Annotated in this window: 45 protein-coding genes (2 of these 45 running past the window's edge); 21 read left to right on the plus strand and 24 right to left on the minus strand. The window is 67.0% G+C overall.

Features of this window, described 5'->3' with window-relative positions; genetic code table 11:
• Positions 1-609 carry the final stretch of a serine/threonine-protein kinase gene (locus QHF85_RS00620; RefSeq protein ID WP_281325024.1) on the plus strand. The gene continues 1,461 nt to the left of window position 1, outside the view, so 609 of the gene's 2,070 nt are visible here — the last part of the coding sequence; the start codon falls outside the window, past its left edge; the stop codon is at positions 607-609.
• A 67-nt stretch (positions 610-676) separates the two neighbouring features.
• Here QHF85_RS00620 and QHF85_RS00625 read toward each other — a convergent pair whose 3' ends face one another.
• The gene (locus QHF85_RS00625) at positions 677-1,039 is read right to left on the minus strand and encodes a DUF1622 domain-containing protein (RefSeq protein WP_281325025.1); all 363 of its coding nucleotides are present in this window, start codon (positions 1,037-1,039) and stop codon (positions 677-679) included.
• Between the two features lie 148 nt (positions 1,040-1,187).
• Here QHF85_RS00625 and QHF85_RS00630 point away from each other — a divergent pair, with 148 nt between their 5' ends.
• The 3 genes from QHF85_RS00630 (at position 1,188) to QHF85_RS00640 (ending at position 4,893) form a co-directional block, all read left to right on the plus strand.
• Positions 1,188-2,672 (plus strand): hypothetical protein, encoded by a 1,485-nt coding sequence (locus QHF85_RS00630; RefSeq protein WP_281325026.1) that lies wholly within the window; start codon positions 1,188-1,190, stop codon positions 2,670-2,672.
• Positions 2,669-3,238 carry a hypothetical protein gene (locus QHF85_RS00635; protein ID WP_281325027.1) on the plus strand — a complete coding sequence of 190 codons (570 nt, stop codon included), beginning with the start codon at positions 2,669-2,671 and terminating at the stop codon, positions 3,236-3,238. The genes QHF85_RS00630 and QHF85_RS00635 overlap by 4 nt, the downstream gene beginning before the upstream one ends.
• A 194-nt stretch (positions 3,239-3,432) precedes the next feature.
• Positions 3,433-4,893, plus strand: a complete 1,461-nt coding sequence (locus QHF85_RS00640) for a rhomboid family intramembrane serine protease (RefSeq protein WP_281325028.1) — start codon at positions 3,433-3,435, stop codon at positions 4,891-4,893.
• A 52-nt stretch (positions 4,894-4,945) separates the two neighbouring features.
• Here the strand turns inward: QHF85_RS00640 and QHF85_RS00645 are convergent, their stop codons facing one another.
• The 9 genes from QHF85_RS00645 to QHF85_RS00685 form a co-directional block, all read right to left on the minus strand.
• Positions 4,946-5,857 carry a glycoside hydrolase family protein gene (locus tag QHF85_RS00645; RefSeq protein ID WP_281325029.1) on the minus strand — a complete coding sequence of 304 codons (912 nt, stop codon included), beginning with the start codon at positions 5,855-5,857 and terminating at the stop codon, positions 4,946-4,948.
• A gap of 36 nt (positions 5,858-5,893) precedes the next feature.
• Positions 5,894-6,949 (minus strand): hypothetical protein, encoded by a 1,056-nt coding sequence (locus tag QHF85_RS00650; protein WP_281325030.1) that lies wholly within the window; start codon positions 6,947-6,949, stop codon positions 5,894-5,896.
• Positions 6,946-8,079 carry a FecR domain-containing protein gene (locus QHF85_RS00655; RefSeq protein ID WP_281325031.1) on the minus strand — a complete coding sequence of 378 codons (1,134 nt, stop codon included), beginning with the start codon at positions 8,077-8,079 and terminating at the stop codon, positions 6,946-6,948. The genes QHF85_RS00650 and QHF85_RS00655 overlap by 4 nt, the downstream gene beginning before the upstream one ends.
• Positions 8,076-8,663: an RNA polymerase sigma factor gene (locus QHF85_RS00660; protein WP_281325032.1), complete on the minus strand. Its 588-nt coding sequence runs from the start codon at positions 8,661-8,663 to the stop codon at positions 8,076-8,078. Before QHF85_RS00660 ends, QHF85_RS00655 begins: the two co-directional genes overlap by 4 nt.
• 97 nt (positions 8,664-8,760) lie before the next feature.
• Positions 8,761-10,107, minus strand: a complete 1,347-nt coding sequence (locus QHF85_RS00665; RefSeq protein WP_281325033.1) for a DUF2403 domain-containing lipoprotein — start codon at positions 10,105-10,107, stop codon at positions 8,761-8,763.
• A gap of 14 nt (positions 10,108-10,121) precedes the next feature.
• Positions 10,122-11,459 (minus strand): hypothetical protein, encoded by a 1,338-nt coding sequence (locus QHF85_RS00670; RefSeq protein ID WP_281325034.1) that lies wholly within the window; start codon positions 11,457-11,459, stop codon positions 10,122-10,124.
• A 34-nt stretch (positions 11,460-11,493) separates the two neighbouring features.
• The gene (locus QHF85_RS00675) at positions 11,494-12,432 is read right to left on the minus strand and encodes a glycoside hydrolase family protein (RefSeq protein WP_281325035.1); all 939 of its coding nucleotides are present in this window, start codon (positions 12,430-12,432) and stop codon (positions 11,494-11,496) included.
• 8 nt (positions 12,433-12,440) lie between these two features.
• Positions 12,441-13,724, minus strand: a complete 1,284-nt coding sequence (locus QHF85_RS00680; protein WP_281325036.1) for a DUF2403 domain-containing lipoprotein — start codon at positions 13,722-13,724, stop codon at positions 12,441-12,443.
• Positions 13,725-13,809: 85 nt separating this feature from the next.
• The gene (locus QHF85_RS00685; RefSeq protein WP_281325037.1) at positions 13,810-14,763 is read right to left on the minus strand and encodes an AraC family transcriptional regulator; all 954 of its coding nucleotides are present in this window, start codon (positions 14,761-14,763) and stop codon (positions 13,810-13,812) included.
• Positions 14,764-14,864: 101 nt separating this feature from the next.
• Here QHF85_RS00685 and QHF85_RS00690 point away from each other — a divergent pair, with 101 nt between their 5' ends.
• Positions 14,865-15,953 carry an alkene reductase gene (locus QHF85_RS00690; RefSeq protein WP_281325038.1) on the plus strand — a complete coding sequence of 363 codons (1,089 nt, stop codon included), beginning with the start codon at positions 14,865-14,867 and terminating at the stop codon, positions 15,951-15,953.
• A 39-nt stretch (positions 15,954-15,992) separates the two neighbouring features.
• Here the strand turns inward: QHF85_RS00690 and QHF85_RS00695 are convergent, their stop codons facing one another.
• Positions 15,993-16,193 carry a hypothetical protein gene (locus QHF85_RS00695; RefSeq protein WP_281325039.1) on the minus strand — a complete coding sequence of 67 codons (201 nt, stop codon included), beginning with the start codon at positions 16,191-16,193 and terminating at the stop codon, positions 15,993-15,995.
• Positions 16,194-16,440: 247 nt separating this feature from the next.
• Here QHF85_RS00695 and QHF85_RS00700 point away from each other — a divergent pair, with 247 nt between their 5' ends.
• Together QHF85_RS00700 and QHF85_RS00705 are read left to right on the plus strand one after the other, a co-directional pair.
• Positions 16,441-16,995 (plus strand): hypothetical protein, encoded by a 555-nt coding sequence (locus tag QHF85_RS00700; protein WP_281325040.1) that lies wholly within the window; start codon positions 16,441-16,443, stop codon positions 16,993-16,995.
• A 122-nt stretch (positions 16,996-17,117) separates the two neighbouring features.
• Positions 17,118-18,461 carry a glycoside hydrolase family 5 protein gene (locus QHF85_RS00705; protein ID WP_281325041.1) on the plus strand — a complete coding sequence of 448 codons (1,344 nt, stop codon included), beginning with the start codon at positions 17,118-17,120 and terminating at the stop codon, positions 18,459-18,461.
• A 26-nt stretch (positions 18,462-18,487) separates the two neighbouring features.
• Here QHF85_RS00705 and QHF85_RS00710 read toward each other — a convergent pair whose 3' ends face one another.
• Together QHF85_RS00710 and QHF85_RS00715 are read right to left on the minus strand one after the other, a co-directional pair.
• Positions 18,488-23,404, minus strand: coding sequence for an AAA family ATPase (locus tag QHF85_RS00710; protein ID WP_281325042.1), 4,917 nt, complete (start codon positions 23,402-23,404; stop codon positions 18,488-18,490).
• Between the two features lie 299 nt (positions 23,405-23,703).
• Entirely contained in the window at positions 23,704-25,740 is a 2,037-nt protein-coding gene (locus tag QHF85_RS00715; RefSeq protein WP_281325043.1) for a BTAD domain-containing putative transcriptional regulator, read from the minus strand.
• 336 nt (positions 25,741-26,076) lie between these two features.
• Between QHF85_RS00715 and QHF85_RS00720 the strand changes: the two genes are divergently transcribed.
• Complete coding sequence (locus QHF85_RS00720) at positions 26,077-27,747, plus strand: hypothetical protein (protein WP_281325044.1); 1,671 nt, start codon at positions 26,077-26,079, stop codon at positions 27,745-27,747.
• A gap of 163 nt (positions 27,748-27,910) precedes the next feature.
• Positions 27,911-29,281, plus strand: a complete 1,371-nt coding sequence (locus tag QHF85_RS00725) for an amidohydrolase family protein (protein ID WP_281325045.1) — start codon at positions 27,911-27,913, stop codon at positions 29,279-29,281.
• Between the two features lie 144 nt (positions 29,282-29,425).
• Here QHF85_RS00725 and QHF85_RS00730 read toward each other — a convergent pair whose 3' ends face one another.
• Entirely contained in the window at positions 29,426-31,243 is a 1,818-nt protein-coding gene (locus tag QHF85_RS00730; protein WP_281325046.1) for a hypothetical protein, read from the minus strand.
• 492 nt (positions 31,244-31,735) lie between these two features.
• Complete coding sequence (locus tag QHF85_RS00735) at positions 31,736-32,218, minus strand: hypothetical protein (protein WP_281325047.1); 483 nt, start codon at positions 32,216-32,218, stop codon at positions 31,736-31,738.
• Between the two features lie 224 nt (positions 32,219-32,442).
• On the opposite strand from QHF85_RS00735, the gene QHF85_RS00740 reads away from it, so the two are divergent.
• Positions 32,443-33,222, plus strand: coding sequence for a hypothetical protein (locus QHF85_RS00740; RefSeq protein WP_281325048.1), 780 nt, complete (start codon positions 32,443-32,445; stop codon positions 33,220-33,222).
• 59 nt (positions 33,223-33,281) lie between these two features.
• Here QHF85_RS00740 and QHF85_RS00745 read toward each other — a convergent pair whose 3' ends face one another.
• Complete coding sequence (locus QHF85_RS00745; protein WP_281325049.1) at positions 33,282-35,606, minus strand: glycosyl hydrolase family 28-related protein; 2,325 nt, start codon at positions 35,604-35,606, stop codon at positions 33,282-33,284.
• An 838-nt stretch (positions 35,607-36,444) separates the two neighbouring features.
• Here QHF85_RS00745 and QHF85_RS00750 point away from each other — a divergent pair.
• The 4 genes from QHF85_RS00750 to QHF85_RS00765 all read left to right on the plus strand — a co-directional run bounded on the left by QHF85_RS00750 (position 36,445) and on the right by QHF85_RS00765 (position 40,142).
• Positions 36,445-37,365: a LysR family transcriptional regulator gene (locus tag QHF85_RS00750; RefSeq protein WP_281325050.1), complete on the plus strand. Its 921-nt coding sequence runs from the start codon at positions 36,445-36,447 to the stop codon at positions 37,363-37,365.
• Between the two features lie 104 nt (positions 37,366-37,469).
• The gene (locus QHF85_RS00755; RefSeq protein WP_281325051.1) at positions 37,470-38,567 is read left to right on the plus strand and encodes a 2Fe-2S iron-sulfur cluster binding domain-containing protein; all 1,098 of its coding nucleotides are present in this window, start codon (positions 37,470-37,472) and stop codon (positions 38,565-38,567) included.
• Positions 38,568-38,599: 32 nt separating this feature from the next.
• Complete coding sequence (locus tag QHF85_RS00760) at positions 38,600-39,505, plus strand: sterol desaturase family protein (RefSeq protein ID WP_281325052.1); 906 nt, start codon at positions 38,600-38,602, stop codon at positions 39,503-39,505.
• A gap of 85 nt (positions 39,506-39,590) precedes the next feature.
• Complete coding sequence (locus QHF85_RS00765) at positions 39,591-40,142, plus strand: hypothetical protein (RefSeq protein WP_281325053.1); 552 nt, start codon at positions 39,591-39,593, stop codon at positions 40,140-40,142.
• Here the strand turns inward: QHF85_RS00765 and QHF85_RS00770 are convergent.
• Positions 40,139-40,591: a GNAT family N-acetyltransferase gene (locus QHF85_RS00770; RefSeq protein ID WP_281325054.1), complete on the minus strand. Its 453-nt coding sequence runs from the start codon at positions 40,589-40,591 to the stop codon at positions 40,139-40,141. The genes QHF85_RS00765 and QHF85_RS00770 overlap by 4 nt on opposite strands.
• A 287-nt stretch (positions 40,592-40,878) precedes the next feature.
• On the opposite strand from QHF85_RS00770, the gene QHF85_RS00775 reads away from it, so the two are divergent.
• Entirely contained in the window at positions 40,879-41,529 is a 651-nt protein-coding gene (locus tag QHF85_RS00775; RefSeq protein WP_281325055.1) for a hypothetical protein, read from the plus strand.
• A gap of 326 nt (positions 41,530-41,855) precedes the next feature.
• Entirely contained in the window at positions 41,856-43,010 is a 1,155-nt protein-coding gene (locus tag QHF85_RS00780) for an STAS domain-containing protein (RefSeq protein ID WP_281325056.1), read from the plus strand.
• Positions 43,011-44,154: 1,144 nt separating this feature from the next.
• Here QHF85_RS00780 and QHF85_RS00785 read toward each other — a convergent pair.
• Complete coding sequence (locus QHF85_RS00785; protein ID WP_281325057.1) at positions 44,155-44,511, minus strand: hypothetical protein; 357 nt, start codon at positions 44,509-44,511, stop codon at positions 44,155-44,157.
• Positions 44,512-44,533: 22 nt separating this feature from the next.
• Here QHF85_RS00785 and QHF85_RS00790 point away from each other — a divergent pair, with 22 nt between their 5' ends.
• On the plus strand, positions 44,534-46,231 hold the full coding sequence (locus tag QHF85_RS00790; RefSeq protein ID WP_281325058.1) for a VCBS repeat-containing protein: 1,698 nt from the start codon (positions 44,534-44,536) through the stop codon (positions 46,229-46,231).
• 84 nt (positions 46,232-46,315) lie between these two features.
• Here the strand turns inward: QHF85_RS00790 and QHF85_RS00795 are convergent, their stop codons facing one another.
• Positions 46,316-46,786 carry a hypothetical protein gene (locus QHF85_RS00795; RefSeq protein WP_281325059.1) on the minus strand — a complete coding sequence of 157 codons (471 nt, stop codon included), beginning with the start codon at positions 46,784-46,786 and terminating at the stop codon, positions 46,316-46,318.
• 298 nt (positions 46,787-47,084) lie between these two features.
• On the minus strand, positions 47,085-48,020 hold the full coding sequence (locus QHF85_RS00800; protein WP_281325060.1) for an NAD(P)H-binding protein: 936 nt from the start codon (positions 48,018-48,020) through the stop codon (positions 47,085-47,087).
• Positions 48,021-48,380: 360 nt separating this feature from the next.
• Here QHF85_RS00800 and QHF85_RS00805 point away from each other — a divergent pair, with 360 nt between their 5' ends.
• From QHF85_RS00805 to QHF85_RS00820, 4 genes are all read left to right on the plus strand, one after another.
• Positions 48,381-50,123: a hypothetical protein gene (locus tag QHF85_RS00805; RefSeq protein ID WP_281325061.1), complete on the plus strand. Its 1,743-nt coding sequence runs from the start codon at positions 48,381-48,383 to the stop codon at positions 50,121-50,123.
• Between the two features lie 298 nt (positions 50,124-50,421).
• Positions 50,422-51,192, plus strand: a complete 771-nt coding sequence (locus QHF85_RS00810; protein ID WP_281325062.1) for a hypothetical protein — start codon at positions 50,422-50,424, stop codon at positions 51,190-51,192.
• Between the two features lie 440 nt (positions 51,193-51,632).
• Positions 51,633-52,163, plus strand: a complete 531-nt coding sequence (locus tag QHF85_RS00815) for a hypothetical protein (protein WP_281325063.1) — start codon at positions 51,633-51,635, stop codon at positions 52,161-52,163.
• 125 nt (positions 52,164-52,288) lie between these two features.
• Complete coding sequence (locus QHF85_RS00820; protein WP_281325064.1) at positions 52,289-52,804, plus strand: hypothetical protein; 516 nt, start codon at positions 52,289-52,291, stop codon at positions 52,802-52,804.
• A gap of 49 nt (positions 52,805-52,853) precedes the next feature.
• On the opposite strand, the gene QHF85_RS00825 is transcribed toward QHF85_RS00820, so the two are convergent.
• The 4 genes from QHF85_RS00825 to QHF85_RS00840 form a co-directional block, all read right to left on the minus strand.
• Positions 52,854-54,914, minus strand: coding sequence for an FG-GAP-like repeat-containing protein (locus QHF85_RS00825; RefSeq protein WP_281325065.1), 2,061 nt, complete (start codon positions 54,912-54,914; stop codon positions 52,854-52,856).
• A 31-nt stretch (positions 54,915-54,945) separates the two neighbouring features.
• Positions 54,946-55,614, minus strand: a complete 669-nt coding sequence (locus QHF85_RS00830; RefSeq protein WP_281325066.1) for an acetoacetate decarboxylase family protein — start codon at positions 55,612-55,614, stop codon at positions 54,946-54,948.
• Positions 55,615-55,740: 126 nt separating this feature from the next.
• Positions 55,741-55,998, minus strand: a complete 258-nt coding sequence (locus QHF85_RS00835; RefSeq protein ID WP_281325067.1) for a hypothetical protein — start codon at positions 55,996-55,998, stop codon at positions 55,741-55,743.
• A 185-nt stretch (positions 55,999-56,183) separates the two neighbouring features.
• On the minus strand, positions 56,184-57,671 hold the 3' portion of the coding sequence (locus tag QHF85_RS00840) for a sigma-54 dependent transcriptional regulator (RefSeq protein ID WP_281325068.1). It continues 180 nt past the right edge of the window; 1,488 of the gene's 1,668 nt are visible here — the last part of the coding sequence; its start codon lies off the right edge, out of view; its stop codon occupies positions 56,184-56,186.

Consider the following 57,671-nt stretch of genomic DNA (forward strand, 5'->3'; position numbering starts at 1 on the left):
GCCTTCGTGCTCACGCCCAAGGCTGGGGGGCTCCGGATCGAGGTCACCGGCAGCGACCTCAGCAAGGCCGCCATTTACGTGGACGGCCTGGAGCGGTGCGGGACGACGCCCTGTGTCGTCGGTGACCTCGAGCCGGGAAACCGTATCATCAAAGTGGTTGTTCCCGGGAAAGCCGAAAAGGTCGTTTCCGCAAGCGTGGTGCGAGGCGAAGAAAGCCCTGTTCTGATTCCATTGGAGGGGTCCGCGCCGGAGCTTCCGAAACCTACGCCGCCCGTCGAGCCGTCGATACAGGAGGTGGTGGGAACGATCCCGGTGTCGGAGGCTCCAGAGCCCACGCGCGCTCCGGGCCCCATGCCCACCGCGACGCCCGCGACCGGCACGGCGAACGCCCAGGCAACGCAGGGGACGGGGACGCTGAACATCAACTCGATCCCAGTATCCAAGGCGGTGCTGGACGGGCGGCCGCTCGGCAGCACGCCCAAGGTCGGCCTGTCGGTGCCGGCGGGGACACACACGGTGACCTTCATCCATCCCGAAAAGGGGAAGCAGACCGTGACCGTCACGGTGAAGGCGGGGGAGACGAAGACGGCCGCGGTGAAGTTCAAATGAGGGTCGCGGGTCGCCTCCTTGTCATGCCATTCCTCGTCCTCCCGCAGATGTACGAGCAGCGGCCCGATTACTCCTGTTCCACCGTCCGTTCCACGCGCTGCCACGGAAAGCGCCCGGAGAGCTCGACCTCGAGCGTCCAGCTCAAGAACGTCCGCACGAGCACGATGATCACGAGCACGCCGACGCTTGTGAATGTCGGGCGGACGGCGACAGTGCGGATGATATCACCGGCGACGAGTAGCTCCAGGCCGAGCAGAATGGCGCGGCCGACCGTCTGCCTGTAGTCGCGGTAGATTGCGTCCGACGCGCACCGGCCAAGCACCTGACGGGCGATCCGAGCCGTGGCGACGAGGACACCGAGCGCGATGACCGCGACGCCGAATGCGTCGATGATCGTGCCCGTCCACCGGATGGCGTCGTCCAGCTCCATGACGCGAATTCAGCAGAAACCGTGCCTGTACCGGGATGTCGCCGTTCTGTACAGAAGGGGCGGTCACGCGGCCGCGCTCCAGCCTCGTCCGGACGTGCCGGGCGGGCACATGCAGCCGTAACGCGAGGGCCCTCGCGCGCATCCTACGATGCAACCGAGGAGCATCGTGACGACGCTGCGCGCAGTGAAGGTCCCCGCCGAGGCGCTCAAAACCCTGCCCACGACCGTTCGTCCGCGGATCGACCCGGCCGATGTCGTGGTCCCGCCCGGCTACACCGTCGAGGCGCTCGTCGCGGGGCTCTCGTTTCCAGCATGCATGGAGTTCGGCGAGGATGGCGAGCTCTACATCGGCGAAGGCGGATGCACCTGGCCGACGCGCCCCGCAATGCCGCCCCGCATTTTGAGGCTCGATCCATCGGGAAAGCTCGAGCACTTCGCCACCATGAACTTCGCCGGCCCGCGTGGCTTCGCGGTCCGAAAGGGCCGGCTCTACGTATCGAGCAAGGGCGGCTATCACACGCGCATCGAGGTTTACGATCTCCAAAGCCGCAAGCCGACGATCCTGTTCGACAAGATCCCCAACGGCGGCTGGCACGAGCCGGGCGGGCCGCTCATCGGCCCGCACGACGGGCTCATGTATTTCGGGCAAGGGTCGGTGTCCCTCAACGGTGTGGTGAGCCCCGCGGGCTTCACGGTGGACATTGCCAAGCACCCGCACGCCAAGGACGTGCCTGGCCGCGACATCACGCTCAGCGGCAACAACGTCCAGATGCGCGACCCGACGAAGCCCTTTCCCTTCCTGGTCGAGACGGGCCCGTACAAACCCTTCGGCGTCCCCGCAAAGAAGGGCGAGGTCGTCAAGGGCGAGCTCTGGTGCTCGACGGGCGTCTGGCGCGCGACGCTCGACGGGAAAGATCCAGAGCTCATCGCCTGGGGCATCCGCAATCCCTTCGGGATGGCGTTCGACGAGGAGGGAAACCTCTTCGTCTCGGACAACGATTACGAAGAGAAAGGCGAGCGCGCGATCGCACAGGATCCGGATCGCGTCTGGCGCGTGAAGAATGCCCGCACGCCGCACGGGTCCGTGACGGAGCCGGAATGGTTCGGCTTTCCGGACATCGCCGGCGACGGCCTGCCGGTCTGGCACGAGTCGCATCTGCCCACGCGCGGCACGCCGGCGCAGCCGCTGCTGGAAAACCCGCCGAAATGGTCCGGCCCTGCGACGTGGCTCGGCGAGCCGCACACGGGGCTCGGCAAACTGGATTTCTGCCGCACAGACGCGTTCGGTCCAGGCCGGCGGGGCAAGCTGTTCCTGTGCTTCTTCGGCACGTATGCGCCGCTCAACTCTCCGCGGCCCGAGCAGCTCTCGAACGGGTTCGCCGTCGCGCAGATCGATGTCTCGACCGGGAAAACCGACGAGCTCTTCCTGCGCAACCGGCACCCGGGCCCGGCCTCCGCGCATGGCAGCGGCGGCATCGAGCGCCCGGTCGACTGCAAGTTCAGCCCCGATGGCAAGAGCCTTTACGTGCTCGATTTCGGCATCAATGTGGTCGATCGGAACAAGGTCGTCGCGTACGCCCACACCGGCGTCCTCTGGCGGATCACCTGGGACGCGGCCGGAAGGAACACATGACCCCCAAGGCATCGATTGCGAACATCAAGGAGCCGATCCTGGTCGAGCTCGACGGTGCGAGCTGGGACGCCTACCTCGACAGCACGGAAAAGTGGCTCGACAACGTTTTGATGATCCAGGCGTCCTTCCGCGAGCTCGCCGAGGACGTGCGCGCAAAGATCGAGGAGCCCCATTTCCACGCGTACCTGGGCGAGGTCGCGGAGAAGGCGCAGGCGCACGAGGATCGAGCCGAGGGGCTGTATCGAATCATCGGACGAGATCCTTCCCGCCTGCGTCCGGCGCTCGGGGCGTTGACGGCGAAGGTGCGTCAAGGCTGGGCAGACGTGTTCGGGCTGGCCGGCGGGGCGAAGGCGCCGTGGCGGGACCTGCATCAGCTCTTTCTGTCGAGCCTGAGCGCGATGAGCGCGTTCGGAGCAACCGAGCAGCTCGGCTACTCGCTCGGCCTGCACGAGCTCGCAAACGAGTGCTTCGCGATCGTCGACGAAAAGTACACGCACCACCTGCTCCTGCAGGAGCTGACGCTGGAGATGGTGCCGTGGGGGATCCTGTACAAGGCGCCGTTCTGACCTCTCCCCCAGCCGAACCTCGCAACCAGAGTCCCGTCGAGCACCGCCCCCGGAGGGGCCGTGGCGATCCGACGGTATCCGCGCCGAACTCAAACAACGGGCGCCACCGGTGGGGCTGGCATAGACTCCCGACCATGACCGACGTCGGAGTGCTTGCAGGCACCCCTCCGATCACGATGCACACGACCTGAACGATGATACTCCCCATTACCCACGAAAACATGGAGGCGCGGAGGTGGCCCGTCGTCACCCTCGTCATCCTCGCGCTCTGCTTCGTGATCCACTCCGTCGTGGCCGCCACGGAGCGCTCGCAGACGCGTGAGCTCAGCGCGCTCGTCTCGCAAGCCCTCACCTACCACGCAGCGCACCCGTATTTGAAGACGCGCCCGCCGCTCGACGAAATCGTCGGCTACACGCAGCTCCCGCTGTTTGGCGAAAGACCACGCCCCGAGAAGGCCCCGGACGACGAAGAAACGTTGGCGCAGCAGCAGCAGCACCTCGATGGGATCGGCCTCTCCGTGCAGAAGACGATCACCGCATTCCCCACGCGCCGCTTCGGCTACGTGCCCGCGCGCGGGGACGTGCTCGGGCTCGTGACGCACCAGTTCCTCCACGGCGGCTGGCTGCACCTCTTGTTCAACCTCTGGTTCCTCTGGCTCTGCGGCTGCAACCTGGAGGACCGATGGGGCCGCGCCGTCTACGGCCCGTTTTACGTCGCGGCCGGCGTCGTCGCCGCGCTCGCGCACAAATTCTTGGGAGGCTCGCCGAACGTCCCCCTCATCGGCGCTTCGGGCGCCATCGCCGGCGCCTTGGGCGCGTTCCTCGTCGCATTCGCAAGGACGCGCATCCATTTCGTCACCTTCATCCGCCTGCGCCCCATCTTCTTCACGGCGCCGGCGTACGTCATGCTCCCGCTCTGGCTCGCCTCGCAGATCGCCTACTTGATGCTCGCGCCGCGCGACGGCGTCGCCTACGCGGCGCACGTGGGAGGCTTCGTGTTCGGCGTCGTCGTCGCAGGGGCCCTCCGGTTGAGCGGCGTCGAGAAGAAGCTCGACGACGCCGTCGAACAGAGCGTGACGACGGTGCAGGATCCACGCATCGTCGAGGCCTCGGACCTCATCACGCAAGGTCGCGCCGCCGAGGCGCTCGCGCGCCTCGACGAGCTCCACGCAGAGATGCCTTCGAGTATCGACGTGCAATTCGAGATCCTGCGGGCGACGAAAATGCTCGGCCAGAGAGCACGCGAGATGGCGGCCTACGCTCGGCTCATGCAGCTCTACGTCCGCGCGGGCCAGACCGATGGGGCGATCACGCTCTTCCGCGAGGTGCGCACCGAGAAGCGGCTCCACGAGCTGCCAGCCGCGACGCTCATGCAGATGGGACAGACGCTCGATGGCGCGGGTTTTCCGCGCGACGCGACGGACGCGTACGAGGCGGTGCACCGGAAAAACGCAGAGACCCTCTTGGCCGTGAAGGCGACGATCGCGCACGCAAAAATCGCCGCGCGCCTCGGGGCGATCGAGGAGGCGCGCTCGCTCTTCACCGCGGCGCGCGAGTCGCCTTTCTCGACGAAGGAGCTCGACGACGCGGCCCTCGTCGAGCTCGAGGCGCTCGACAAACTGGAGCCCGCAAGGTCCGGGCGCGTTCCTTCGTGAGCCGCGCGCTCTCTTCTTCGAACTTGGCGAAGAATCGAAACGGCTCCCTCGATCAGGGCTTGCAGCTCGCAGGGTAATCCACGTACGTCTGGCCGAGCGGGGTGAGCTCGCCGCTTTCGCCCAGCAGATCGATGCTGGGCGTGAAGTCGCTTCGCCCGGTGAACCAGGCATAACGTTCGACCCTGGGATCGGCCTCGAGGATCGCGAGCGCGGCCTTCATGTACGCTTGCTGCACGGGCTCGGAGGTGTCGCTCCCGTCGAGGCACGAGAACTCCGTCAGCCAGAGCTTTTGCGTGTACTTGCTCTCGAATTGCTGGAGGTACCAGGTGAGCGCGCTCCCGTCGCACGCGTACCAGTGCATGGCGATCGCGTCGACTTTGCAGGCCGGGCACGCGGCGAAGAACTGGTCGAGCCACTCGAACGGGTCCGCCACGTTGCAAGTGCCCCCGCAGAAGTTGACGGCGGGCGACACGATCGCGAGGTCGTGCTGCTTCGCGAAGTCCTCGATCTGAGGCCAGAGCGCGGCCGCCTGCGTCGGCGTGAGGTTCGCCTGCGAGCCGAAATTGGGCTCGTTGAAGCCGAGGAGATGACGCGCGTCAGGCGGGACCTCCGCAGAAAGCCCCGAGAGGGATGCTTCCCCCCACGCCATGGGCACGTACTCCACGCCGAGCCCGGCGTAGGCGGCGGCAACCTCGGCATTGTCCGGTTTCGCCGCCCAGTTGTACCACCAGCCAATCCCCTTCGAGAGCGCGGTGAGGTCGGCCGGGGAGTGGTAGCCGTACGCGATGCCGCGCTTGCACGCGGTCGGGGCAGCGCCGCCAGCGCCCGACGACGAAGCGGCGTCCTCCGCGCCAGAGCCCCCCGTGCCCGTGTGCAGCACCTCGACGCTGCTCGAGCCGCAGGCGGTGAGGGCTGCTGCGAGGCCGATGGATACGCAAGCGAGGAGACGCGGAGGGTGTTGCATCGAGGGAGAAGTGGATCGAGCGCCGGAAACGGCTCGTCAGCGAAGGGTGAAGGAGATCCCCGCGTCGATCTTGCCCCCGACGCCCTGGATCGCGGTCACCGCAGCGCCGTCGTCGGTCGCCGCGACCGTGTGCAGCGCGGCGACCGCGCCGACGCCGAGGGTCCAGGCGATCGGGCCGGTCCGCGCCCAGCCGCGGACGGTCGCGCCGGCGAGACCGGTCCAGCGCGCTCCGTCGCTCGCCGTCGCGGAGCCCGAGGCCGATCCGATGAGGTGGACGCGCGCCGCGTCCGCGTTCGCCTCGAGCCGCACGCCGAACCGCGCGTCGGGAGGCAGGAACGCGAAGGCCAGCCCGAAGCCCGGGCCGAGGGTGTCCGCGCGCGCCGAGCCGTGCAAGGACGCGCGCGGGAGGCCGAAATCGGCCGCGAAACGAAGCTGCACGAGGAGGCGCGACAGACACCAGGCGCCGACCCACGTCGCGCCTCCGAACCCCACGCGGTGGCCGAAGAAGTCGACCGCGGTCCCGACGACGCCGATCTCGACGAGCGGCGGCCGCGCGCGCATGGGCGGCGCCGGGGCCGCGATCGCGCGCAGGACGGGCGGCGGCGGCGTGAGGACCGGCGCCGGCGCATCGGGGATCGTCAGCTCCATCCAGCTCGCGCGGAGCAGCTCGTCGGTCGACGCCGCGACGGCGAGAGGCCGGCCGTTCGCGGGGATTCGTCCCAGATCGATGGTGCGCTCGACGCGCTTGTCCATGATCAGATCGCCGACCCGGATGGTCGCGAGGAAAGCGCCGCTCTCCTGGTGCTCGATGTGAAGGGTGACCCGAGCGATGGGGCGCGGACCGGACGCCGGGGCAGCCGGCGCCGCGCTCGGTACGACGACGACGTCGATGTCGCGCGCGCCGAGCTCGGCGCGGAGATGCCGCTCCAGGGCCGTGCCGATGATGCGATCCGGAGGCTCGACCTCCAGCAAAAGCTCGACCACCGGTCGACCGCCCCCAGCCTGCGGGGGCGCGGCCTCGGCGCGGGCCGAGAGCGCGCCGAACGCGAGCAGCAGAGCGCCGGCGATACGTTGACGAAGCCCTGTCCTCATGGGCCTCCGCAGAGCCTCGCCACGCGCCCGACATGTGGGCTCCGCGGGTAGCGCGCACGGAACGCGTCGCTCGCGCGCGCGCAGGCCTCCCGGTCGCCGAGGTTCGCCAACGCCTCGACGCGGGCCGCCTCCGCGTCCTCGCGAAACGGATCACTCGGGCGCTCGAGGACGGCCTCGAACGCCGCGGCCGCGCCCTCGGGATCGCGCAGCGATCCGAGGCGGATTCGCCCGAGCTCGTACGCGGCGAGCCCGGCGCGCGGATCGTCGGGGAAGCGCCGGTAGAACCGCTCGAAGTCGGCGGCCGCGTCCGCGTGGCGCCCGGCGAGCCGCGCGGCGGTCGCGCGATCGAACAGCGCCTCGGGCGAGAGCGCGCGCGGCGATCGAGCGGACACCGAAGGCAAAGGCGCGCTCACCGGCGCGCTCGGCGCCAAGGCCGACGTGCTCGGCGCCGCCGGCTCGCCGCTGCCCAGCGGAGCGAGCGGCGGCTCCATCGTGAGCGGCTCCGGGCCGCCGCTCTTCCAGTCCTGCCCCGGCTTGAGCGTCGCGAGGACCGATTGCGCCGCGTCGCGCACCTCGACCGCGCCGCGCTCGACGCGCACCTCGACCACCTCTCGATCCGCTTCCGGGCGCACGTCGACCGCGAAACGCGTGCCTCGATCCTCCACCTCGACGTCTCCCGCGGCGACGACGAAGCGGCGCTCCTCGCGGTGCACGACGTCGCAGATCACGCTGCCGCGCTCGAGGCGCAGGCGGACCTCGTGGGCCGTCGCGGAGAGCACGCGCAGGCGCGTCGCCGCGGCCAGGCTCAAGATGCTCCCGTCGGGCAGCGACACCTCCTGGACCGCCGCCCCCGTGTCGATCACGAGCCCCGCCATCGTGGGGCTCGACGGCGCTCGGAGCCGCACACCGAAGAACACCGCGGCCACGAGCGCCGCGGCCACGAGCGCAGCGGCCAGGATCGGGGCGGCCCGCCAGCGCATCACGCCGCGCACCGCCGAACGCGGGCTCTCCGATCCTCGGAGCCGCGCTCGCTCGGCGTCCGCGATGGCCGACCACATCCGCGCGACGCGCGCCTCACTCAGCGCCGGGCTCACGAAGTCCGCGATGCGGCGACGCGACACCGATCTCATCGCCCCTCCCCCTCCTCCCCGCGCGAACGCGAAACATCGAGCAGGCCCTCCGCGCGGACCAGCGCGCGCTTGACGGTGGCGAGCGACCACCCGGTCTGCGTGACGATCTCCTCCAGCGAAAGCTCCTCGACCCGGCGCAGGATCAACACGACGCGTTCCCTCACGGGCAGCTTGGCGATGAGGCCGTAGACCGCCGTGAGCTCGGCGGCAACGTCCGGCGGCGCCGTCGACGCGATGAGCGTCTCGAGATGCACTGGCTCGCCGCGCAGGAGCCCCAGGCGCGAGAGAAGTCGCCGGCGCCGGATGGTCGCGATCGTGACGCGGGTCACGATCGACGAGAGCCACGCCGCAAACGCCTGGGGCCGCTCGAGCTTGTGGAGCGCGCCGAAGGCCTGGGCGAAGCTCTCCTGCACGATGTCCTCGAGCTCCTCGTCGCGCCCGAGCAGCCGGAACGAGAGCCCGCTCACCATCCCCACGTACCGGCGAAACAGCGCCTCTTTCGCCGGCTCGTCCCCTTCGAGCGCGGCCGTGACGAGCGCCGCGTCGCTCCGCCGCGGGTCCAGTCTCATGACGGGCTCGGCCATGGTGGGTCCACGAGCAAAGTAGATCGACCGCATGAAACGGCTCACCCGGCGCGCGATTTTTCCGCGCTCACTGGCCGTGCGTGGGGGGTTACATCTCTTACTGGGGGAGGCGGAGGCTCGCGAATCCGTCGATCGCGGTTCGCAGAACCGTGTTGGGGAGCGCGGGGACGATCGCCTGCGCGGCTTCGGGGATCTTGCCCGGATGAATCACGGCCACCTGCACCGTGCGCGAGAGCTCGTCGAGCAGGAACAGGTAGTAGCGATCATCCTGGGCGCGCCGCCACGCCGGGCCTTCCTTCGTCGCGGGGTGATCCGCGTCGATGACCGCGCCTGCATTCATCGCGGTCAGGCTGTTCACGTCCAGGAGATCGGCGTCGGCAGGGAACTGTTCGATCCCGCATGACTGAATGCCGCACGTCACGCCACCGAGCGAGCCGACCTGGTACGAGCGAATGCCCGTGCTGATGACGTCGCGGTTGCCCCACTGAGGCCCGGACGCCTCGGCGATGACCTCGAACACGTTGATCTGGCCGCACCCGTCGCCGAGCTGGCCGCTATTCGTGTTGTTGAAGCAATGGCACGGGTGGTATCCGGACCAGCCGTCGCGATTCAGCTCGGAGGGGGAGATACCGATCCAGGGCGAATCTTGCTCTCGCTCGTCCTGGTCCGCCGCGATGCAGCTGAGCGGCTTCAGCGAAGGATCGTCGGCGTAGGGCATCGACGCCAAGAGGACGACGAGCTTCGAGCCGGGCCATCCATCGTAATCGAGAGCCGACCCCGGACAGTACGGATCGCTGCCGGGCCCACACGGGAACTTGCGCTGCTGCATCGCAAAAAACGTGCAGCTATTGCCCAGGTCTCCGTCGAAGATCGACGCGTCGTTCGGCCCGGAGAAGTGGAAATTGTACGGCGTGTCCGGCGTCCGCCGGTCCCAGAACGAACGGATCGCCCACGGGCCTCCTCGATCGCCGAGCGGCTGATAGACGGCAAACTGCTTCACGCGGAGCGGCCCGTCGAGCACCATCGTGAGCTGCTCGTTGAACGGGGTCAGGAGGTTCGACGTGACCTCGTGTTTGGTCCGGCAGCAGAACTCGCTGCCCCAGCCGAAATCGAGGGTCTCCGATTGCACGTCGCAGCGGGGGTCGCCGGGTTCGGCTTCGATGCGACGCCCCCAATAGCCCTCCGCCCCGATGTTGGTGAACGTCAACGTCCCGCCGCGGGTGACGACGCCCGTGTTCGTCGGGACCGCCGGCTCGTGCGGCGGCGCGTGCGTGTTGCCGAGATCGAGCCAGTTCCCGGTGTCCGGATCGCCGACCGGCGGGCCGCCTCCCGCCTGGCCGGAGCCGCCGCCGCCGCCCTCGCTCGAGCCACACGCCCCGACCGTGATCACGCCCGCGACGACGAGGAGAGCCAGCCCGAGGACTCGACGCAAAGAGAACCTCATGGGAAAACCCTGGCTCAAAGGTCCTCGAGGATCGCGAAGACGTGATCCCCGCGGTCCTGGAAGACGGGGCCGTTGATGATCCACCGGCCGTTCTTGTCATTGAGCGAATGGCACTCGGGGCCCGATCCAGTGGGAATCCATTCGCCATTTTCCTGCTGCTCGTACGAGAGCGTGCCGAGCAGCTCGGTCGTCTTGTCCTTGCCAAGGTACCGGTAAAGCGTGATCTTGTAGAGCTGATCCCTCGTCGGGATGTCGCCCATCTGCGTCCGCGCCGCGCGCAGCTCGGGCCACGTGAAGCCCTCGGCGTGGGCGAAGTTGTAGCCGGCCTTGTCGCACCCGCCCGAATAAGGCTTGTGGTAGTTGCCGGGCGAGTTGAGGCCGGGAGCGCCGTCGTCCTCCCAGATGGCGACCTCCTCCATGGGCCGGCCCTTCTGACCCCAGTACTTGTGTCCGGGAGCGCCGGGCGCGGCGTAGCCGGGCAGGAAGGTCTCGGACGCGTAATACGACTCGTTGCCGGGGAACTGGGTCCGTGTCGTCGGAATGGGCGCGTTGGCTTTGTTGATCGTCACGCAGCCGTGGTAATCGTCCCAGCCTTCGTCGTGGGTGGCGAGCTTGGCCTTCTCCGGCTTGGGCACGTAGACGTGGCCCGTGGGATCGACGTAGAGCCCGAAGTTGAGCTCCCAGTTAGCGCCGTGCCGAGGCCACTCGAACCCCTGCGAGTCGGGCGCCGCCGGGTTGAGGAAAAACATCTTGTAGCTGTCGCCGTCGGGGTGCACGACCCACGTGGGCCGGAAGCCCGTATAGTTGATCGGATCGTCGGGGAGCGGGTCCTTGTTGTACGTGAAGTATCCGTACTCGTAGCCGCCGTTCACGTGATAAATGAAGGGACGCATCCCTCCGTTCTTCTGGACGAGCTCTCCGGGATCGTCGTTCGATCCAATCGACCAGCCCTTGTTCTTCTCGCCGGGCGTCCAGGCGACATCGACCATGACTCCCTTGATGTACGGGAGCTCGAAGTTGCTATCCACGATGTAGTGGGTCTCGGTCTCCACCATCGGGAATGCCTTCTCGCATTGGACCGCTTGAAGCGTGTAGGTCCACGGCATCGAGGCGACGATCTCGTACGGCGTCCCTTGGAAGCTCGTGTCCCCGATGTGCTTGACCCGGTACGTCTTGGAGAAGGGAGTGGAGTTGTCGATACCTTCCGCGAGGCAGGCGTCCTCGGGGCGGTTGTCAGGACCGTTGTCGACCCAGGGCTTTCCGGTGTCGCCGTCCGAGCCCGCGCCCTCGCCCCCGCAGCCGGCGAGGACGCTGGCGAGAAGGCCCATTCCGATCGTGATTGCGCTTTTCATCGAGAGCACCCTCCAGTCCAATCAAGCGGTTCTGTCACTCGCAGGGCTTCTGCGGCGCGGCCACGTACGCTTGGCCGAGTTCCGAAAGCACGCCGTCGTCCCCCAGCAGGCTCGCGTTCGCCACGTTGTCGGCGCGACCGGAGAACCACGCATACCGCGCGATGCGCGGCTCGTTCTCCAGGTAGTCGAGCGCGTCGACCATGAAGTCTTTTTGCTCGGCAAGCGAGCCTGCGTTGTCGCAGGCGAACTCGGTCAGCCAGAGGGGCTTGTCGAACCGCATCTTGTAGGTTTCGATGTGGTTGATGAGCCAGCGGGCCTTGTTCGTCCCGTCGCCCTGGCAGGCCGTGTAGATGTGGATGCCGATGTAATCGACGCGGCACCCCTCGCAGGCGGCGAAGAAGTCGTCGAGGTATTTGAACGGGTCCGTCTCCTGGCATGAACCGCCGCAGAAGTTCACGGCGGGCGATACCAGCGCGAGGCCACGCGCGTCGGCGACCGCCTCCACGTGAGGCCAGAGCGCCGCGGCCTGGGCTGCCGACATATTGGCCTGCTCGCCGAAATTCGGCTCGTTGAAGCCGAGCAAGAAGCTCGTCCCGTCGGGGATTTCGCCGGCGATCTGCGCGGCGCGCGTGCTGTCGAGGCCGCCGCCGCCCCATACCATCGGCACGTACTCGACGCCGAGCGTCTTGTAGGCGTCCGGTTTCACGCCCTCGTCCGGCACGTGCGCCCAGTTGTACCACCACGACACCGCGGGTGAGAGCACCTGCATGTCCGCCTTTGTGTGGTAACCGTAAGCGACGCCGCGCTTGCAGCCGGTGGAAGGGTTGATCGGCGGCCCGCCGCCGCCGCCGCCACCGCCGCCACCGCCGCCGCCGCCCGGGTTCGAAGGCGGCTCGCTCGAGCCGCACGAGACGGAGACGAGCGCCGCCATCGCCGCGCCCCAAAGCCATCGCATTCGTGTGTCGTTGAGCATGGGTTCGATCACTCGGGCAGGCGCATCGAGAGCAGCGCGTCGATCGTCGTGCGGGAGAGGCCGCCGGGCAGCGACGGGAGCATCTCCGCGGCCGCGGCAGGGACCTTGTCGGGGTGGATCACCGCGACCTGGATTTGTCGCTGCTTCTCGTCGAGCAGGATCATGAAGTAGCGATCGCCGATGGGCCGGCGCCACACGGGGCAGCCGTCCGAATCGCCGCCGACCGCGATCTCGGGGCCGTTCGTATAAGCCTTCTTCGCGCATGCGTCGACGACCTCGACGTCGTCGGCGAAGGCGTCGCGATCACAGCCCTCCCCGCAGACATTGCCGCCGACGTGGCCGGCCTGGAACGAGCGGACGCCGGTGCTCATGAATTCGCGGTTGGAGTATTGATTGTTGTCCATCACCACCTCGAAGACGTTGATCTCGCCGCAGCCGTCGCCGACCGTGCCCGTCTTCGAGTAGCAATTGCAGAGCCCGTTCCACTTGCGGCCGCCGTCGCGAATCAGCTCGGACGCGACGAACGCGACCCACGGACCCGGGTGACCTTGCCCGCCGCCGTCGCACTTCTCCACGCCCGCGTCGTCGAACGTCATCGACGCGAGGAAGACGATGAGCTTCGAGCCCTTCCAGCCGAGGTGGTTGATGCCCGGATCGTTCGGGCAATAATAATCCTTCCCGTCTCCACACGCGAACGGCGTCTCTTGCATGAAGTAGTTGACGCAATCCTTTTTCGTGAGGTCGCCCGTGAAATCGGCGGACGTCATCTGCCCTTCGGTGACGACGAGATTGGATCCGTGGCCGCTCTGCGCGTCCCACGACGAGACCATCGACCACGACGACGGGTCTTCGCCCGGCTGGTAAACGGCGAGCTGCTTGAGGCGGATGGCCTTCATGATCAAGGTCATCTCCTCGTCGAAGGGCGCGAGCGTGGTGCTCATCGTGTGCTGCTCTTTCATGCAGCAATGCCCGCCCCAGGTATCCGTGCCGTCCTTGTAGGTGCACGCCGGATCGCCCGCCTCGCGATCGATGCGACGCGGCCACCACCCGGGCGCGCCGACGTTGGTGAACGTCATCGTCCCACCCCGCGTCGGCGTGCTCGGCTCCGTGGGGTGCGTGCCGAGGCCTCCGCCTCCGCCTCCGCCGCCGGGGCCCGCGCTCGTCGTCGTCGCCGCCGCGCCGCCGCTCCCCCCGGCCCCATCCGAGGATCCTGGGTTGTCTTGGCCTCCACCTCCGCAGGCACAGGCGAGCATCACGAGAGCAGCGGGAACGAAGAGAGAAGGGCGCCTCATCGAGCAGCAAGTGGATCGACGCTCGAAAACGGCTCACGGGGAGAGAACGATTTTCCGCAAGCGCCTCGGAGGCGCATCGGGGAGATCAGGCCCCAGGCCGTTCACCCCGGCGGTGTTCTCGCCGGTATGCGCCGGGGGCCACCCCGCCCCAGCGCTTGAAGGCCCGATGAAACGACGCCTCGCTCTGGTAACCGATGCTCTCCGCGACTTCGATCAGCGCTAGCTCGCTCTCCCGAAGGACCTGGGCGGCCTTCGTCATCCGCCACCGCGCGAGGTACTCGAGCGGGGGCTCACCGACGAGCGAGCTGAAGCGCGCGGCGAAGCTCGACCTCGAGAGGGCAACGGCCGTCGCGAGACGCTCGACGGTCCAGGGCTCGGCGGGTCTCTCGTGGATGAGGGAGAGGGCCTTGCGGATGTGCGCGTCCGCGAGCGCACACAGCCCGTGCTCGTGGCACTGGCTCGTCGCGATGTGCGCGCGGAGGGCCTGCACGAACAGGATGTCCGCGAGTCGGCTCATGATGACGGTCGCGCCGGGGCTCGACGAGACACTCTCCGCGATGAGCAGTTGCACGAGGGGCGAAAGCGAGGGGGACGTCGCGGGATCGTCCGCGGTGACGTGGATGACGCGCGGAAGCCCCTCGAACAACGGCGTGCGAGGCGCGGCGCCGAGCCGGAAGGTCCCCGCGACCAGGGTGGTGCGGGCTCCCTCCCCGCCGACCCGGATCGGCCCTACCCCGCGGGCCCGCTGACATTCCCCGTGTCCGAGCATGTGGAGCGGGCTGCCTTCCGCATCGCGCAGCGTGTGCCCTCCGCCGTGCGGAAACAGCGCCAGATCGCCTGCACACAGGACGATGGCTCCCTCGACGCCCTCGACCTCGAGGCGAGCGCTCCCACGCGCCACGATGACGATGTGCGCGCCGGGGCACGCCGGGAACTGGATTCCCCAGGGAGCGCCCAGCTCGAAGCGGCCATGCATGAGCGTCGTCAGGCGCATCGCGTCCATCACATCCGCGAGGACGTCGGTTCCCTTCTCGTCCACCGGCTCTGGACGATCGGTCAATTTTTTTGGACTGGATGCCATGGCACGTCCATAGGGGCCTGCGCATTTTCTGTCCAGCAGACCTCAACGAAGGAAGAACCATGGCAAACGCTTCGAAGCTCCTGTCCCCCTTCCGCCTGGGCCGCCTCGAGCTGAAGAACCGGATGGTGATGGCGCCGATGACGCGCAGTCGGGCGCTCGTGGATGGCAACGTGCCGAGCCCCCTTTCGCCGACGTACTACGAGCAGCGCGCCTCGGCGGGGCTCCTCATCACCGAGGCCACCCAGGTCAGCGCCCAGGGCGTTGGGTACATCCGCACCCCCGGCATCCACTCGCCCGAGCAGGTGGCGGGCTGGAGGAAGGTGACGGACGCCGTCCATGCCTTGGGTGGGGTCATTTTCGCCCAGCTCTGGCATGTCGGGCGCGTCTCGCACCCGGACTTCCATGACGGCCAGTTGCCTGTCGCGCCCTCGGCGATCGGCTACGAAGGAGAGGTCTTCACGTGGAAGGGCAAGACGCGCATCGTGACGCCGCGCGCGCTCGAGACCGAGGAGATTCCCGGCATCGTCGAGCAGTTCCGGCGCGGGGCGGAGAACGCCCGGGAGGCGGGCTTCGACGGCGTCGAGCTGCACGGCAGCAACGGCTACCTGCTCGACCAGTTCCTGCGGGATGGCTCGAACCAGCGCACGGACGCCTATGGCGGCAGCATCGAGAACCGGGCGCGCTTGCCGCTGGAGGTGGCCCGTGCGGCGGTGGGCGTCTGGGGCGCGGAGCGGGTGGGCTACCGGCTCTCGCCGCAACCGTTCCCCTACGCGGGCATGACGGACTCCACCCCGGTCGAGACGTTCACGTACATCGCCCAAGAGCTCGGCCGGTTGGGACTCGGCTACCTGCATGTGACCGAGGCCGTATCAGGCAAGGGGGTGCCGAGCGCGGAGCAGCGCATCAGCCCGCTGCTGCGCAAGGCCTTCCAGGGCGCCTTCATCGTCAACGGCGGCTACGACGCGCGCGCTGGAGAGGAGGCCCTTTCCCGGGACGAGGCCGATCTCGTCGCCTACGGCGTGCCGTTCCTCGCCAATCCGGACCTCCCGGAGCGCTTCCGGCGCGAGGCCCCGCTCAACCCGCCGGACGTCGCCACCTTCTTCACAGGCGAGGAAAAGGGCTACACGGACTACCCGGCGCTCGGCTGACCCGACACCGGGGCTTCAGGCGGCCATGGGTTCAGGTCGTCAGGGACAGGTGCGGTCGGCGGTAATCATCTGCTCGTTGCCGGCGCAATGGCTCAGGCCGGAGAGAAACGTCGGTCCCACGACGGTGAAGTTGTGTTCACAGGTGAAGTTGTAGTGCGCCCAGTTCACCGTGAAGCGCAGCCCTTGCGCATCGACCACCCCATTCTCGAGGGGGCGAGTCTCCGCGAGCGTATCGGCCACGACCTCCTCGAGGATCGAGTGTATGCAATCGTTGCCCGTTTGCCGACGAAATCTCCAAGCCCCGATGAAGCGCACGGGGCTCGTGCTCTCGCCTGCGTGACGAACGAGCTCGACGAGCCCCTGAGGCGCTCGCGCTTGGGGTCCGTCGCACCAAACAAAAAAAAACGCAAACGCGCCCCTCCCTCCCCGTCTCTAGGGCGAGCGCCGGCGACCCGACGGTCCCGGCGACACCGTGAGGAGAACAGGGATGCGCAAGCTCGTGGTTGTCATGGCGCTGCTGGCGGTGGCCGGCTGCAATTCGAACAAGGGCGAGGAGGCCGCCGCCAAGCCGGCCGGCTCGGGCGCGCCGGCGGCGAAGGGCGCGGCCGAGGCGCCGAAGGGTGAAGCCAAGGGCGAGCTCGTGGACGTGGAGCTCACCCCGATGCCCCTCAAGATCAAGGTTCGGCCGGGCGGCATGGGCGCCATGGACATGAGCCTCGACGATCAGCACAAGAGCGCCACCGTCGACATCGGCGACGGGGCCTCGCTCAACGTCAGCGAAGCCAAGGACGATTTCGCGGCCCTGAAGAAGGGCTTCGAGGGCGACACCGCGCTCTTTCCCTTCAAGAAATGGGCGAAGGAGGGCCCGAACATGGCCGTCGTTCAGTTCGAGAACGCGGGCAAGACGGGGTACATCGGCTTCGTGCTGAAGGAGATCGGCGGCAAGAAGTACGTCTGCAAGACGACCGGCATGGATGGGGTTCCCTCGACCGAGGTCGCGGAGAAGCACCTCAAAGCCTGCGAGACCCTCGCGGCCAAGTGAGGCGGCCGCGCCCGCAGCAGGCGGGTAGCGAGAAGGGCGGCCGTGTCCTCCGAAAGGGTCGACGCGGCCGCCACCGAGCAGGCTGGGAATGCGCGGAGCCGCATCGTTCAAGGGAGCATCGAATGTCATCCAAAGGGTTGTGTGCTGTTCTCGGAGGTCTCCTTCTCGCCACAGCCGCGGGGTGCGCGGCCGGCCAGGCGGGTCAAGATCCGTCGAGCGGGGGCTCGGATAGCGCAGGCGGAGCAGGCGGGGCCGGCGGCGGCGGTCCTGGGGGCGGCGGCAGCGGCGGCGGCGGCGGATCCCCGGGCCACGCGCTACCGAAGCTGCCGCTTCACACCGAGGGGCGCTGGATCCTCGACGCCTCCGGGGAACGATTCAAGTTCGCCGCGGTGAACTGGTACGGCGCCGAGGAGATGGACTACGTCCCCGCCGGCCTCGAGATCGCAGATGTCGGCGCCATCGCCGCGCGCATCCGCGCTCTCGGCTTCAATGCCGTCCGGCTCCCGTGGTCGAACGAAATGGTCGATCTGAACCCGGTCGTCGCCGACGGGGTCGTCAGCGCCAACCCGAAGCTCGAGGGCAAGACCGCGCTCGAGGTGTTCGACGCCGTGATCGACGCGCTCGCGTATGAAGGGCTCGTGGTCATCCTCGACAACCACGTGAGCGAGGCCGACTGGTGTTGCAGCGATACCGATCGGAATGGTCTCTGGTACACGTCGAAATACCCGGAGGCCTCGTGGCTGAAGCACTGGGAGACCCTCGCGAAGCGCTACGCGGCGCAGCCGGCGGTCGTGGCGGCGGATCTTCGGAACGAGCCGAGGCCGGTGCTCGAAGCCGGCTGCCAGGCCTGCACGCAGTGCCCCTGCGGGAGCTGCGGCTGCGTGACGCCCGTGTGGGGCGGGGGCGATCCCGCCACCGACTGGCACGGGGCGGCCACCCGCGGGGGAAACACCGTGCTGAAGCAGAACCCGAACCTGCTCATCGTCGTGGAGGGCATCAATTATGCGTCCGACGTCGGGGGGCCTTATACGTTGCCCGTCACGCTCGACGTCCCGGGTCGGGTCGTCTACTCGGCGCACGACTATGCGTGGTTTCACACGGGGCTCAGCGATTATCAGCAGCTCAAGACGGACCTCGGCAACAAGTGGGGGTATATCCTCACGCAGGGGCAGCCCTTCACCGCGCCCGTGCTCGTCGGCGAGTTCGGCACCTGCCACAGCGGGGCCACATGCGTGAGCGACGCGACGGGGCAAGGGTTCTGGTTCTCGGCGTTCCGAACGTATCTGAGTGAGGCGGACATCGACTGGGTGTACTGGGCGCTGAACGGGACGCAGGCGCGCGGCACCGGCCGGGTCTTCGGCGCGGAGGAGACCTACGGTATCCTGGACACGAAATGGGAGGCTCCGGCGTCGGAGCCGCTGCTCTCGTCGCTGCAAGCGCTCCAGGCGGTGACGCAGAAGCCCTAGCTGCACCGCGAGCTCCTCCTCGGCACCTACCGGCCGAGCTTCAGGCAAGTCCGCAGGCCGTCGCGGAGATTGGCGCGCGTCTGGATGCGGCTCAGATCGACCCCGAGGGAGATCATGGCGCGGGCCACGGCGGGCTGGATGCCCGTGATGACGCTCTTCGCCCCGAGGAGCCGCACGGCGCCGATGATGCGCACGATGTGCTCGGCCGTCCCTGGATCCATGTCGACGACGCCCGTGAGATCGATGATCGCGAACTTCGTTTGCGTCTCGACGATACGCGCGAGGAGGTTTTGCGTGATGATGGAGGAGCGCTCCTCGTCGATGACGCCCACGATCGGAATGGTGAGGACCCCGTCCCACACCTCGAGGATCGGCGTGGACAGGACCCGGATGAGCTCTTTTTGCTGCGCGATGAGCGCCTGCTTCTGGGAGAGCTCGAGCTCCTGCTGGCGCTGCTGCTCGGCGCTGAGCGCCAGGATCCGCGCGTTGGCTTGCTCGATCTCCAGCGTCCTCGCGCGCACGTTCTCTTCGAGGCTCGAATAGAGCAGCGCATTCTCGATGGAAATGGCGACCTGCGCCGACAGGAGCCGGAGCATCTCCATTCGATCCGGCGTGAACACGCCGGCCGCGAGCTCGTTTTCCAGGTACACGACGCCGACGAGCCGCCCCTGCCGGAGAATGGGCGCCGCCAGGAGCGATCGGAGCTCTGCTTTTTCGAGATAGGGGTCGTCCGCGAAGGGGCTGTTCTTCGCCCCCTCGTGGAGCACGACGCTCTCCGCCGTCCTCGCCACGTATTTCACCACGCTGCTGGCCAGATCCCGGCGCGACTCCAGGGCCGAAGGCGGGAGCACGCGGATGTCTGCCCGATCGACATGGCCCTCGGCCCGGATCACGAGCCGCTCGTTTTCCCGCAGGATCACGCACCCCTTCCTCGCGCCCGTGCTCTCGAGGATGACGTGCATCAGCTTCTGGAGGAGCCGCGGGAACAGGATCTCGCCCGAGATCGCCTGCGAGGCCTTGACGACGACGCCGAGGTCGAGCTCGCGCGCGGCATAGTTCCCGTCCGGCGCGCGCTCGACGCGTCCGAGCCCCGTTTCTGGCCGGAGCACGTGCGAGAATTCCCTTTCGAGGCGCTCCATGACGCGGACGGCGCCCCACCGAGCGTAGGCCCGATGCGCCTCGACGAGATAGGCACGCGCGAGGAAGGACCTGCCGAGGTCGAGGTAATGACGGGCGCAGAGCTCGTTGCCGAGCGCCTCGTCATGGGCGAATCCCCCTTCTCGGGCGGCGGTGATCGCCTGGTCGTACAGGGAGCCCGCGCGTTCGGAGGACTCGATCCGGGCGAGCTCGGCCTGGAGCAAAAAGCGGCGGTGGCGCAGGCTCTCCGGGTTGAGCTCGGCCCAGACGTCCATCCTGCGCGCGCAATCGTGGAGCCTCGCGAGGTACAGCTCTCGAACGTCCGGCGGCACGGTCGCGGAGGCTCGCGCGAAGGCCACGCCGCCATAAAAATAGAAACACGGAGTCGCGTGCCAGGCCGGGAGCATCACGTCGCCCGCGGGGTCCGTCGTTCCCCACATCTCCGCGACCTCTTCGTAGGCGCCCTTGAAGACACCGCCGATGACGTCGTACACGTTCGCGAAATAGAGCGACGCCGTATTGTTGATCTTCCGCGCATCCGCCTTGATGACGTCGATGTCGACCCAGGCGACGCGTGACGAAGCGTCCGCGTCCGCGGGCCGGCTCAGATCCTCGCAAACTTCGGCGATGGCGCTGACCATCCAGGTCATCGCGTTGAATTTGTCGAGCTTGCAGAGCGGCTGGTACTGCCGTGCCTCTTCGAGGATCTCCTGGAGGTGCCGCCCCTGGAGGAGGCTGTTCGTGCTCGCATTGGCGGTGTTGTAAAAGGCCCAGATGTATTGACCCGTCTCGACGCCGGTGTGCATTCCTCGGCGCAGCGTCGCCTTGTAGGTCGAATAGCCTTCCTTCCAGTGCTGGACCCACGCCGCCCACATGTTGGCCAGCATCGCCTCGGATTTTTTGTCCGGGTGCACCTCGTTCAGGCGGACCGCCGCGCGGCCGAACTCGTACCCCTTTTCGATATCCATGCTGGCGCACAGCACGGTCCCGAAGTTCATGTACGCGAAGATCGAGTTCTTGGAGATGCCGTGGGTCAGCGTGTTTTGCAGCATCTTCATGATCGTGATCGCCAGGTTGTTCGTGCCGAGCTGGTAGCAGGGCGTGAACATTTCCTGCAGGAGGTCCTGCAGCGCGGCGATCTCCGGATCGTTTTGCGGGGGCAGGTCGATGAGCGAGGCGACAGGTCGATCGCCGATCATGGCGAACGTCCGCGCGCGCTCGGCGGCGAGCGCATCTGCGTCCGGGAAGGGCGGCAAATCGATCCCGAACGCTCGCAGCGCGGCGAGCCCTTCGTCCAGGGCCGCGAGCAGATCGTTTTTCAGGATCTGCACGTTCATGATCAGGCGCCGAACCTCCGTCTGGTGCAGGCGTCCTTTTGCTTCCTTGAAGCAAACGGCGAGGGTCGCGAGCGCGTCGTCGTGCCGCTCGCAAAGGGACTCGAGCGCGCCCTTTTTCGTGTGATAGGCGAACGTCAGCTCGTACTCCGAGCTCCACGCGTCCCGGGGGAGCATGGCCGAGCCGTGTTCGAGATACTTGAGGGCCGCGGAAAACGCGCCCGAATCCTCGGCGCGCGCGGCGACCCTCAAATTGAGTTGCGCGGACGCGAGCCGCGCATCCGGCGCCGTGATCAAGTCCCCCGCGTTGTTCAGGTGGTTGACGATATCGAAGAGGTCCTGTCCCTTGTCGGGATCGAGCTTGAGCAGGAGGATCTCTCCGATCCGGTAATGGTACGCCGCTCGGTCCGCCGCTGGGATCAAGGAATAGGCGGCCTCCTGGATCTTGTCGTGCGCGAAGCGGAGCTGCGGGCCCGCCGTCACGATCAAGCCCTCGCTGATGGCTTCCTCCAAGCTCGCGTACGTCTCGTCCGGAGGGGACGCGCTGATGGCGTTCAGGACCTCCAGATCGATGATGTTGCCGATCGCCGAGGCCAGCCGGAGGACGTCTTGCGTGCGCGGAGGGAGGCGCCGGATCGTCTCCGCCATGAGCCCGAGGACGTTGTCGGAATGGTCCAATCGCTCGATGGCCGACAGATCCCAGCGCCATCCCTCCGTGGGATCACGGAAGAGCACCTTCGCCTCGTACAGGTGCCGCATGAACCGCTTCACGAAGAAGGGATTGCCGCCGGTCTTCCTCAGCACCACCGAGGCGAGCGCGTCCCCGTCGCGGACGCCGAGGCTGTCCTTGATGAGAGCGCTCAGGTGGGCGATTTCGAGGGGCTCGAGGACGATGTCGACGACCTCGATGCCGCCCTCTTCGAGCTCCTCCAGCGCGACCATGAACGCGTGGGTCGGGCTCACCTCGTTGTCCCGGTAGGCGCCGCAAAAGAAGAGCGCCGATCGGTCTTCGTCCGCGAGGATGCTCTTGAGGAGGCTCAGGCTCGCCGAGTCCACCCATTGCAGGTCGTCGAGGAAGATCGCCAGCGGGTGGGCCGGCCGGGCGAACACCGACACGAACTTCTTGAAATAGAGGTTCACGCGGTTCTGCGCCTCGACGGGGCCGAGCGCGGGGACGGGCGGCTGCTCGCCGATGATGTGCTTCAGCGAGGGCAAAAACTCGCAAAGGACCTGCCCGTTCTTGCCGAGGGCGCCCAGAAGGGCCTCCCGCCACGCCGCGAGCCTCTCCTCGCTCTCGCAGAGCAGCTGCTTGATGAGCGCGTCGAACGCCTGGATCACGGCGCTGTACGGGGTGTCGCGGATGTACTGGTCGTACTTCCCGCTGATGTAATACCCCTTTTCCCGTGCCAGCGGCTTCAGGATCTCCTGGACGAGGGAGGACTTTCCGATGCCCGAGTATCCCGACACCAGGACGATCGCGCGCCGGCCCCGGAGCACGTCGTCGAACGATTCGACGAGCTTCCGGATGTCCGTTTCGCGACCGTAAAGGCCCTGATGGATCTGGAGCAGATCACTCCGGTCTTGCTGGCCGAGGACGAACGGCTCGATCTGGCCGGTCGTTTTCCATTGCCGCTGGCACTCCGCGAGGTCGACCCGCAGGCCTTCGGCGCTGCTATAACGATCTTCGGCGCCCTTGCTGAGCAGCTTGAGGAGGATGGCGGACAGCGCCGCGGGCACCTCCGGCCGCGCCTCCGAGGGCGAAGGCGGCGTCGCGGCGATATGGGCGTGAATGAGCTCGAGCGGGTCCTCCGCCTCGAAGGGCCTGCGCCCCACGAGCATTTCGTAGAAGACGACCCCCAGCGAGTACATGTCCGTCCGGTAGTCCACGCTGCGGTTCATGCGGTGGGTCTGCTCGGGCGAGCTGTACGGGAGCACCTCCTGAAGGACGCGGCGGCTATAGATCTCCTCCTTCTCCCGCGTCACGACGCCATCGACGCCGAAGCCCGTGAGCTTGACCTGATTCCCCTCCCCGAGCAGGATGTTCTGAGGCCTCATGTCCCCGTGGACGACGCCACGGCGGTGAATATCGGCCAGGGCTTCGGCGAGCGAGACGCCGATGTCGAGGACATCGCCGATCTCGAGCATCCCTTTTCGTGCGAGGACGCTGGCCAGCGAGGGGCCGGGGAAATACTCGGTGATGACCGCCAGGCCATCCCTTTGCTCCTCGACGCCGTGGACCTTGACGATCCTGTCGGAATCGATCCGCTGAAGGATGCTGTAGGTATGCTTGAGACGCGCGATATCCGCGATTCGGCTGGAATCGGCCTCCATGACCTTCACGGCCACGGCAAGCCCGTCCCCCCACCGGCGGCCGCGGTACGTCACATATTTGACGCCCTCGCCGATCTTGGTGGTGATATCGAATCCCTTGACATCGACCGTCGTTTCCTCTGTTGCCAAGAACTGCGACATCGCTCCCCATCTCCCGCGCATACGTCTCCACGACGTCGCGCCCCCTGCGCATCCCCCTGCGCCGCTCTCCGCGGACGTGATGAAACCAGGAGTCTAGAGGCGCGCTCCGAGCGAAATCAAGCGCGGACAGACCCATGCCGTCCGAGACGGAAGCAGCCTTACTGTCCTGGCCAAGTCAGGAGGCATCCGGCGCCCACGTCACCAAGCTCGGCGGGATCCTTGCTGAACTCGCCGGAGGCATTTCAGGATGCCGGAGGCGATGAATGACATGACGGCGAAACCCGAGAATCGAGCGAGCGTCAGCGAGCGGCGGCGCCCACCGGCTGGAGGAGCCGATCGCGCATCTTGAACACCTCGTTCGCCGCGACCATGTCGCCGCCCTCCCGGAACGCGTCGGCGGCGCGCTCGTAAAAGACCGCGGCCTCGCGCGGCAAGAAGACGCTGCGGGACGACGTCGCCGCATCCATCAGCTTTCGACCCGCCATGCAAGGTTCGCCTGCGCCGCGCCATTGCTCCGCCACGAGGGCAGGGTCTCCGCCCAGCGCTTCGAGCGCCACCGCCAGCCGGCGTCGCAGGAGCACCTCGACGGGGCGCGGGAGCGTCGCGAGGACGGTTTCCCCGATGAGATCGTGGCTGAAGCCCATGCCATGCACGACGTGCGCGGCGGTGAGCTCCGCCCAGCAAGCGGCGGTGGCAGCGGCGCTGGCCTCGAGCGCGGCCGACGCGCTCGCGAGCGTGAAATTCGAGCCGAGCAGCGCGAGCACGCGCGCCATCTGCAACGCCGGCTCCGACAAGCGCGAGAGCGCGCGTTCGAGGACGACGCCGATCCGGCCGGGGGGCATGCGCGCGACGTCGGCGCGCGAGAGCGTGCCCGACGCGATCACGTGCTTCACGGTCTCGAGGACGAAGAGCGGATTGCCGCCCGCGTAGCTCGCGATCGCGTCGGCCATGTCGGCGATGCCGGGCACGTCGAGGCTCCCGAGCAGCTGCCGCACGCCGGCCGGGGGAAGCGGATCGAGCTCGATGTGGATCCCCAGGCCAAACGCGCAGCCCTCGCGGATGGCCGCCATGGTCGCCTCGGGCAATTCGCCCGCGCGATAGCAGAGGACGGCGCGAAGCTTCACGGTCGGGTCCTGGAACAGCTGCTCCATCACGTACTGCCCGGCTTCCGCGGTCGCGGCGTCCACGAACTGGATATCGTCGAAGCCAAACGCGTCGTAGCCTTCACGCGCCGCGAGGCGATGCGCTTCGATCTTGGCCTGGAGCATGCGTAGCTTGTCCGCCTCGCTCTCCATCGGCCCCGGCGCCTGCCCGAGCGCCGGCACGATCCGCGCGAGCTCGGCGCGCGCCCAGGGAGCGAGCTTCGCCGGGTCGATTTTCGAAAGCATTTCGCTGTACGTACGAGCGTGCGTCCCGTAGGGCACGGCGCGATCGCCGGGGCGGGCCGTGAAGAAGAACGGCCTCGCCACCGCCTGGAGGAAATCGTGCATGAGGCGGCTCTTGCCGATGCCGGGCGGGCCGCCGATGATGATGGCTTGGCCGGCGGCCCAAGCCGCCTCCATGCGCGCCCACACCTCCTCGCGGCCCACGAGCTCCGGAGGCCGGAGCACGGAGAGGGGGATCGCGCTCGCCGGCGGCGCGGGCCTCGGCCCCCGTTGCTCGGCGGATCGCGCGATCTCGCGGGCGAGCTCGGTCGTTTCGCGGGAAGGCTCGATGCCGAGCTCCCGCCCGAGCATCGTGCGCAGGCGCTGGAAGCTCGCGAGCGCTTCGCCACGATCTCCCGCGGCGTAAAGCAGGCGCATCCGCTGCCGGTGCGCGTCCTCCGAGCGTGGCTCGAGCTCCACGGCGCGCGCCGCGAGCGCGAGCGCGTCGGCGAGACGATTGCTTCGCTCGTGCTCGTCGATCGCGGCGGCGATCGCCTGACGCCGCGCGGCGTCCACGTTCGCGCGCGCGCTGTGCAGCCACTCGTCGAACAGCGGCGCGTCGTCGAACTCGAGCTGACCGAGCAGCCGGCCCAAAGGCAGCTCGGTGGCGCGCGCTGCGAGCTCTGCGCGGCGCGCGCGTCGCAGGGCGCTCACGTCCGCGTCCACGGACGCCGCCAGGGCCAGCGGATCCGCGCCGCTCACGAGCACGTCGCCGGTCGCCACCTTCAGCCGCCGGAGGAGCTGTCGCAGGTTGGCTCGCGCCGTCGCCTCGGGCGAGTCGGACCAGAGCAGCCCGGCGAGCCTCGACTTCGGCGTCGCCCCCTCGACTGCCAGGTAGGCGAGCAGCCCAAACGCCTTCTTTTCGAGCCGTACCGGGCCGTTGGGACCGACGAGCTCGACCTCTCCCAGCACGGAGAGACGAAAGGCGAAGGTCACTTTTGCGGAGCTGTCCTGAGAGTGCACGTGGAGCTGTCACCTGGGAGCGCCCAGCGCCGTCGCTCGAAGGGAGGCCACGAGTCATGCACCACATTCGCTTGCACAACAAGCATGCCGGTGTCGGGAAACGGCTCGCGGTCACGCAACGCGCTCCCGGGAGGGACCGAGCTATCGGCGCGGAAGCGCGACGGAAATCTGCTCGCCGCGCCCTGTCACGCTCCTGTCACGCCCTCCCTCCCAAGCTCCGCTTCGACTTGCCGAGCCGAGACCTCCGACGTCGCGGCCCAGGGTCCTATCGAGGAGCTCGCACGCATGAAACCGCACATCGCTTCGAAGCTTTCCTTCTCGCTACTTTCGGCCGTCTTCGGGACGGCTCGCAAATCGGTCGCGCCTTCGGAGGGCATCGAGGGCGGGGATCCGCAGCGCGCGGCGGGCTCCCTCGGCTCGATGTCTCCCCCTCCCCGGAGAGGCTCGCACCGGGGCGCGCTCGGCGTCGCGGCGGCCTTGGTCGCGGTCGGGCTCGTCGCCGCCGCGTGCGGCGTTGCGCCCGAAGACGAGGTGCCCGAAGACGCGCTGTCCGAAGCCGACGACTCGTACAGCGATCTCGCCATCTGCAATACGTGCGAGCCGCCCGACGACCCTCCCCCGGTGTGCACGCCCTCGTGTACGGGCAAGTCGTGCGGGGCGTCCAACGGATGCGGCGGCAAGTGCGGGAGCGGCTCCTGCCCGGCAGGAACGACCTGCGGCGGCGGCGGCGTGGCCTACCAGTGTGGGTGTACGGCCCAGTGCTCGGGCAAGGCCTGCGGGGCGCCCGACGGCTGCGGCGGCATCTGCACCGGCGGCGCGTGTCCCTATGGGCAGGGGTGCGGCGCGGCGGGCGTGCCCGGCCAGTGTGCGACGCTGCCGATTGGGCAGGGGGTCGAGTGCTTCGTGTTCAACGACGGCTACACCAACATGGCCGGGCCGACGCAGGCGCTCTCCTTCAGAGACGAGGAGGGCCTGGTGTGCATGCCCGACGGCACCCCGGGCGGCACCTGCCGCAAGTGGTTCGGCCGCTGCCAAACCACCGACCCGAGCCATACGCCGGTGCTCTTCTCGGTCTTCAACGACGGCAGGGCCGACATGTCGGGCCCGTCGGATGCGGTGTACGTGCCGTCGCACCACCAGGCGTGCGTGCCCGACGGCACCCCGGGCGGCTTCTGCCGCAAGTGGTTCGGCGCCGCGAAGCTGCCCGACGGGCGTCCGGTCGAGTGCAAGCTGTTCGAGGACGGCGGCGCGCAGAAGACGAAATACACGGACGACGACATGTTCGTGAACGGCTTGCCGAAGGTGACCTTCCCAAACGGCGCGTACCGCAAGTGGTTCGGCGAGTGCATGGTGACCGGCTGCGGCGACGGGGCGTGCAACAACGGCGAGACGCCGTCGAGCTGCCCGTCCGACTGCAAGTGCGGCGACGGGGTCTGCAATGGCAACGAGTGGTGTGGCAGTTGCTCGGCGGACTGCGGCTCGTGCTGCGGCAACCACGCCTGCGACAACGGCGAGACGTGCAGCTCGTGCTCGCAAGACTGCGGCTCGTGCTGTGGCAACGGCGCCTGCGATAACAACGAGAGCTGCGAAAGTTGCTCGAAAGACTGCGGCGCATGCCCCCCGAAGACGTGCTCGGGACAGTACGCCGGGCCGCAGGCGCAGAACGTGACGGTGGGCGTCGAAGAAGTCTACTTCATTGCGGGCGTCGGATACGTCGTCGGCTGCCTGGCCGCGACCCCGACGTACTTCGCCAACTCGGAGGATGAGGCCGCGCTGTGCGGGCAAAATGCCTTCCCCGGCTACAACATCATCACGAGCGGCCCGATCGACGACTACGTCTACCACAATGACCCGACGAACGGCTGCGTCTCCTACTCTTTTTATGCAACGTCGTCGACGAAGGCGGCCTGGTGCGGCTACGCGCATGGCTACCCGTACGAAGGCGGCTGCAATTGAAGCACCGGTAGGGCGCCGATAGCCGCGGGCTGTCACGCTCCCGGTCCCAAGCTCCTGTTCGACATGGCGAGCCGAGGCCACCGCGACCTCGGCCTTCCCAACTCCGTTCGGCAATCGACAGACTGAGGTGGATCTTATGTTGAAATCAGCGCTTCGAACGTCCTTGTTGGCCTTCACCATCCTCGGGACCATCCATTGCGGCCCGGGAAATGAGAATCCCCCCGACGGCACCGGCGGCACCGGCGGCACCGGCGGCACCGGCGGCATCGGCGGCACCGGCGGCACCGGCGGCACCGGCGGCACCGGCGGCACCGGCGGCGGCACGGGCGGCACCGGCGGCGGTGAATGCACGAGCGACGACAAGGCCATTCGGTTCGGCAAGCTCGTTCATCCCGAGGATGGCACGGTCATCGACAAGGCGATCGTCGTGATCCACGAAGATCGGATCAGCTACGTCGGCACGGATGAAAAGCAGATTCCATGCGGAGCCAGCGTCATCGACTGGACGGCGTTCACCGGGCTCCCCGGGCTCGTCGATGCACATGTCCACTTCTCCTACCAGACGGACCAGGAGCCGGGCACGCTCCCCTGGACCCGTGTGAACTGGCTGGTCAACAATGACCCCTACAAGCTCATGGACCTGGCCCGCGGCGCCGCTCTGGCGACGCTCAAGACCGGCGTCACCACCGCGATCGACAAGGGAGGTCGCGACTTTCTCCTGATGAACCTGCGCGACGAGATCAAAGCCGGCAAGACGCCGGGACCGCGCGTGTTCACCGCGATGGGCGGGATCAGCAATTACAAGTACCCGAGCTCGGTCCCCGCCCAGGAATTGAAGGCCTGGGTGCAGCTCCTGGTGCTGCGCGGCGCCGACATCGTGAAAGTGTGGGCCGACAAGTGCAGCGACCAGACGCTCGACTGCACGCCGACGTTCACGTACGACGAGCTCAAGCTGCTGGTCGACACGGCACACGAGGAGGGTTTGCCCATCGCGATCCACGCGTACCACCAGGACACGGCCAAGCTCGCCATCATGGCCGGCCCGGACTCGATCGAGCACCCGGAGGGCCTCGACACCGTGGACTGCGGCAACATGATCGACCGGGGGACGATTTACGTGCCGACCATCGATCACAACCGGTATTACAAGGACAACCTCGCGTTCTTCGGCTACTCCCCCGATCTGGAGGCGAAGTTCGACGCGTACATCCAGGACAACCTCGCGAGCGCGACCCAGGCGCACCTCGTGGGCGTGAAGATCGCCTTGGGCTCGGACGCCGTGTTCACTGGATTCGGTCAGAATACGCAGGAGCTCTCCTGGCTCGTGCAGGCCGGGATGACCCCGCTCGAAGCGCTCCGCGCCGCCACCATCCATGGCGCCGAGAGCATCGGCGTCGAGAACGAGGTCGGAAAGGTCGCGGTGGGCTATTACGCCGACATCATCGCGGTCGAGGGCGACCCGCTGACGGACATCAACGTCGTCATCAATGGGGTCCGCAAGGTGATGATGGGCGGGCGGGTCGCGGACTTCTGACGCCCCCTTCCTCGAGGCTCCGGCAATAACGCCGCGAGCGCCTGCTCGACCTCCGTCAGCAGGTGCCCCATGGCCAAGGACCCGCGCGGGTCCTTGGCTCGATGCCTCCCTCTCCTTCCGCCTGCTGCTTCGACGTCGTCGATCTCAGGGGAGATCGATGCCGAGCTTCTCCTCGAGGAAGGCGGAGAGCGCGGCCTGATCGGGCGCCGAGAGCGACGAGAATGTCGCGGAGTGGTTGCCATTGGTGACGTTGAAGCGAATGTTGCCGCTCCCCGCCGCCGGCGTGACGGCGCCGGCTGCCCACGGATCCTGGTCGGAGTAGACGAAGGCGACGCCGTCACCGAGGCGGGCGAACTCCTCGAGCGAGCTATTCTCGGCGGCGTCGAACACCGGCGCGGTCACGCCTTCGGGCACGAGCCCGCGCTCCATGTCGACGAGATCGGCAGGAATGAGGCCCTCCGCGACGAGCTCGGCGCGCGGCAGGGCGGGCCAGCCGCTGCTCTGCTGCACCTCGTAGAAGTAGGCGCCGAAAAACGACAGGTACCCGTCGGACATCGGGTAGGTGCCGAAGATGCTCGTGACGCTGAAGAACGCCGACGTCAGATTCTCCGCCGTCGCCGTCATCGGATCGGGCAGACCGGCACAATCGTCGGGGGTGCCGAAGTATTGCCAGAACAGCCACGGGTAGGAGAGCGCGGCGGCCTCGAAGGCGCGCGCGGGCTCGACGCGGGTGAAGGTGTCGCCGAGCTCGTCGGCGGCCAATGCTTGCACCGCGGGCTCGACGGCCGTGCGCTGTGCGCCGAGCACGGCGCGCTGAATGGCCTCGAGGCGGTCCTGGCAGGTGGCGTCGACGGTGTCGAAGAACGAAAGGAAACGCGCGTCCTCGGGCACCATGAACGGGGCGCCGAAGGCGACGGTGGCCTCGACGTCATTGGGGTAGTGCTGGCGGAAGCTCACCATGTCGACGCCGCCATTGCTGAAGCCCGAGCCGATCCACGCACTCTTGTACAGGTCGTGCAGGCGCACCACGACGTCGTGGGCGTCGTCGGCGACCTGCTTGCGCGTGAAGTGGGAGAAGTCGTCGCCGTTGCCGTTGTGGAAGCGCTTGTCCAAAACGAGCTGATTTCCCTTGAGAAGGGTCGTCAACTCATCCTCATCGAATCCGAGGTAATTGCTATACCCCGTGGAGATCAAGTTCACGGGCCGGTCGAAGCCGCGGTGAATGAGCGTGAGATACTGCTCGTGGGTGCCCGACATCGCGTCCTGGTGATCGTTCACCTGCAGGAGCGTGAGGTCGTAGAGCTCGGCGCCGTCGTCGCTTTTGCCGGCAGGGCTCACGATGAAGCCGGCCGCCTCGAGCGCCGCGGTCACGCTGATGCACGATTGCGCTTTGCCGTCGACGTCGAAGCAGGCGTCGCAGGCGGCGTTGTCGACGCCGGTGCCCGGGGCGGCCGAGCCGGCGCCGTCGCAGTCCGGATCGGGCGCGCCGCAGCCGCAGTCGCAGCCGTCGGAGCCGTTGAACCGCAGGGCGTTGCAGGTCCACTCCGGCGGCGGCGGCACGGGGGTCTCGCCGGAGTAGCAGGCGAAGCCACCGAGCGAGAGCTGGGCGATGTCGGCCGCGATCTCGGCCGCGCACACCTGCGGATCGGCCACCTGGGTGGCCATGTTGAACGTCTCGCAGTCCTCGACCTGCGCCAAGCAACCATACATGGCGAGGTCGGCTTCGATGAGGGCATCGCAGACATCATGTTTGACGCCGAGCGCGGCTTTGATGCCGGCCACGCCTTCGGCCTCGCAGGCCTTCTGCTCGAAGCCCTGGCAAATCACGAGGCGCTCGCACAAGGCGACCAGCTCCGCGGGGGTTCCCGCTTCGCCTTCGCCCCCTCCTGTGCCGCCGCCGTCGGAGCAGCCGGAGGCGAGGGAGAGAAGAAGCAGCGGTACCAGCCGAACAAGCGATTTCATGTAGATGTATCCTTCGGTGCGGGATTAAGGAAAAGAGGATCTCCACCCCGCGCGTACGCGGCGGGACGAGAGACGCAAGCGGGCGCAGCGACAGCAGGCAGCCCCAATCTCCAGGTGCCGCTCAGAAAGCGGTGGCGCGAGGGCTTCTCATTCTTCTTCTGCCTGCCTGTCGTTCGCACATGACGAAACGTTGTCGTCATGCGAATGGCGCGCAAGTAGCGATTTTGCCACTGGTACTCGCAACTCTGCGACTCCTTGCGCCGCGCAGATCTTCTCCCCACGCCGCAAGGGCCGCCCTACCGGATCCGGTCCGGGTCGACCCTCTCATGCTGGTCATCGAAGACCACCTTGTTCTCCCTGAACGTGCTCGCCCCCGTCTCCGCTCCTCGGGGCGTGATGCCCTATTCTTCGAGGCGGAGGAAGCGCCGCCCCCGGGATCATGACAAGTGGTGCGGGGCGCGCATACGCGACATCGCCGTGTTGGTCTGGCGATTATTGAGAAATGTCTGCGGACGTCACCTTTGCAAACACCAGGCTGCCGCACACGAGCTCCGGGCCCGCGACCGACGTGCAGGACAGCTCCATCGTCGCGCCAAACGCATCACAGACAGGTGAACTGCCCGGGTTGAGGCAGTCGAGTTGCAAGGTATACCCGCTGGCGACCGTGCCGAGACGCGAACCGCTGTATTGCCCTTCGGTAGCGCCGTGCGGCGTCGCCCTCACGTCCATGAGCACAGTGGCCGATCCCTTGTACGTGAAGAGGATCATCGCTTTGCCGCTCTGCGTCGTGAGCCACAAGCCATTTGCGGTATCGAGGTCGAACAACGCACTCCCGCCGCCGCCTGCGCCGCCTGCGCCGCCCCAGCTGCCGCCTTCGCCTCCGTCTCCATCTCCACCGCGACCATCGCCGCCCGCGGAACAGCCAACCAGGGCAGCGATGGCGCAGACAGCGACCCCAACACGTTTGATCCTCATCTCAGGCACTCCTTTTTAGCCAGTCTCACCGGGCCTCGGTTGTATGGCATCACCGCATGATGCCACCGTAACAAAGCTACCCGCCATGGTCAACACGTCCAATTTTCAAGAGGTGAGCGGCAACAGAAGGGATGACGCGGCGGAACCGCGCGCGGGACGATTGTCCAGGAGGGTCGCTTCCATGGGGGCGTGTACTCGGAGACGGCATCTGCTCGCCCCCGCCCGTGCCCATCGCCAGCGCCCCGGGCGGGACGAAGGATTTCGCGCTGGGTACGAACCACCTGTATCTGCTGAACAACGTCGGGGATGTCTACCGTACGCCGGTCGAGGGAGGATGCGCTGAGCTCGTCCTCGAAGGATACGGCGCGAAGCGCATCTTGGTGGGTCGTACCTTTATTACGAGACGGCTGCGGACTTCCAGCGCTGGCCGCTCGCGGACGCCCAGCGAGGACTTCACCAGCGTCGCCTTCACGAACGCCAACGTCTACTGGAGCCATCAGGACACCGGTACGATCAAGCGCGCGCCGATCGGCGGCAGCGCTGGCCAGACGCTGTTTGTCGACGCAGGCCTTCAAACGCTCGTCGCCGATGAAAGCTTCATCTATTTCACGAAAGGTACGCAGGTCCTGCGGCACCCGGTGCTCGGCGGGCAATCCGAGACGTTCGCCGCGCCCATCGGCGCGATCCTGACGGGCCTCCGGATCGAGCCCGACACCGTGTTTTGGTTCAAGTCCCAGAAGATGGGTATGGGCTGGAGGGGGAAGGACGGCTCCTTCTCCGGTTCGGGGACGAAGCTATCGGTGCATGTCGCAGATGCCTGCAGCAACGATACGTATGTCTACGTGTCGACCATGCTCGTCGCCGCCCCGCAGGAGCATCTACGGCGGCACGGAAAGAAGACGGACGTGCCCGAGAGGTTCCTCGCCGAGTACTTCGGGAAGGTCGCCGCCAACAACACGGGGGTTTACGTATTGACGGGCGGTGTCGGCAAACTCAAACCGTGACCTCCCGGGGTCCCCTGCCCATTCGACCTGTACGTGTCATCAAGGCAGGGGCCGGGCCTTCAGGGGAGGACCTCCCACTTCATGATCACTTCCACCGCGCCGGCGGTCAGGCCCGACAGGAGCCTGTTATTGAAGTCCCGCGCGCTGATGTAAAGAAGGCCGTAGCTCCCCCACGACTGCAGATCGCCGCCCTGCACGGCCGACGCCCGCGCGAGCGCGGTGCCGAGGTCCGCGTCCGCGAGCCCCTTGGTCACCGCTGCCGTCGTCGCGTCGAAATCAAGGATGTACTCCTGACCAAAGCCCGTTTTCCCGAACCTCAGCCGCACGTCCAGCGGATTGCCCCCGTACGTGCCGGTGAACGGGGTGGTGACGTCGAGATACGCGGCGAGGAGCTTCGCGCGCGGCGCGGGCCTGCCCACGATGAGGGTCTTGCTCGCGGCGCTGTCCTGGAACGCGACATACGTGTACGTCTGCTTCGTCCACCCCGAGCGCGGCTCGTGGAGGATGTTGCGCTGGAAGCCGGCGCCGTTGTACGCCGTGCTGGTCGTGTGCCCGTAGAGGACCCCCGGGCCGAGCGTGCTGTAATTGCCGTGGTAGTCCTTGAGCTTCTTGACGGTCGACGTGGTGGCATCGTACGCGTAATCGTTGATCGAGGTGACGCGGAGGCCCTTGTTGTTGGAGTAATCATTCGCCACGACCGAGTTCGTGGTCGCGTCGATCACGTCGATGTAATCCTCGTGGTTCCAGTACAGGCAGCCGAGGGAGTACAGCGCGCCCGCCTGCGGGCCCGTCATCGTGACGTCGCCGATCTGGATCCTCGGGCGCAGGCCGACGGCGGACGATTCAGGCATCGGCGAGATGAGCTTGAGCTGGACGCCGATGAGCGTGACCGTGCCGAAGTACTTGATGACGGCGCTGCTCGCCGTGGCCGTTCCGACCCAGGATCCGCCAATGACCTTCACGGAGCCCGTGACTGCGCCGCTCGAGGTGATGAACATCGCGCCAGCGTTCACGTTCTCGCTCGCCTGCTCGATGATCGTAGCCTCGCCGCCGCCGATCCGGTAATCGGCGAGCGTGGTGCCCGCGGTGTTGACGCCCGAGACCAGGAGCGTCCCGCTCGCGAGCTGCCAGTCGACCCCGTACTGGGTATAGCCGCCGATCGTGGTGTCGCGGATGATGATGTTCTTGGTGTTGCCGTTGCTGAGCGTCTTGATGGCCGCGAGCGGGGGATGGGTGGCGTGCCCGAGGAAATAGCTGCTCTCGATCAGGACCTCGGAGGCCTGGAGGTCCGTGTCCCCTGCCGGCCCGATCGCGAGGCAAACGGCATCCGAACCGGCCGCGCGGGCCATGGTGCAGCGGGTGATGCGCGTGCCGGAGGAGCCCACGGCGGCGTAGGGGCTGGCCGCGAGGGCGTAATCGAGGTGGACGCAGAATTTCACCAGCCCCAGCCCGTCGAATTCGAGATCCTCGAGGACGCTCATGTTCGCGCCCATCATGTGCAGCATGGCCTTCGTCCCCGCGCCCACGGCGACCGGGGTTTCCTCTTTATCGAGCCACCTTATGATCGTGCCGGCGAGCCCTCGCGAGTAGCCGATCTCGCCCCGGAGATGGATGGCGTATCCCGGCTCGCCGCGATAGGCGAGCGTCTTGCTGATGCGGTATACGCCCTTCGGAAAGAAGACCACGCCCGAAAGCTCTCTGGATTGGGCCGGCGAGAATACGTCGAGCGCGTCCTGGATCGCGCACCAATCGTCCGTGAGGCCGTCTCCCTTGGCACCGAAATCCTTCACGTTCACCACCCGCTCGCCATTGCGCCGCGTGGCGTCGGTGAGCTTCCAGGCGGCTCCATCGTATTGCGCGACGACGACCCCGGGCCCGCCGAGGTGGTAGGACAGGTTGGCGCCAGCGTGGATGCCGACGACGCGCTGCGATCTGTCTTCACGCAGGATCGTGATGGTATCGCCGGCGACGGCCCCGGTCGTGGAGAGGGTGACCGTGCAGTCCTGGACGAGATTCGCGTCCACGATGCGCCGCCGCTTCCCGTCACCGACGGCGATCGTCGCGTCGCCAGCCGAGAGATCGAGCGTCACGGCGCTGCTCAGCAGGTTGCCGTTGAGCTGGTCGACGCGCGTCTTGTCGACCGTATTGGGGAGCTGGGCGAAGGTAAGCGGGGTGCTGTCCACGGTGATCGGCCCGTCCGTGGTGCATTGCCACATCGTATTCCCGTACGTGGCCCCCTCCGACACGAACACGGTCACGCCCAGGAGCTCGCTGCCGGTGTCCAAATCCGTCGGGCGCGCCCAGGTCGACGAGCCCTTTTCGTAGATGCCATTCTCTGCCGGCGTCGTCTGCGCATGCAACAAGATGCGATCCCCGACGCTCAAGGTGGCGCCGTCCACCGTGGTAGGCGGGGAAGAAAGATTCACATTTCCCGTCGCAGCGGCACGTACAACAGTCATGATGCAGGCCTCCTTCGGCGACGACATTCGTCGCCGTCAGCCCGTCATGGACGTATGAGACGCCTCGATTCCTGGGACATAATACGTCCGCGCATCATTTTTCACAATTGAAATGCATAAGGTCGGTAGCGCGAATGGGCGTGCGCTTCGCGAGCGCGGCTGGGCATCAGGCTTGATTTGGGCTCTACATGCCCCCATCTCGTCAGCCGGCGCGGCCGGCTTTCAGCATTTCTATTCGTTGCCTGTAGCTGCGCGGAACTGGCCACTGGCGCGCGTGCCCATACGCGGCCGTCCCGTCGATGACCGGTATCGAACCGCCAGCGGGCTCCGACGCCCACAGGCTCGGAAGGAAGCCTCGGCGATATCCGACATGGCTCCAGCTTGGCGGGCTGCAGGTGCCGCCGCCGGTGCGACGAGATCTGCGGCTCGGGCGCATGGCATGCCGCTACGACCAGCAAGGACGCGAGGACCAGCGCTTTGAGCCAGCCGAGCGGGGCATGTCGCCCGTGATGGTACCGGAGAGCCGGAGGGGAACAGGCACGCCTGAGGCCCGCGCGGCCAGCCTCGCTAGGCGATTTGAACAAGGCGGCGAGGGTGGCGGGGCTCGGGGCGGGCACATTGACGAGCTTAACCCAGATTGCCCACGGGCGGGCCCGAATGCGACCGCGTTCGCCTTCGGGGGGCGCTCCTTCACGAGATCGCTCGGTTTGCCAAAGGATGATGCTTCGCGGTTGCGCCTCGGGGCTGCGTTACGTTTCTCGACATGAGCGCCCCGCCTGTCCCTCGCCTGCGCGCCGTCGACCTGAATCTCCTGACGGTGCTGGATGCCCTGCTCATCGAGCACAGCGTGACACGGGCGGCCGATCGCCTCGGCATGACCCAGCCGGCCGTGAGCAACGCCTTGACGCGGCTGCGGCTGCTGTTCGACGACGAGCTTTTCGTGCGCCACGGCAAGGCAATGGCGCCAACGCCCCGTGCCCTCGCGCTCGCCGGCCCGATCCGCAAGGCGCTCGAGCTGATCCAAGGCTCGTTGGCTCACGCCGATGCATTCGATTGCACGGCGAACCGTACGTTCACGCTCGGCCTGCAAGACATCGGCGAGGCCATCCTCCTGCCGCGCTTCTTGCAGCGGATCGAGCAGCTCGGCGCAGGCATCCGTATCGATGTTCGGCGGGAACCGGGGGCCGCGCTGCATGACGAAATGCGCCTCGGCAAGGTCGAGCTCGTCCTCGATCACGTCGTCATCTCGGGTGAGGAGTTCCGGCGCAAGCGCGTCCTCGACCTGACGATCGTATCGCTCGTGCGCCGGGATCATCCGGCCGTAGGAGAATCGCTGACTCTTGACGAGTTCCTTCGGCTGGAGCACCTGATCCTCGAGCCACGCGAGGGCCAGACGAACCCGGCCGAGCAGGCCCTGGCTGTCCTTGGGCGCTCGCGGCGCGTGCGGATGCAGGTGCCCCACTTTCTGTCGATGCCGCTCCTCGTGTCCCGATCGAACCTCGTCTGCACGATGCCTCTGCCGCTGGCGCGCCTGTGCGAGCAGCACTTTCCCGTGCGGGTGGTGAGCTGCCCGCTGCCCATCGGCCCGATACCGCTCTTCATGATGTGGCATGCCCACCAGGACGCCGACCCGGCTCATCAATGGCTCAGGCAAACGATCGTCGAGCTGTGCGGGCTCGTCTGACGGGCCTCGATCATTCACGCCAGCAATGGTTCTCATGCCGATTTTCCATGGGCAACTCCTCGGGTGGCGACACATGTTGTCGCCCGGAGGAGAGAAACGAGATCATGTTCGGATTCAAATCGATCCCCAAGGAGAGCGGGCGAAAAGGGACCCTTCGTGTCGCGGGCAGCAATCGCGTCGCTCCCATCGCGGCTGGTGAGACGCACCTCGGCGCGGCCGTGCGGGAGGACATCCCGTTTCCCCGGATGTGCAATGTGGGCGAGTGCGGAGCCTGCAAGTGCCGCCTCACGCGGGGGCAGATCCGCCTCAAAAAGGATATTTCGCGCCACGTCTCCACCGAGGAGCTTTCTTCCGGCTTCATTCTCGCCTGCCAGAGCGTGGCCGAGTCGGCCGAGGTGGAGGTGGAGGTGCTTGGAGCGGGCGACGATGGCTCGGTACGTCAAGCGCCAAGGAGGCTGGAAGCGAGCATCACGCAAATGACCATGCTCGCGCCGGACGTATGCGAGCTCGAGCTGAGCCTCGCCGCGGACATCGATTACGTAGCGGGCCAGTACGCGCAGCTCACCGTCCCCGAGGTCCCGGGCCTCGACGAGCCGCGCTGCTATTCGTTCGCCGAGGCGCCGACCGGGCGGAGCTCGAGACGCCGGGCCATTTTTCATGTCAGGCACGTACCGGGCGGAGCCTTCACCGGCTGGCTCTTCGCCGCGGATCGGACGGGCGCTCGTGTATGTCTGTCTGGGCCGCACGGGGGCTTTTGCTATCGAGAGGCCGACCGGCCGCTCTTGTGTGTGGCGGCGGGCACGGGCCTCGCGCCCATCAAGGCGATCCTGGAGCAAGGGCTCGCCGAGGGGTTCACCCAGGATGTGACGCTCGTCGTCGGGGCGCGTACCCGGCGGGATCTTTATGCGATCGAATCCATCCTCGCGATTCAGCAGCGATGGCACGGTTGGTTCACGTTTGTCCCCGTGCTCTCGAAGGAGTCCGAATCCTCGACCTGGGGAGGGAGGCGGGGTCGCGTCACCGATTACCTGCGCGAGCGCGAAACGAGCCTCGCCGATTGCGCGGCGTACCTCTGCGGCCCGCCTGCGATGATCGACTCCGCGCTCGAGGTGCTGCGCCACAGGATCCCGGCGAAGCATTTGCATCACGACAGGTTTTTGGACCGCGGCTCGATGGCCCCGGCTGCGTCTGCGGTTGCCTGATCGCGGTCCTACACCCGAAAGGAGAGCACGTCATGCTCGATACGATTCTGATCACGACCGGTCTCGTCGCGCTGTTCGGCGCCATTGAAATCGGATACGGCCTTCATCGGCGGCCCGGGATGCTCACGATGCGGGAGCTCGGCACGAGCCTCGTCTCCCTCGGCGTCAGTTTCCTGACCCGGGTAGCGCTCAACGTCACCGTGCTCCTGCCGCTCGGGAGGCTCTGGCCGGGCTCCAAGGGGGCGCTCGCTGGCCATGCCGCGTGGCCCTTCGCGGTGCTCTACGTGCTGCTCGTCGATTATGGTTTTTATTGGGTGCACCGAAAGTGCCATGAGGTACCGTGGCTCTGGCGCCTCCACAAGCCTCACCACGTTTCGGAGCAGCTCCACGCCGCCGTCACGTATCGGGAAAACTGGATCTTCAACCTGCTGCTGCCGCACGCCTGGGTCGCCCCGCTCATGGTCTGGCTCGGCCAGCCTGGAGCCTATCTCGTGGGAACGGCTTTCTATACGCTGATCGCATTGTCGTTGCACTGCGATCTTCGCTGGGATCTGCACCTCCAGCGCAACCGCTTCCTGCGCCCCTTCATGTGGGTGATCGAGCGCGTCATCACGCTGCCCGACGTCCACCACGTCCACCACGGGCTCGGCCGGTACGGCAATGCCATGAAGAACTATGGTGCATCCCTCGCCATCTTCGATCTGCTGCATGGGACGCTCGTGATCCCGCATGCCCGCCAGGAGGGCTTTGGTTTGCCCAAGGGCGCCTCGATCGAACCGTGGACCGAGCAGATCTTCTGGCCGCTCGTGCGCTCGAAGAAGAAGGAGAGCGTCACGGAAGAGCTTTCGTCGGACGGCCAAACGCCGACGGCGAGCGCGCTCGCAATGGCAAAGGCGGTCATCTACACGGCGGAGGGTCGCACCATCATCGTGAATTGACATGCGTACGAGGGCGTGGACATCAGCTCCAGACCATCGATTGCATCTAGGCACTCCGGCGGAGCCGAGGTATCCTACGACGTAGATGAAGGAATCAGACGTCCCCCTCGACCTTGAAGAAGAGTCCCGTCGAGTCTGGAGCGAGTACCACGCGGCGCGCGAGGCCGGCTTTGCCGGCTACGACTTCGAGGCGGTGAGCTCGAAGCTCCGATCGCTACGCCGAAAGGCCTCGAACCGCGGACTCACAGTGCTCGCTCAGCAGCTCGGCGATCTCGCAAATTACGTCTCCCTCGCGAAAAAGAAGCAGCAGACGCCCGAGCAACGCTTGCGCTCGTACTGGCCGGCGCTCGTTCCGTCGGTGATCGAGACGGCGCTCCATCAAGCCGAGGAGGCATTGAAGGAACGCTCTGTTCCGAAACTTCGCCGCGCCATATCCGCCTTGCACTGCACCGAACAGCCCGAATACCTCGCGGAGATCGCCGAGGAGGGGCTCGCCGAGGAGTTCGCGCCGCATATCCCCGGCGCGGTGGCGGACGATGGCATGCTCGTTCTCTCCGCCGAGCACGAAGCGCTCATCGAGCGGGGGCGCGTCGTGCTCGGTCGACTGCACGCTGCCGTCGGCGGACGGCGCGCCTAGCGACGCACCACGAGCTCCATGTCACACCGATCGAGCCCGGGCTGATAGAAATCTTCGATTCGTCGCAGGAGCCGGAACCCGCGCCGCGCGTAAAAATCCGCGGTCAGGTGGCTCGTATCAATGCGCACGAGCTCGATCTCGGGCATGTCCGCGAGCCATGCGAGCCGGCCCTCGGTGAGCGCCTTCCCATAACCTCTTCCGTGCAAGGACGAATGAACGAGGCCCCACGTCAAGGTCGCCACGCGCGCGTCCACCCTCGTGGGCGCGAGCCCCCCGCACCCTACCACGGCGCCGTCCTCGTCGCAGACCACGGCATAACGGCCCGGCAAGTCGTCGAGGAAGCGCTCGAATCGCTCGCGCTCCTCGACCGAGAAGAACCGCGGGATGTTGCTGTCAAACGCAGCGAGGCACGCCGCCCGATCCTCCGATCGATAGTCACGTAGCTTCATCACTCCCTCTCGTGCTGGCCTTACCGGGTCGAGACGGTCGCACGGGAGCCCCGTGCGAGTCAATGCGTCGCCGCCGAGCCCAAACGTTCGGTGCGAGCGCGGCTCCAGGACTCCAGAACGGGAGCTGCCGCCCGTGGGGACCCAGCCCCGGCGACGCGCGGCGCTGCGGGGGCGCCGGGCGTCGCGGACGGGCTGGGCGTACCCGAACCCGTACGCGTCAGGACTCGTCCGCTCCAGGAGACTGGCAGTGCGCGGAGTCCGCTGAAGCGGACTGCCGTATCCGCTTTTTGAGACTGCGCATCGGCTCGGCGCCGCACATTGGCGTTGTTTCGTCCGTCTGGAAGCTCCAGGTCGAGCGGAACGTCACGAGCGAGGACGAAGCGCACGCTCTCTTTCGCGAGCTGAAGCGCTTTTTCCTCGTGAGCGACGCCTGCTACCCGCAATCGATACCGATGTTCTCTCGCCGCGTGGACGTGGCGTGGCACCAATTCGTGCTCTTCACGCGCGATTATGGCGACTTCTGCAAGCGGTTCTTCCATCGGTATCTGCACCATCAGCCCAACTGGAATGAAGACAGGGGGGTCCAGTTCGTGGAATTCAAGGCGTTCGCTGCGATCTACGAGTCCCTCTTCGGCGAACGTCCTCCGCCGGTGTGGCAGGACGAGATCGAGCTTCGGCTCGACGACCGTATTCGCTACGATCGGATCGACGCCCGCTTCGACGTGAGGCTCGAAGGCGAGAAGGCGGAGTTGCTCGTCCTCGGCGCGCAGGCCCCCGAGGTCGTCCTCCGCGTCGATGCGTGGGCAGAGCCTGCGCTGCGTTTCATTGCCTCGCATCCGTGTTTCTACGTCCGCGAGTTGCCCGGCCTCGACGACGAGGATAAGGCGGCCCTGGCAACAGCGCTCGCCCGCACCCGGGCATTTTGCCTGACGTTTTGATCGATGCCGGCGGGAGGCAGCCCAATGCGTGAAATGCCCACTCGAGCTCGCTATGCGTGGCCTCGCCGCGGACCGTAGCACAGGCGACGCTTGAACAGGGACAGCTCGTATGGCCCTCCCTCGCCTCGCCAACCTCCTCCTTGCCTCCTCCAGATCCTCCTTCCGATGATGCACATACCGCTGCATCGTCGCGATCACAGCACCAACCGGATCAGCACCTGCGATCGGGGTGCGTAGCATTTTTGCGCTCCTCCTCTCGGGACGCGGTAGCATGGCAATCCGAGCGTCCGACCAGGCCGTTTTTTTCCAGGAGTGGGTAGAGAGCGATGAGCGAGCGTCCGAAGATCAGCGTGGATGGAGTGGATTTCGAGTGGGACCGAGAAAACGGCCGCATCCTGGTCTGGGGCAACCCGGCGTTGCTCATGTGGATCGAGACGACGCTGGCCGGGCTCATGGTCGGCATCCACAAGATGGTCGGTACCGAGCGCTTCGTGATCGCCGCGGAGCAGGCGGGCCGCGAAAGCATCGAGGGCGAGGTGGCGGCCATCATGCAGCACCGTCAAAGCTTGGAGGACGGGTTCAGGTACCTCGGCACGAGCGCAGCCGCGGTCGGGCACGGCCTCTGGGAGCTCGTACGGCTCGACCGTGAGAAAAAGGAGGCGTGGTTCCGGGTCCACAATAGCTGGGAGGGCCTCTATCAGAAGGCTCTCGGCGTCAACTGGGGCACCAGCACGATGGCGGGTAAATTCGGCGCGCACTGCTCACGAATCTTCGGGACACACTGTCGAGCCGAGCAGACCGCATTCCTGGCTCGCGGCGACGCCTATGACGAGTTCGTCGTGCGCCCCACGGAGCGCACGATCGAGGACGACCTCGAGGCGCTGATCGGCACGGAGAATGCCACGAAGGCGGACCTCGCAGTTGCCTTCGAGCGCCTGCAACGCGAGGTCGAGGAACGCCGACGCATCGAGGAGGACCTGCGCCGCGAGGTCGAGGAGCGTACACGCATCGAGGAGGAGCTCCGAAGCAAGCTCGACCTCATCCGGCGACAGGAGGAGGCGATTCGCGCGATGACGACGCCGATCCTCAGGTTGTGGGAGGGCGTCCTGACCATGCCGGTGATCGGGCTCGTCGACAGCACGCGCGCCGGGGGGATGATGGAGGCGTTGCTCGAGGAGATCACGCGGACGCAGGCGCGCTTCACGATTCTGGATCTGACGGGCGTCGACGTGATCGACACGGGCGCGGCGAGCCACCTGCTCAAGGTCGTGCATGCGGCGCGGCTGCTCGGCACGCAATGCCTCGTCTCCGGGATCTCGCCGGGAATGGCGAGCACGGTGGTGAGCCTGGAGCTCGACCTCGGCGCGCTCAAGACGTTCGGGACGCTGGAAGCTGCGCTCCGATATGCGATCAAGCAGGGGCAAGCGGAGAACACAGAGGCCCCGAAGGGGGGCCATCGCGGCGTGCGCTCTGCGCGATAGCGAGCGCATCCATTGGCGAAGCTGCACCTCACGTCGTCAATTGCGGGTCGCGTAGAAGACCGGTTGACCGGCAGGCGGAAAGGTGTCGGAGGAAATCTGCGTTCCTTGTCATGGACACAGCAGCGTAGGTGCGGTTACACTCCGCCCTCATGCGTCCCTTGACGACCCCTTCATTCTCTCGACGCCCGCTCCTGCTGCGGCGCTTGGCGAGCCTCCTCGCGCTCGTGCCCCTCCTCGGATGCGGCGAGGCTCCCCCCATGGAGACCCCCCCGGACGCCGCCGACGGAGGGGCCTGCGTGAATGCTTGTACGCCGGGGTCGACCCGATGCACGGACACGGGGGTCCAGGCGTGCTCCGTGGGCCTCTCGGGTTGTGCGGATTGGGGCGAGGCGACGCCTTGCACGGGAGGCGACGTTTGCCAGGATGGCGTCTGCACGGGGTCTTGCACCGACGCGTGCAACGAGGGGGCGACGCGGTGCGACGACGACGGGGTGCAGAGCTGCGTCGCAATGCCGACAGGCTGTACCGATTGGGCCACGGCAGTGCCGTGCGACCCCGGCACGGTTTGCTCGGGAGGCGCCTGCGTGACGCAATGCTCGGACCAGTGCGATTTCGGAGCAACGCAATGCTCCGCCGACAGCGTGCAAACCTGCGAGATGCAACAGACCGGCTGCACCGATTGGGATCCACCCTTGCCGTGCGGCCCCATGATGACTTGCTCGAATGGGGCTTGCGTCTGCGTGGACACGTGCGACCTCGGAGCGACGCAATGCTCGGGTGCAGAGGTGCAGGTGTGCGGCCTGCAGCCGAGCGGGTGCGCGGATTGGAATGGCCCAACGCCATGCGCTCCCAACATGGCATGCTCCGACGGCGCCTGCGTGCTTCTCTGCTCGGATGAGTGCGCGGTGGGAACGACGCAGTGCTCCGACGCAGGCGTTCAAACCTGCGTGACGCAGCCCAATGGATGCACCGATTGGAGTACCGCCGCGCCCTGTGGCCCCATGATGGCCTGCTCGAATGGCACTTGCGTCTGCGTGGACACGTGCGACCTCGGCGCGACGCAATGCTCGGGCACAGCGGTGCAGACGTGCGTCCAGCAGCCCACTGGCTGCATGGATTGGGACGCTCCCGCGTCCTGTGGTCCCTACATGGAGTGCTCGGGCGGCGCCTGCGTGCTCCTCTGCTCGGACGAGTGCGCGCTGGGAGCGACGCAGTGCTCCGGCGAAGGCGTGCAAACCTGCGAGATGCAACAGACCGGCTGCACCGATTGGAGCCCCGCCCAGTCCTGCGGCCCCATGATGACGTGCTCGAATGGCGCTTGCGTCTGCGTGGACCTCTGCCAGCTCGGGTCGACACAGTGCGCGGCCGAGGGGCTGCAGACGTGCGTGTCAGGCCCGACCGGGTGCCCCGATTGGGGCGCTGCGACCCCCTGCGGCCCGACGAAGGTCTGCGATCCGGTCGACGCGGCGTGTGTCCTCGAGCCGCTCGCTCCCCGATTCATCGCGCCCCTCGCCGGTTCGCTCGTGAGCGGCGGCGTCGTCTTCCAGTGGGAGACGGATCCGACCTCTTCGGAGAGCCTCGTCCAGGTCTGCTCCGACAAACTTTGCGCCAATGTCGTCGAGACCCTCATCGGCCAGACGGGCGCCGTCCTCTCCGCGCCTCTCCCGCGAGGTGCGTATTTCGTGCGCGGCCGTGGCCGCCGAATGCACCCCGATCAGACCTTCCTCGAAGGCACGAAATGGAGCACCACGCGCTCGATCTTCGTGACGGGGCGTCCGGTGACGTCCCCCGCCCTGCTCGGGATGAGGCCGGACATCGACGCGGACGGGATCCCGGAGCGGGTGATCGGAAACACCTTCCCACCCACCTCCGCCGGCGCGACCATCACCGTACTTTGGGGAAACGGCACCTCGACGATTCTCTCCGGCGGCTGGTCCAACAACGGGATCACGGAGGCGGCGTTCGCATCCACAATGCAAAACGGAGGAGACATCGACGGCGACGGGCGACCGGAGATCGTCACCATCAAGCAGCTCAGAGTAAGCCAACCCTCAGGTGCCTGGGTGGAAGCCAATCCGATTCAGGTACTTCGTTATGGAATGAACGACCAAGGCACACTCGTCCAGCTCCAGAGCCATGACATCCCGGCGCCATTCCACTCGCTCGTACCGGCCGGGGACATCAACGGAGATGGTTATGCGGACGTGCTCGCCGTCCGACAACTCAACCCTGTGCCCACCGAGACCGGCGTTGAGGTCTTCATTCTTTTTGGCGGCAAGCAAGGCTTCGAGAATCCCAGCTCGTTCCTGGTCGAGATCCCGCTCGCGTTGCGCACCTTGTCGACGCAGGTCACCGTGCGCGGCGTCGGCGACGTGGACGGGGACGGGTTCGCCGATGTCGCCATTGGCATCAACATGCTGCCGGACCTCTGCCAGAACCCGCCGGACGGACCAATTCCAGGCAACCGCGGTTATGTGGACATCCTGCGCGGCGCGCAAGCGAATCCCTTGGAGCAAGTGCTGGTGCGGCTCGACGGGATCGGATCTGTCACGCCCATGGGCGACATCAACGGCGATGGGTTCGCCGATCTGGGCGCTGTGATCAAGGCGCGGCTCTACAGGAAATCCATCGCCGGCAACTGCGCGAGCTACTCGCAGCATTACCTGCCCGGATCGTTGAACATTTATTATGGCTCAGCGGCGGCTCCGCTCGACAGCTCGTCGTGGACGCTCCCGACCTACACCGCCGCGACCTGCACGAACAACTGGAATTACACTTCGACTTTCCATATCGCGGGAGACCTCGCCGGGGGCGGCGATCTGGACGGCGATACCTTTGGAGACTTCGTCCTCGCGACGCCAACCCTCTTCGACGTGAGCGGCGCCTCCTGCCTGGCATTTCCCGGGCGAGTACACGTATTCTACGGGGCGGAGAGCGGCATTGTCTCGCCTCCCGCGCAGATCATCGACGGGCCCGACGGCAACGATCGGCGGTTCGGTCGAAGCGCGGCGATCATGGGACACGTCACCGGTAGCAGCGACGACGACATTCTCATCGGAGCGGCCTACTGGCGCAATGCCACCAACACGGCAGCCACGCCTGCGCGGGTGCGGCTCTACACGGGTCCGTCCGGCGGGCTCGCCCCGGCAGCGGTGTACACCTCCGGAGCGCCGCTGCTGTCGAACGATTCGTTCGGCGTGAGGCTCCTCGGCGGGTTATGAGCGGCGCCGCGTCCCTCGGGGCGGCTTTGCCAGGACGACCCATCGGCCGAGGCTCCGCCGGGAGCCTCGGCCGACGGGGCGCGTTCAGTTCGTCGTCTTGCAGATCGATGTGGTGAAGCGCCCGTTGATCGTGTTTTCCTCCGCTTCGGCGAGCAGACCGATCGTGACTTTGTCCGCCGAGACGGACTCGACGTTCAAGATACCCTCCGAGGCAATCACGTTTTGCCCGGGCGCGGTGACGAAGGTGATCGTCTGGCTGCCGTTGAGGTCGGTGAGCTCGAGCTTGAGAGGATATTCACCGGCCGTCTTCGGCGCGCTGAACAGGATCTGCGTGTCGGACGAGGCGAACTTGTCGCAAGCCATGACCTCGACAGGAAACAGGCTGACCGAGAACCGATCGCCGTCGTCCGTCACGACCGCCGACTTCATTGCCCAACTCGCCCCGGCGACCGTTCCTTCCGGCGCGTGGTCTTCGATGTCATCAACGCTGAATCCTCCCCCGCACGCGGCGAGCAGGGTGGTTCCCAAAGCAAGGATTCCAAGACGGATCTTCATGTTCACGAGGTATGACCTTTCTCAGCTTGTTGAGCTGCGACGGGCGCTTTAGCACCGGGTATGCCAGCTCGATTCGCCGCCATTTCTAGCTCTTGAACGCCAAAAGCCGTGAATGCGTGTAACCGTTTGTTGACGGTATCTGTGGACCACACCCTGGCACCGTCGGATTCGTGCTCTCGGTGAATATCGACGACGGCCCTACCTTTTGCCCGGGCACATCAAACGACGCGTACGACCGGGAGCGGTTCCAGGGTCTTTGAGGCACGGCGACCTCGAAGGTAGGCAGAAGCCCGGGACATCACCGCGTCCGCTCGTGATCACCGGCCGTTTCCTGATCGCGGTGAAAACGCGGCTGCCATGCAGATCCGCGAGCGAAACCTCCTGCATGGCGTTCGAGAAAAGCCTTCAGCTCTTCGGGGCGCCTCCCGGCGATCTGTTCGAACCCGGCGCTCGTCACGGCGAACCGGCCTTGCGACACGGACGCGAACAGGCTGGCGAAGGCGTGCGGCCACGGGTCTTCCATTGTGGCCCAGCAGCGCGCCAGGTAGTCCGTTGCGGAAACCGGCCGGTAAGCAATGGACCGGCCGAAGGCCATGCTGGCCAGCTCGGCGATCTCATCAAACGTGTATGCCTTGGCTCCTCCGAGCTCGAGGACCTGACCTTCATGGGCTCCCGATTCGAGCGCCAGCGCCGCCGCGGTGGCCACGTCGTCGCGCGAGATCGGCGCAATGTGCGCTCGTCCCGCCGGCACATCGACGATCCCCGTATCGCAGGCTTGCTCCAGCCATTGCGAGAACAGGAAGTCGGAGTACATGCCGCAGCGAACAATGGTCCATGGCTTGCCGCAGGCGCGCAATCGTTGCTCGGCGTCCCGGTAGACCGGCGCGAAGTAAAACGGCGAATGCTCTTCGACGTCGACGATGCTGGCGAAGACCACCCGCTCGATGGCTGACGCGGCGATTGCGTCGATGACGTTGGCGTGTTGCTTCATCACGTCGCGCGCATCGCCGTCGCTCGCGACGAACAGCAAGGCCGACACCCCTGCGAAAGCTTCGTCGAGGCTCGCCCGATCGGTGTAGTCGGCGCGGCCAAGCTGCACACCGAAAGGCACACGCGCGGCCGCGCGCGCCGGGTCCCGCGCAAGTCCTGCCACGGCGCCCGCGCCGAGCCGGCTCGCGAGGAGCGCAACCGCGGCGCTGCCCACGTTGCCCGAAGCGCCAGTCACCAACAACACGTGAGCCTCTCTTCGGGGTAGCGCAGGCATTCAGGAGCGGTCATGGCATTCCGTATTGGGCACGGTTGGATCTTATCCTCTCTCGTCGCCCACGTCGAGCACGAGTCTGTTTGCGGACAAGCTCGTCCCCTGACAATGCCTCGAGCGCGAGACCAAGTTGAAGAGCCGCGGGTTCTGTCGCCGGGCCGTCCCTACCGTCCGCGAACGCTCTTTCGTTACCGGAGCGTCTCTCCCGTTGACGCGATGGCCGGAGAACGGCTAGACGTCGCGGAGGGGAGTCGCGGAGTTTTTCAGGTGCGCCCACCGGACGGCGGGGCGCCGAGAGATAAGGCGTGTTCGGGTATGGATCGACGATCGAGAATGACGGGACGGGGTTTTGCGCAGCTTGGCGCGGTTGTGGGGGCGGCCGTGCTGATCGGCTGCGGCGGGGCCGGGGGCACGGGCGGGGGCGTGGCGCGGCCGATCGCCGAGTTCCCGAGCCAGGCCGACCTCTTGGCGCTCGGGGGAAAACCTTCCGTGAAGCCGGCCCTCCCGAAGACGGCGGGGGCGTCCGATGCGTGGAATATCGAGATGGCGCCGGTCGCCGACGCCGCGGAGACGGCCTGGGAGCCCTCGGGGCGCTGGGAGACCCTGTTCGCCGAGGTCGCGCGGAGCGCGGCGAAGAAGCCCCGCCTGAACCTCGCCATGGCTTGCCTCGCCCACGAGCTCGGGCGTTTTTATCTTCAGCACGGCGCGACCCCGGACCAGAGCCTGCGCCGGTTTCTCGTGGGCGGATGCGGCAACCTCGTCCCGGATGTCTTCGAGGCGCATTTCGATCTGAAGGTCCCGGCCAACGTGAAGGAGGATGAAATCTTCACGAAGACCGGGGATGGCCTGCGCGCGGCGCTGGAGAAGAACCTCGCGCAGGGGATGGACCTCGCAGGGTTCTGGTTCGGCCGTCGGGACGACAAGGTCGTCGCGTACATGGTCGGCGCCCGTGAAAAAGCCCAGATCAAGCCTTTCTCGCTTTCGCCGAACGCGCAGGGCGAGGTGGTGATCGAGGGGCGCCTTCATGAGCAGGCGCAGTTCATGGAGGCGTATGTCAATTATGGCAGCGCCGCCGTCGCGCCGTGTCAGGTCGACCTGGCGGTGCCGCGGCCGCAGTTTCGTTTCATTTGCCGGCCCGCGCCGGGCGACGACACCACGTGGGTTCAGATGTTGTATGCGCCGCCGAAGCGCGTGCTCTCGACAGTGTTTGCCCAGGCGCTCCTGCGGCGCGCGCCCGATGCCCCGCCGAGCTACGTGGCGGTGCGTTATGCGGACCCGACGCCGGTGGCGAGCCCCGAGGAGTTCACGAAGGCGATCGTCCAGCACCTCAACCGCGTGCGCAAGACCGCGGGACTCTCGCTGGTCTCGCTCGCCGCGCGCGAGTCCGACACGGCGGCGAAGCTCGCGCCTCATTACTTCTCGGCGGCCCTCGAGGGCAATCCGCAGGCGGACCTCATCGCGCTCGGGCTCTTGGCGGGCTGGGAGGTCGGCGGGACGATCCGGAATGCGACGTTGATGTCGGAGATATCGCCCACGCTCGATGCCGGCCGATGGCTCACCTCGGCGCTGGAGATGCCCATCGGGCGGAATACGCTGTTTTCGCGGGACATCGAGCAGGTCGCGTTCGGGCCGCTCCTGATGAAGGAGGAGGGCGTGATCGGCGCGGTGGTGACGGGGTATCGATTCCACCATGGGAACAACCACACCGAGGACGTGAAGAACCTCTTGACCCGCGTCGTACAGTCCCGCGCGAGGATGGGGCTCCCCGCGCCGCTCCGGCTCGGCTCGGTCGCGCAGGTGATGGACGAGGAGCTCGCGAAGGTGCACACGGACGTGGCGACGCCGGAGGAGGCCCTCAATGCAGTGCTGAGCCGCGCCGTGGACCTGTTCAGCATGGGAATGCGTGGATTCGTGATCGAGGCGTCCTCGCTCGAGGAGCTGGAGATCCCGGAGGAGGTCCTCCGCCAGCCGACGCTCCACCTCGACATCGGCGTGACCCACCACAAACCGAAAGGTGCCGCGTGGGCGCAATACACGATTCTGGTCGTGCACGCGGTGATGCCGGACAAAACCTGAAGCGTCTCCGGGGCGGCGTTCGGCGCGCCTCGACAGCGTTCTCGTCGGCCGTCGCGTCCTCGTGCGGCGGCGACGTTCGATCGAGCCTTGGCGCTACATGACTGTCACGCGGGCGTACCACCTCGCTGTCACGCCCGCGTGACAAGTGTTTCGGAGCCGTTACGCTCGGACGAGGGGCGGCTCGCCTCGAGCCGATGCAATTCGCCCCGGGCAAACGTGGCATGCGGCGTGCAGATGTTGGGGGGCTCGTGAACGCCAACCCATTCGAGGCGCGCATCGTCGCCGAAGTGGAGTCTCCATGAAACGCAACCTTCTTCCCGCATCGCTGCTCCCCCTCTTCGCGGTCCTCGGGCTCGCGTGCTCCGGAGAGGACCCCAAGCCCCCCGAGCCCCCGGCCCCTCCCGATTACCTCTTCGACGTCGAGGAGCAGCCCTTCGGCAAGACGTACGAGCAATGGGCCGAGACGTGGTTTGAATGGGCGCTCGCGATCCCCAAGGCCGAAAATCCAATTCTGGACGGGCCTTGCGAGGGGCACCAGATGGGCGACGTGTTCTTCCTCGTGGGCAATACGGGCGGCCAGACCACGCGCGCTTGCACCGTTCCCTCGGGAAAAGCCATCTTCTTCCCGATCGTCAACTCCGTGGCGCGGACGTGCCCGGAGTACACCGAAAACCCCGACCTGACGTGCGAAGATTTGACGTCCGAGACGAGGGCCCACGACAACGCGTCGTCGTTCTTCGACGATTACGAGGTGACGACGACGCTCGAAATCGATGGGCATGCCATCACGGACCTCGACGACCGACGCGCCCACACGGCCACCTTCGACGACCCCACGCCGAGCCAGGCCGAGGACCTTTTCGGGTCCATTTGCAGCGGCCCCATCCGGGAAAATCCCTGCAGCGTGCCGGTGGGCACGACGCGGATTGCCGCCGCCGACGGCTATTGGGTCATGCTGAAGCCCCTCCCCGCTGGAGATCACGAGGTCCGGTTCACCGGGAAGATCGTTTTCTCGCCGGATGAGACCTTCGATCTGGACGTCACGTACAACCTCACCGTCGCGCCTTGAACATCCCGCGCCTGTTCGTCTTGACGACGAAGGGGCAACGCGGCCTCGGCTGCACGTTCACGGGAGCTCCCGCGAGCGCTCGCGGCCCCGAAACGTTCAAGCAGAACTTGCTTGTACGCCGGGACCCCTGCTAGGCGTCGAGCAGGAGGTCGCGGCTCATGGGGCTCTGGTATCGCAAACGATCGCGTATGGAGAGGGCTCCAGGGATCGCACGGCAGATGCGGCTGGCTCGTTGTTGGATCCTTTGCCTCGTCGTGGGGGGATGCACGCGTGGCCAGCCGGATGGGGCGGCGAATGCCCCTCCGAGCGCCATCGCTCCAGCGCCGAGCGCCATCGCTCCAGCGCCGAGCGCCATCGCTCCAGCGCCGAGCGCCACCTCGTCCGCAGCACCGGATACGAAGACTTCGGACGTCCCGGAGGCGCCTCCGTCGGCGCCGCCCATGGGGCCGCCTTCGTGCCCGAGCACGATCCGCGTCGAGAAAGGGGATTCCTTCGAGTCCATCACCAATCGCTGCTATGGGAGCCGCACGTATCAAGACTTTCTCGTGGCGCACAACCACCACGAGCGGAAGGGGCTTCGCGCCGGCGAGACATTGAAGATTCCGCCTTTCGAGACCCTGGCCCGCGAGCGCGTCGCGGCGAAATGGGCGGGCGAAATGGGCGCGGTCGCCTCCGCGTACGCTCACTTTCTCCGCGCGGAGCCCGAGATCGAGACGCAGCTTCGTGGCCAGAAGCCGGGGATGGGGCAGTATCGGCCGAGCGCCGCGGCGAAGCTCGAGCTCGACGCCGCCGCCAGCGCGCTCCGCCCTGTCGTGGAGCACCTTCGCGCAGCCGGCGTTCGAACGAAGAAGTTCGCCCAGGCCGTGGAGGCGTTCGAGCAACTTGCCAGCGGCAAGGGCAGCTTCTCCACCGACTACGCGACCGAGGAGATCCACCAATGCTTCTCCTACGGCATTTCGGCGCTCGAGTAGGCCTTCCGCACCCGATCCGCCGATTTGCGCGGGCACGCCGATCACCAGCTCGCATGCGCGCCCTCCCCCTCTTCCAGGGCGACCCAACTAGGCCATCTGTCCCGAATTCGTGGTATATGCCGTGCATGGGAAGCAACACCACGGCGGTCGCCGTCGACATCCATCGGGTGAAGGCGGCATGGGGCTCGAACGACGCGAGCCTCCGCGCGCGCGTCCTCTCGGCGCGATACAGCAAGTATCTCGCGACGATCGACGATCCGGGCGCGGGCGCGCTCGACGAAGTCCTCGCCGGCGCCATTGGCGATCGCTGTCCGTCGCGGTACGGCTACGCCGTGGTGGCGCTGATGCACACGCTCGGGACTGTGCTCCCGGGCGAGGTACGCAGCATGCAGGCGATCTTTGGCATGGACGAGGTCGATAGCCCGGACCTCAACTATCCCGACCAAACCTGGCCCGTTCCCATCCCGAACACCCCGGAGTACCCGCTGGTGACCATCGTCTACCGGGAACGGCTCGCGGCGCTCGCCGCCAAGATCGCCGCCGCACACGGCGACGAGGGCTCCGAGTTCATCGAGGCGCTCACGGGCTGGGTGGCGAAGACCATCGAGCTCGGCGTGGATCTCGTCATCTTCGATTACTGAACCCCGGATCGATCCGCCCCCTGCCCGCCGACCGTGTCGCTGCGCAGGTTCATGGGCAGATCGCCGGGAGCGTGATCTCGTTATTGTTCTCCACGCATTCGCTTGCGATTGCGTTGCCGGCGCCATCTTCATCGACCGAGAGCACGAGGCTCACGTATCCCGCGGCCACGCTCGCGTCGAGGGTCGATTCCAGGGGCTTCGAGGACCAACCTGGCGCAAGCGGCTCGTCGAGCTTGCCGGACGCGAGCAAGGTCTTTGTCCCGTCTTGCGCCACGCCTCGAATGGCCCAGGAGAGCCCCACCGGCGCGGCGCCGGCCCCTCGGTTTTCCACGCGGAAGACGAGCCGGCCCGACGCCGGGCAACTCTCGCTGCAGCTCGCGAAGACGACGGGGACGAGATCCGGCGCGACGAGCGCACCGAGCGCGCTGAAGCCGCCCTCGCGGAACGAATTGCGCCCGAGCCAGTGAGGCATCTCTTTCGCAGGGATACGAAGGTCGTCGTCCACGTTCGTGATGTGGTAGGCGTGCTGGTTCCAGACCGGCCGGCCCGTGGCCCAATCGTTGCCGGCGCCCGATAGCACGGTGATGCCCGTCCACGGCCCCGTGAAATACCCATTGTTGGACGCGAGGACGATGTCCGCGTGGCCGTCGGCGTCGACGTCCGCCATGACGGGATACTCGTGATACGTCGCGCTCACGTGCTCGGACATCTGCGCGACGGCGTTGCCCGTGGATCCATCGAAGATCCACAGGGTCTGCTCGTCCGCGTAGACCACCTCCGCCTTGCCATCTCCATTGAAATCGAAGACGGACGATCCCGTGACGAACGAGGTGTTGTCCTGGATGGGAGCCGTCCACAGGACTCCGTCCGCCTCCTCCGGATCCAGCACCGCGTACACCGCGCTCGCCGCGACGCCGATCTCGGGCTTCCCATCTCCATCGAAATCGGCGACGGTCGGCGGGCCGCCGTAGGCGCCGAGCACCCCGGAGCGGCTCCATATCGTGGTTCCGTCGGCCGGATGCAGGATGTACACCGCGCCGGCATGAACGACGACGATCTCGGGCTTCCCTGGATCCGCGCCCGGGATGTCGAAATCGGCCACGGCGGCATGTCCGCCCGGCCCGGTCCACAGCGTCGCCCCGTCCAGCCGGCTCGCGCCCGCGCCACTCACGATTTCCATGGATCCGTCCTGATCCAGATCGACGAAGAACGACGTGGGGCTGTGGAAGTCGAGAGACCCGAAATACCAGTCGTGCGAGAGGACCGTCTTCACCACCACTTGCCCGTCACTGGCGCAGACGGTGTTCCCCGCGAGGATCTCGGCGTTCCCCGTACCATCGGCGTCGGCGATGGCGGGATACCCATAGGCACCGACGCCAGCGGGGCAGCTCCAGAGCGGCATTCCTTGGTTGTCGAACGCGAGCAAATTGCCCGCATTGTCGATCGTGTACACCTCGGGCAAACCATTTCGATCCGCGTCACCGAGGGCCACACCCGCGGCGCCCCGCGGGCCGGGCGCGCTCCAGAGCTCCGCGCCGTCCTTGCCCGAGATCGCGCGGAGGTACCCATTGCCGAACCACCCCGTGGAGCCGCTGTAGGTGGTGAACACGATGTCGGGGATGTCCTTCGTGTCGACCTGACCATCTCCGTTGTCGTCGTTCAGATTGCCGACGACCGGCGTCACGATGACCTGATCGTACGCGGGGGCGACGTCGAAGGTGCCCTTGCGCCATTTCACGACGGGCGCGAGCTCGCCTGGCGGAGCCGTGAACTGGCAAGCCGCGTCCGACATGACGCTCTCTGCGGGCGGAGGGTCGCTGCAGAAATCGACCATCGCGCCGCCAGCACCACCCATGCCGCCCATTCCGCCGGCACCGCCCATGCCGCCGGCACCGCCCATTCCCCCGGTCCCGCCCATTCCGCCGGCACCGCCCATGCCGCCGGTCCCGCCCATTCCGCCGGCACCGCCCATTCCGCCGGCCGCGCTTCCCGTCGTATGGGTCGTGTCGTCGGTGCCGCCGCATGCGACCACCGCAGCGAACGCGAACAAGGCCATATACCTCGCCGCGACGAACGACGCTCCGACCCTTCGTGCAACATGAATGCTCATCACCCGTATCCTCCTCCGCGTCTGGCTGCGCCTACACCGGCTCCACGCGCGCCACCGGAAAACGCAGCGTGAACTCCGAGAGTCGCGCCGCGAAAAGGACCTTGCCCTGCGATACGTCCGGAAAACGCGCGGGATCGACGCGGGCCTCGACGAGGCGGGCGAGCTCCACCTTGCAGGAAGCCTCGGGCGCATAATAAAAAGCTCGGTCTTCGTCGATTTGCACGAGCGTGCGGAGCGCCTCGGGCATGAGCACACTGGAGGCGGGCAGGCGCAGGCCCCGAGGCGCGAACACGAGGTCGGCGAAGACGTGGTCGCCGTCACGGAGTCGCACGCGATCCTGGCCGGCTTCACGGGTCACCTCGAAATCGGCGCGGTCCTTGGGGATTCCCCAGTTCTGCCGGCCGTTCACCACGCTGTCCCAGGAGCTGACGTAGATCTTCGTGATGGACCAGAAGAGCCCTCCGCCGACCTGGAAGCGGCAGGGGATGAAGAGGAGCTCGCGATAGGGGCCGACGTCCGACGACGCATAATCGACGAACATCAAGGCGCCCGTGCGGCCCTGGGCCCGCCCCCGGAGCGGCTCCGGCACGAAGCTGCCCTCTTCGATCAGCCGCGGAGGGAGCCGGAGCATGACCACATAAGCGTCTCCGCCGAGTGTCCAAGGAGCGGGAACGCGAGGCACATCGGGCGCCGGAGGCATGACCCGAGAAGCGCAGAAAGGATGCCCGTTGTCAAGCTCGGCGGTCCGCTCGAGATCGCCTGGGCGTGGATCAGCGACCTCGAGCGCCCACGGGGCCCGACGACGCTGCGTCGCAGAATCGGTCGCTCAGAAGTCGATGCAAACGCCGCCGGAGCAGCGCCGGATCAACTGCCAGGTGCCGTACTGGCACTCGTAGGTGCTGGTTTCCGTCGAGCTGCCTTGCTTCCTGCTGGTGACGTACGTCGCGCCCTCGTTGGCCGCGGTGCAGGGCGGCAGCGTCTCCGCCTGCTCCTCGAGGGTGGAATCATCGACGTCGAGGTCCACGCCTTCCTCGGCAATACAACCAGCAAGTGCCAGCGCGGCAATCGCGATCAGTCGTTTCATGGGTGCTCCTTCATCCCTGTACGGGACGGGTGAATGAATTCGAGCGCTTTCGCTCGGTCTGCCCTGCTCGCTCTATCAGAGCTCGACCGGCTCGGTGCTCGCCTGTTTCGCCAACAGGATTCTCAAAATTGCGAGACATGGTCGATGCGACGCACATTCGCGCAAAGGCCCCGCAGAGGCAGGGTTCAGGGGCGCGCGAGCCCTAGCTCGCGCAGGCGCCGCGCGAGCCCACGCTCGGAGACCTCGAGTCGCTCGGCCATGCGGCGGACATCGCCGCCGAGCTCCTCCTGGCATCGGACGATCTCGTCCATGCCCAGATCCCCAGCGGCGCGAAAGCCGGGAAACCGCTGGATGAGCAAGTACATCGATGCACGTGGGATCCCGAGACGCTCCGCCGCCGAGGCCAGATCCCATCGGCTCGCGCGGAGCGCCTCCCCGAATTCCGTCTCCGTCACGTCCGCCGGCTTGCGCCTCCTGCCCATGCGCCCCACGGGCGCCGCCTCGTCCGCCTCGAATCGCTCTCCGGGAGGCGTCGATTCTCGCATGCTCGCCGGCGCGCCCACGTCGCTCGGCGACGAGGGCACGGACGAGAGTTTTCCGAGCGCGCGCTCGATCGCCGGCGTGATCTCGACCCACGGCCGGCCCCGATTGCCGATGACGAGCTGCCGGACCACGTTGCGGAGCTGCCGCACGTTGCCCGGCCAATCGTACTCGGCGAGCCGCGCCATGATATTCGGGGGAAGCCAGAGCTTCGCCCCCGGCTCGGGCAGCGCGAGGCGAGCCGATTCCCCGATCTCTTCGAGCTCTTCACGGAGAAAATGGACGAAGAGGCGGCCGAGGTCGTCGCGGCGCTCGCGCAGCGGCGGGATGCAGATCTCGTAGGCCGCGAGCCGATTGAGCAGCGCCGCGCGGAACGAGCCCGACGCCACCTTGCCCTCCAGATCCGCGTCCGTCGCGGCGATGATGCGGGCGTCCGACTTGCGACTCTGCGCGGCCCCCACGGTCTGCAGCTCGCCGGTCGCGAGCACGCGCAGGAGCGCCACCTGGAGCTCGACGGGCGCCTCGCCAATCTCGTCGAGGAAAAGCGTACCGCCGCGCGCTTGCTCGAAATAACCGACGCGGCGCCCGACCGATCCCGTATAAGCGCCCCGCTCGGCGCCGAACAGCTCGGCGATCGCGAGGGACGGCGAAATGGCGCCGAGGTTGACCGCGACGAACGGTTTGTCCCGCCTGCGGCTCGCCTGGTGAATGGCGTGCGCGACGAGCTCCTTGCCGGTGCCCGTCTCGCCCCGGAGCAAGATGGGCAAATCGAGATCGGCTATGCTGCGGATATCCCAGAACACCCGACGGAGCCCCTCGCTCTCCCCCACGAGCGCGTGCCGCTCCGAAGATGCGCTCGCGTCCGGGGCGCCCTCGAGCGACGCCAGTCGGTGCAGGAGGAGCACGACGCGATGACCGAGCTCGATCACGACGCCACGTCGCATGGCAAGATAAACATTGCCCGAGACCGGCTTGCCTCGCAGGGTGACCGAGGTCGTGCTTTCGCCGATCTCGATTCGCACGCCCCCTTTCCCCACGGGGACGATATGTACGGGTTTTCGGCTCAAGTGTTCGTCGAGGAGCGGCGCGCCGCCCGCCTGTCCGGGAGCGGCGAACGCAGGCTCGACGCGCGA

The sequence above is a fragment of the Polyangium sp. 6x1 genome (assembly GCF_029946515.1).
GTDB lineage: Bacteria > Myxococcota_A > Polyangia > Polyangiales > Polyangiaceae > Polyangium.

Excerpts from the sequence above, each read along its gene's own strand:
- QHF85_RS00625 (WP_281325025.1), bottom strand. The coding sequence starts at position 1,039 with ATGGAGCTGGACGACGCCATCCGGTGGACGGGCACGATCATCGACGCA.
- QHF85_RS00630 (WP_281325026.1), top strand. The coding sequence starts at position 1,188 with ATGCAACCGAGGAGCATCGTGACGACGCTGCGCGCAGTGAAGGTCCCC.
- QHF85_RS00635 (WP_281325027.1), top strand. The coding sequence starts at position 2,669 with ATGACCCCCAAGGCATCGATTGCGAACATCAAGGAGCCGATCCTGGTC.
- QHF85_RS00640 (WP_281325028.1), top strand. The coding sequence starts at position 3,433 with ATGATACTCCCCATTACCCACGAAAACATGGAGGCGCGGAGGTGGCCC.
- QHF85_RS00645 (WP_281325029.1), bottom strand. The coding sequence starts at position 5,857 with ATGCAACACCCTCCGCGTCTCCTCGCTTGCGTATCCATCGGCCTCGCA.
- QHF85_RS00650 (WP_281325030.1), bottom strand. The coding sequence starts at position 6,949 with ATGAGGACAGGGCTTCGTCAACGTATCGCCGGCGCTCTGCTGCTCGCG.
- QHF85_RS00655 (WP_281325031.1), bottom strand. The coding sequence starts at position 8,079 with ATGAGATCGGTGTCGCGTCGCCGCATCGCGGACTTCGTGAGCCCGGCG.
- QHF85_RS00660 (WP_281325032.1), bottom strand. The coding sequence starts at position 8,663 with ATGGCCGAGCCCGTCATGAGACTGGACCCGCGGCGGAGCGACGCGGCG.
- QHF85_RS00665 (WP_281325033.1), bottom strand. The coding sequence starts at position 10,107 with ATGAGGTTCTCTTTGCGTCGAGTCCTCGGGCTGGCTCTCCTCGTCGTC.
- QHF85_RS00670 (WP_281325034.1), bottom strand. The coding sequence starts at position 11,459 with ATGAAAAGCGCAATCACGATCGGAATGGGCCTTCTCGCCAGCGTCCTC.
- QHF85_RS00675 (WP_281325035.1), bottom strand. The coding sequence starts at position 12,432 with ATGCTCAACGACACACGAATGCGATGGCTTTGGGGCGCGGCGATGGCG.
- QHF85_RS00680 (WP_281325036.1), bottom strand. The coding sequence starts at position 13,724 with ATGAGGCGCCCTTCTCTCTTCGTTCCCGCTGCTCTCGTGATGCTCGCC.
- QHF85_RS00690 (WP_281325038.1), top strand. The coding sequence starts at position 14,865 with ATGGCAAACGCTTCGAAGCTCCTGTCCCCCTTCCGCCTGGGCCGCCTC.
- QHF85_RS00700 (WP_281325040.1), top strand. The coding sequence starts at position 16,441 with ATGCGCAAGCTCGTGGTTGTCATGGCGCTGCTGGCGGTGGCCGGCTGC.
- QHF85_RS00705 (WP_281325041.1), top strand. The coding sequence starts at position 17,118 with ATGTCATCCAAAGGGTTGTGTGCTGTTCTCGGAGGTCTCCTTCTCGCC.
- QHF85_RS00710 (WP_281325042.1), bottom strand. The coding sequence starts at position 23,404 with ATGTCGCAGTTCTTGGCAACAGAGGAAACGACGGTCGATGTCAAGGGA.
- QHF85_RS00720 (WP_281325044.1), top strand. The coding sequence starts at position 26,077 with ATGAAACCGCACATCGCTTCGAAGCTTTCCTTCTCGCTACTTTCGGCC.
- QHF85_RS00730 (WP_281325046.1), bottom strand. The coding sequence starts at position 31,243 with ATGAAATCGCTTGTTCGGCTGGTACCGCTGCTTCTTCTCTCCCTCGCC.
- QHF85_RS00735 (WP_281325047.1), bottom strand. The coding sequence starts at position 32,218 with ATGAGGATCAAACGTGTTGGGGTCGCTGTCTGCGCCATCGCTGCCCTG.
- QHF85_RS00750 (WP_281325050.1), top strand. The coding sequence starts at position 36,445 with ATGAGCGCCCCGCCTGTCCCTCGCCTGCGCGCCGTCGACCTGAATCTC.
- QHF85_RS00755 (WP_281325051.1), top strand. The coding sequence starts at position 37,470 with ATGTTCGGATTCAAATCGATCCCCAAGGAGAGCGGGCGAAAAGGGACC.
- QHF85_RS00760 (WP_281325052.1), top strand. The coding sequence starts at position 38,600 with ATGCTCGATACGATTCTGATCACGACCGGTCTCGTCGCGCTGTTCGGC.
- QHF85_RS00765 (WP_281325053.1), top strand. The coding sequence starts at position 39,591 with ATGAAGGAATCAGACGTCCCCCTCGACCTTGAAGAAGAGTCCCGTCGA.
- QHF85_RS00770 (WP_281325054.1), bottom strand. The coding sequence starts at position 40,591 with ATGAAGCTACGTGACTATCGATCGGAGGATCGGGCGGCGTGCCTCGCT.
- QHF85_RS00780 (WP_281325056.1), top strand. The coding sequence starts at position 41,856 with ATGAGCGAGCGTCCGAAGATCAGCGTGGATGGAGTGGATTTCGAGTGG.
- QHF85_RS00785 (WP_281325057.1), bottom strand. The coding sequence starts at position 44,511 with ATGAATCGGGGAGCGAGCGGCTCGAGGACACACGCCGCGTCGACCGGA.
- QHF85_RS00795 (WP_281325059.1), bottom strand. The coding sequence starts at position 46,786 with ATGAAGATCCGTCTTGGAATCCTTGCTTTGGGAACCACCCTGCTCGCC.
- QHF85_RS00805 (WP_281325061.1), top strand. The coding sequence starts at position 48,381 with ATGACGGGACGGGGTTTTGCGCAGCTTGGCGCGGTTGTGGGGGCGGCC.
- QHF85_RS00810 (WP_281325062.1), top strand. The coding sequence starts at position 50,422 with ATGAAACGCAACCTTCTTCCCGCATCGCTGCTCCCCCTCTTCGCGGTC.
- QHF85_RS00815 (WP_281325063.1), top strand. The coding sequence starts at position 51,633 with ATGGGGCCGCCTTCGTGCCCGAGCACGATCCGCGTCGAGAAAGGGGAT.
- QHF85_RS00820 (WP_281325064.1), top strand. The coding sequence starts at position 52,289 with ATGGGAAGCAACACCACGGCGGTCGCCGTCGACATCCATCGGGTGAAG.
- QHF85_RS00825 (WP_281325065.1), bottom strand. The coding sequence starts at position 54,914 with ATGAGCATTCATGTTGCACGAAGGGTCGGAGCGTCGTTCGTCGCGGCG.
- QHF85_RS00830 (WP_281325066.1), bottom strand. The coding sequence starts at position 55,614 with ATGCCTCCGGCGCCCGATGTGCCTCGCGTTCCCGCTCCTTGGACACTC.
- QHF85_RS00835 (WP_281325067.1), bottom strand. The coding sequence starts at position 55,998 with ATGAAACGACTGATCGCGATTGCCGCGCTGGCACTTGCTGGTTGTATT.